The 56,979-nt window shown below is 33.4% G+C and carries 43 protein-coding genes and 3 pseudogenes; 43 read left to right on the top strand and 3 right to left on the bottom strand.

Annotation, left to right across the window (positions count from 1 at the left end; all coding sequences use genetic code 11):
- The first annotated feature begins 140 nt into the window (after positions 1-140).
- Both HMPREF2984_RS00420 and HMPREF2984_RS00415 read left to right on the top strand, forming a co-directional pair.
- Positions 141-1,487, top strand: coding sequence for a hypothetical protein (locus tag HMPREF2984_RS00420; RefSeq protein WP_049533687.1), 1,347 nt, complete (start codon positions 141-143; stop codon positions 1,485-1,487).
- A gap of 168 nt (positions 1,488-1,655) precedes the next feature.
- Complete coding sequence (locus HMPREF2984_RS00415) at positions 1,656-2,078, top strand: hypothetical protein (protein ID WP_049533689.1); 423 nt, start codon at positions 1,656-1,658, stop codon at positions 2,076-2,078.
- A 114-nt stretch (positions 2,079-2,192) separates the two neighbouring features.
- On the opposite strand, the gene HMPREF2984_RS00410 is transcribed toward HMPREF2984_RS00415, so the two are convergent.
- Positions 2,193-2,468 (bottom strand): hypothetical protein, encoded by a 276-nt coding sequence (locus tag HMPREF2984_RS00410; RefSeq protein ID WP_049533690.1) that lies wholly within the window; start codon positions 2,466-2,468, stop codon positions 2,193-2,195.
- Positions 2,469-3,068: 600 nt separating this feature from the next.
- On the opposite strand from HMPREF2984_RS00410, the gene hsdR reads away from it, so the two are divergent.
- The 28 genes and pseudogenes from hsdR (at position 3,069) to HMPREF2984_RS00280 (ending at position 40,098) form a co-directional block, all read left to right on the top strand.
- Complete coding sequence (gene hsdR / locus HMPREF2984_RS00405) at positions 3,069-5,402, top strand: EcoAI/FtnUII family type I restriction enzme subunit R (protein WP_049533691.1); 2,334 nt, start codon at positions 3,069-3,071, stop codon at positions 5,400-5,402.
- Positions 5,403-5,414: 12 nt separating this feature from the next.
- Positions 5,415-5,996 (top strand): annotated as a pseudogene (locus HMPREF2984_RS00400) (type I restriction-modification system subunit M N-terminal domain-containing protein); the annotation flags it as partial.
- A gap of 170 nt (positions 5,997-6,166) precedes the next feature.
- Positions 6,167-7,015, top strand: coding sequence for a KilA-N domain-containing protein (locus tag HMPREF2984_RS00395; protein ID WP_000048811.1), 849 nt, complete (start codon positions 6,167-6,169; stop codon positions 7,013-7,015).
- Positions 7,016-7,026: 11 nt separating this feature from the next.
- On the top strand, positions 7,027-7,308 hold the full coding sequence (locus HMPREF2984_RS00390; RefSeq protein ID WP_001267139.1) for a CD1845 family protein: 282 nt from the start codon (positions 7,027-7,029) through the stop codon (positions 7,306-7,308).
- A 73-nt stretch (positions 7,309-7,381) separates the two neighbouring features.
- Positions 7,382-8,419 (top strand): DUF6017 domain-containing protein, encoded by a 1,038-nt coding sequence (locus HMPREF2984_RS00385; RefSeq protein WP_070669985.1) that lies wholly within the window; start codon positions 7,382-7,384, stop codon positions 8,417-8,419.
- Positions 8,419-8,904, top strand: coding sequence for a PcfB family protein (locus tag HMPREF2984_RS00380; RefSeq protein ID WP_070669983.1), 486 nt, complete (start codon positions 8,419-8,421; stop codon positions 8,902-8,904). The genes HMPREF2984_RS00385 and HMPREF2984_RS00380 overlap by 1 nt, the downstream gene beginning before the upstream one ends.
- Positions 8,901-10,682 carry a VirD4-like conjugal transfer protein, CD1115 family gene (locus HMPREF2984_RS00375; protein WP_070669981.1) on the top strand — a complete coding sequence of 594 codons (1,782 nt, stop codon included), beginning with the start codon at positions 8,901-8,903 and terminating at the stop codon, positions 10,680-10,682. The genes HMPREF2984_RS00380 and HMPREF2984_RS00375 overlap by 4 nt, the downstream gene beginning before the upstream one ends.
- A gap of 80 nt (positions 10,683-10,762) precedes the next feature.
- Positions 10,763-11,206: a hypothetical protein gene (locus HMPREF2984_RS00370; RefSeq protein WP_000710421.1), complete on the top strand. Its 444-nt coding sequence runs from the start codon at positions 10,763-10,765 to the stop codon at positions 11,204-11,206.
- Between the two features lie 358 nt (positions 11,207-11,564).
- Positions 11,565-11,858, top strand: coding sequence for a hypothetical protein (locus HMPREF2984_RS00365; RefSeq protein ID WP_000410092.1), 294 nt, complete (start codon positions 11,565-11,567; stop codon positions 11,856-11,858).
- A 21-nt stretch (positions 11,859-11,879) separates the two neighbouring features.
- Positions 11,880-12,011, top strand: a complete 132-nt coding sequence (locus HMPREF2984_RS09300) for a Maff2 family mobile element protein (RefSeq protein ID WP_003029112.1) — start codon at positions 11,880-11,882, stop codon at positions 12,009-12,011.
- A 722-nt stretch (positions 12,012-12,733) separates the two neighbouring features.
- A complete protein-coding gene (gene ltrA, locus HMPREF2984_RS00360) occupies positions 12,734-14,593 on the top strand; it encodes a group II intron reverse transcriptase/maturase (RefSeq protein ID WP_070669980.1) in 1,860 nt (619 codons plus the stop codon).
- A gap of 152 nt (positions 14,594-14,745) precedes the next feature.
- A pseudogene (locus HMPREF2984_RS09295) lies at positions 14,746-14,844 on the top strand (Maff2 family mobile element protein); the annotation flags it as partial.
- Between the two features lie 12 nt (positions 14,845-14,856).
- Positions 14,857-15,720, top strand: a complete 864-nt coding sequence (locus tag HMPREF2984_RS00355; RefSeq protein WP_000466903.1) for a VirB6/TrbL-like conjugal transfer protein, CD1112 family — start codon at positions 14,857-14,859, stop codon at positions 15,718-15,720.
- A 12-nt stretch (positions 15,721-15,732) separates the two neighbouring features.
- Entirely contained in the window at positions 15,733-15,999 is a 267-nt protein-coding gene (locus tag HMPREF2984_RS00350) for a hypothetical protein (protein ID WP_000573638.1), read from the top strand.
- A 3-nt stretch (positions 16,000-16,002) separates the two neighbouring features.
- Positions 16,003-16,401: a PrgI family protein gene (locus HMPREF2984_RS00345; RefSeq protein ID WP_000542588.1), complete on the top strand. Its 399-nt coding sequence runs from the start codon at positions 16,003-16,005 to the stop codon at positions 16,399-16,401.
- Positions 16,304-18,736, top strand: coding sequence for a VirB4-like conjugal transfer ATPase, CD1110 family (locus HMPREF2984_RS00340; protein ID WP_070669978.1), 2,433 nt, complete (start codon positions 16,304-16,306; stop codon positions 18,734-18,736). Before HMPREF2984_RS00345 ends, HMPREF2984_RS00340 begins: the two co-directional genes overlap by 98 nt.
- A gap of 6 nt (positions 18,737-18,742) precedes the next feature.
- Entirely contained in the window at positions 18,743-20,824 is a 2,082-nt protein-coding gene (locus HMPREF2984_RS00335) for a CHAP domain-containing protein (protein WP_000039136.1), read from the top strand.
- A gap of 15 nt (positions 20,825-20,839) precedes the next feature.
- Positions 20,840-21,070 (top strand): hypothetical protein, encoded by a 231-nt coding sequence (locus HMPREF2984_RS00330; protein ID WP_001078452.1) that lies wholly within the window; start codon positions 20,840-20,842, stop codon positions 21,068-21,070.
- Positions 21,048-22,655, top strand: coding sequence for a CD1107 family mobile element protein (locus HMPREF2984_RS00325; protein ID WP_000837518.1), 1,608 nt, complete (start codon positions 21,048-21,050; stop codon positions 22,653-22,655). Before HMPREF2984_RS00330 ends, HMPREF2984_RS00325 begins: the two co-directional genes overlap by 23 nt.
- Before the next feature lie 91 nt (positions 22,656-22,746).
- Entirely contained in the window at positions 22,747-24,453 is a 1,707-nt protein-coding gene (locus HMPREF2984_RS00320) for a DNA topoisomerase 3 (protein ID WP_070669976.1), read from the top strand.
- A gap of 55 nt (positions 24,454-24,508) precedes the next feature.
- On the top strand, positions 24,509-25,456 hold the full coding sequence (locus HMPREF2984_RS00315; protein ID WP_218969686.1) for a DNA cytosine methyltransferase: 948 nt from the start codon (positions 24,509-24,511) through the stop codon (positions 25,454-25,456).
- 9 nt (positions 25,457-25,465) lie between these two features.
- Positions 25,466-33,817, top strand: coding sequence for a DEAD/DEAH box helicase family protein (locus tag HMPREF2984_RS00310; protein WP_070669972.1), 8,352 nt, complete (start codon positions 25,466-25,468; stop codon positions 33,815-33,817).
- Positions 33,818-33,866: 49 nt separating this feature from the next.
- The gene (locus HMPREF2984_RS00305) at positions 33,867-34,526 is read left to right on the top strand and encodes a DNA-binding protein (protein ID WP_070669987.1); all 660 of its coding nucleotides are present in this window, start codon (positions 33,867-33,869) and stop codon (positions 34,524-34,526) included.
- Positions 34,527-34,673: 147 nt separating this feature from the next.
- The gene (locus HMPREF2984_RS00300) at positions 34,674-34,895 is read left to right on the top strand and encodes a helix-turn-helix domain-containing protein (RefSeq protein WP_000033212.1); all 222 of its coding nucleotides are present in this window, start codon (positions 34,674-34,676) and stop codon (positions 34,893-34,895) included.
- Position 34,896: 1 nt separating this feature from the next.
- Positions 34,897-35,919, top strand: a complete 1,023-nt coding sequence (locus HMPREF2984_RS00295) for a DNA cytosine methyltransferase (RefSeq protein WP_070669970.1) — start codon at positions 34,897-34,899, stop codon at positions 35,917-35,919.
- Between the two features lie 13 nt (positions 35,920-35,932).
- A complete protein-coding gene (locus tag HMPREF2984_RS00290; protein ID WP_001291624.1) occupies positions 35,933-36,889 on the top strand; it encodes a HaeIII family restriction endonuclease in 957 nt (318 codons plus the stop codon).
- A 41-nt stretch (positions 36,890-36,930) separates the two neighbouring features.
- Positions 36,931-38,814: an ATP-binding protein gene (locus tag HMPREF2984_RS00285; RefSeq protein WP_000431720.1), complete on the top strand. Its 1,884-nt coding sequence runs from the start codon at positions 36,931-36,933 to the stop codon at positions 38,812-38,814.
- 30 nt (positions 38,815-38,844) lie between these two features.
- Complete coding sequence (locus HMPREF2984_RS00280) at positions 38,845-40,098, top strand: DNA cytosine methyltransferase (RefSeq protein WP_000932323.1); 1,254 nt, start codon at positions 38,845-38,847, stop codon at positions 40,096-40,098.
- A 1-nt stretch (position 40,099) separates the two neighbouring features.
- Here HMPREF2984_RS00280 and HMPREF2984_RS00275 read toward each other — a convergent pair whose 3' ends face one another.
- Together HMPREF2984_RS00275 and HMPREF2984_RS00270 are read right to left on the bottom strand one after the other, a co-directional pair.
- On the bottom strand, positions 40,100-41,431 hold the full coding sequence (locus HMPREF2984_RS00275) for a relaxase/mobilization nuclease domain-containing protein (protein ID WP_070669968.1): 1,332 nt from the start codon (positions 41,429-41,431) through the stop codon (positions 40,100-40,102).
- Positions 41,432-41,791, bottom strand: coding sequence for a plasmid mobilization protein (locus HMPREF2984_RS00270; protein WP_000013394.1), 360 nt, complete (start codon positions 41,789-41,791; stop codon positions 41,432-41,434).
- Positions 41,792-42,095: 304 nt separating this feature from the next.
- Between HMPREF2984_RS00270 and HMPREF2984_RS00265 the strand changes: the two genes are divergently transcribed.
- The 13 genes and pseudogenes from HMPREF2984_RS00265 to HMPREF2984_RS00210 form a co-directional block, all read left to right on the top strand.
- The gene (locus tag HMPREF2984_RS00265) at positions 42,096-42,668 is read left to right on the top strand and encodes a TetR/AcrR family transcriptional regulator (RefSeq protein WP_070669966.1); all 573 of its coding nucleotides are present in this window, start codon (positions 42,096-42,098) and stop codon (positions 42,666-42,668) included.
- A 103-nt stretch (positions 42,669-42,771) separates the two neighbouring features.
- Positions 42,772-44,559 carry an ABC transporter ATP-binding protein gene (locus HMPREF2984_RS00260; protein ID WP_070669964.1) on the top strand — a complete coding sequence of 596 codons (1,788 nt, stop codon included), beginning with the start codon at positions 42,772-42,774 and terminating at the stop codon, positions 44,557-44,559.
- Positions 44,552-46,261 carry an ABC transporter ATP-binding protein gene (locus HMPREF2984_RS00255; RefSeq protein ID WP_070669962.1) on the top strand — a complete coding sequence of 570 codons (1,710 nt, stop codon included), beginning with the start codon at positions 44,552-44,554 and terminating at the stop codon, positions 46,259-46,261. Before HMPREF2984_RS00260 ends, HMPREF2984_RS00255 begins: the two co-directional genes overlap by 8 nt.
- A 2-nt stretch (positions 46,262-46,263) precedes the next feature.
- Entirely contained in the window at positions 46,264-47,781 is a 1,518-nt protein-coding gene (locus HMPREF2984_RS00250) for an ABC transporter ATP-binding protein (protein WP_070669960.1), read from the top strand.
- Entirely contained in the window at positions 47,771-48,475 is a 705-nt protein-coding gene (locus tag HMPREF2984_RS00245; RefSeq protein WP_070669958.1) for an energy-coupling factor transporter transmembrane component T, read from the top strand. The genes HMPREF2984_RS00250 and HMPREF2984_RS00245 overlap by 11 nt, the downstream gene beginning before the upstream one ends.
- Before the next feature lie 10 nt (positions 48,476-48,485).
- Complete coding sequence (locus HMPREF2984_RS00240) at positions 48,486-49,070, top strand: MptD family putative ECF transporter S component (RefSeq protein ID WP_070669956.1); 585 nt, start codon at positions 48,486-48,488, stop codon at positions 49,068-49,070.
- A 249-nt stretch (positions 49,071-49,319) separates the two neighbouring features.
- Positions 49,320-49,736, top strand: coding sequence for a sigma factor-like helix-turn-helix DNA-binding protein (locus tag HMPREF2984_RS00235; protein WP_070669955.1), 417 nt, complete (start codon positions 49,320-49,322; stop codon positions 49,734-49,736).
- Positions 49,737-50,186: 450 nt separating this feature from the next.
- On the top strand, positions 50,187-50,342 hold the full coding sequence (locus HMPREF2984_RS09285; RefSeq protein ID WP_001035198.1) for a hypothetical protein: 156 nt from the start codon (positions 50,187-50,189) through the stop codon (positions 50,340-50,342).
- A 98-nt stretch (positions 50,343-50,440) separates the two neighbouring features.
- Entirely contained in the window at positions 50,441-52,105 is a 1,665-nt protein-coding gene (locus HMPREF2984_RS00230; protein ID WP_070669953.1) for a recombinase family protein, read from the top strand.
- Positions 52,105-53,772: a recombinase family protein gene (locus HMPREF2984_RS00225; RefSeq protein WP_070669951.1), complete on the top strand. Its 1,668-nt coding sequence runs from the start codon at positions 52,105-52,107 to the stop codon at positions 53,770-53,772. The genes HMPREF2984_RS00230 and HMPREF2984_RS00225 overlap by 1 nt, the downstream gene beginning before the upstream one ends.
- Entirely contained in the window at positions 53,765-55,258 is a 1,494-nt protein-coding gene (locus HMPREF2984_RS00220) for a recombinase family protein (protein ID WP_070669949.1), read from the top strand. The genes HMPREF2984_RS00225 and HMPREF2984_RS00220 overlap by 8 nt, the downstream gene beginning before the upstream one ends.
- An 83-nt stretch (positions 55,259-55,341) precedes the next feature.
- Positions 55,342-56,223, top strand: a pseudogene (locus HMPREF2984_RS00215) (class I SAM-dependent DNA methyltransferase); the annotation flags it as partial.
- Positions 56,223-56,979: restriction endonuclease subunit S (locus HMPREF2984_RS00210; protein ID WP_083301121.1), on the top strand; the 757-nt coding region annotated here is incomplete at its 3' end. The pseudogene HMPREF2984_RS00215 and the gene HMPREF2984_RS00210, both read left to right, overlap by 1 nt.

Here is a 56,979-nt window from a genome sequence, read left to right as displayed (position 1 = left end):
TCTGTCTAGCTTAATTTTACAAATTGGGTTTTAAGAATATCACTATCGTAATTAGTTGAATATATCTTTATTAAAATCAAGTTTTGTTTATAGATTGATTTTAATAGTAGAACCCTTGATTTTATTCAAAGGAGAAAAATATGGCGAAACCTAAAAGCAAGAAACTACCTCATTTGTCCCAAGTGTTGAAAATAATATCTAAAAATCAAAAAGATTTTCCGAATGTGTCTGGTTGGAGAAATAATTCTGAGAGGCTCAATACGTTAGTTTCAATATTGGTAACAGAAACTCATCCTTCTATTGAGCAATGGTGGGATAGCAAAATTGAATATAGTGACTCTCAAGTTTCGAACATTGTTTCTGGGAAAAGCTTTATCCATCATTTAATATGGCAGTATTATCAAGGAACTTTAAAAGAACTTCCTAGCAATGAACGATTAACATATCGTGAGCATATAAATCAATTAACAGAAAAATTAAAGAATAAAGATAATAAGTTTTCTTGGAGGAGACCTCCTTTTCTTACGAATCCTATTTGTCAAAAAATTTATGAATATTTTGATTCTTGCACTGGAGATATTGGGGATTTGGATTTAAAGAGGTTAGAGAAAAAGCTTCGTTCTGGTGAATGTGAAGATTTCTTTGCCTCAATATTATTCTTTATAGCGGCAGACATGCCTCAAATTGAAGATAATGAGTACGGTGAAAGGCATTTAGAAATTATCAAGTCAAGCCAACGATTCTTCAATGATATTGCACAAGATTTAAACGAAGGAAAATATTATGATTACTATCATAGAAAAATTATTGTTACTCCAGATATCAAACAAAAGAAAATAATAAATGAACATACTTTATCATTCAAAGCCCCGTTGTTGAACAGGAGCAATAATCTTAGTAGGGATAGTCTGCAATTTAATTTTAGCTTTGATAATTTTGAAAAGTATGATTTCTTTTCCATGAAAGAAATGGCTATTAATGGTGTAGATTTTCTTGACAAACACATTCCTCTTCCTGAAAATCCAGAAGTTAAGTTAGAGGACAGGTATTGTTACAAAAAACGATTCTTATATCCTAATATCCCCGATAACACCTCTTATGAAGTAAGACGAACCACTCAAGCTCTTTTGGGGTTTCCCATCACAGAATCAACATACCACTTGCCGTTTTCGACGAATGATTTCAAATTTGAAATATCAATGAGTCAGCTCAACAAAGATGACAATATGTTTTTTGATATTTTTTGTGCATTCTTCACTCCATTTGACAGAACTAAAAGACTATCATTTATAAAATCAAGCAGTAAACATTTTGAAGTTCATATAAAAGAATTTGTACCAAAAGGGAGCGGTGTGAAAGTTATTATAAAACCTTCACTGTCCAATTTGAATTTTAGCACAGGACAAAATATTAATCTTACGGCTGAACAGATAAATATTACAGGTGTTTGGGAAACCAGACCTGAAACGGACTATAAAGATGAATAGTATTGACAAAAATATAAAAATATGCTAATATATAAAAGTAAAATTAAAATTAAATAAATTTTCGTAACTTACCAGAAATTACTTCTGAAAGTTAATCCCTTGCATTTGGTAGAAAGTTTTAAAGTCTACCTAGCAAGTGGTAGATTAATATTTTTTAGAGGTGATTTTATGTTCCCAGATTTTTCTTTAGAAGAAGCTTTGATTTATAATGCAACAGCTCACGACCCATACAGTAAAGAATCCGTGGCGAGAAGAATGATTGCATCGGGCGTATCGGAACGAGCGGTTTCAATATTGTTAGGCATGGATCTCGAACAGATAGAAAAATTGAGCTGTTCAGATGCCATTATGCTTATGAAGCTACTAGATGGTTTTAACGATGTTTTTCATAGGTATGAGGCAACAGAAGGAATTCTACCTCAAGCATATAGAAACGTGGAGAAAGTCAAGGAGTGGTACACTGAACACGGCATAGAAGAGCCCAATCTTTTCCGAGATAGTGTAGATATAGACACTGGATTTGCACGAGTTTTTGGTTTGACTCCTTCTCAACATAAAGACTTTATAGAAAGATATGTTGATAAAAAATAATTTTTAAGCTCACATTTGTGGGCTTTTTCCTTTATGAAACTTTTTCGAAAAACTAATTCAAAACAAAATAAAAACCGCAAGAAACTTCGAAAATCCTTGCGGTTAGGGCAGTAGCTATCTTAATTCAACTCCTAAAATTTCAACGGTTTCGTTTTTTAGGTTTTCAATCCAGTCCGTCGGGTCGTTGGCTTGCTTGGTTTTAAAATAGTAATATCCCGCCATTTCAGGGTTTCGAAACTGGCACATATAAACCAAAGAATCCGCCTCAGTTAACGGTTGGCAAATTTCGAAAGTTTCCTTGGCGAAAAGGTTATTAAAATCAAAATTTTTCGGCAAAAGATAACCCAATTTCGAAACTGCTCCCAGTTCCATATATTCTGTTTTTTCCATTTTAATCCTCCCATTCTTTAACAAAACCAACTTCGGTTTGTAAGGTTTCAAGCAAATTTTGGATAAATTCTTGTTTGGTTTTATAATCGTCCATAATTTCCTTATCTGTTAAACATTTATTACTGGACAATGATAACTCTCATCAGGGAAGAAGTCCAGCCCATTTTCGATGTATTTTTTACAATCTAAAACAGATGGGGGAGTCAGTTTTTTGGAGTTTTCGAAAGTTCGATGAACAGAGAATTTTTCTTCGGCGTGAGAATATTCAGGCGTAATTTACGCCAGTTTTTGAATGGCTGATTTAGAGATTTTGTACTTTCGCAATGTTTAAATGTAGTTATTTATTTTTGAAGAATCGCTTGCTAGTACGCCTGAAAACGCTCGTAGAATGATAATAAGTCGCCTGACGAAACTGCTCAGAAACGGCGGTGTTATGCGGAAACAATCTGACGCGATGCGAAGGGCGGTGCGAAAGGGGTTACGTACTTACTTTTCAACAATTTAGCAGAGTATTTTTATAAGTGTGATATAATAGAAGTATAATTTGTTCTGATAGTTTATTTTATGGAGAAGTAGATTTTTAGAATGCGGAGGTTCAATATGGTTGAGTTTATAAAGTCTAAGAAAGAAATGAGTGAGGAGGATATTAAAGCAAATTTCATCACTCCTGCTATTGTATCCAAAGGATGGAAAAATGGTGAGCATATCGCTTACGAGGAATACTTCACTGATGGTCGAATCGAGGTTAGAGGAGATAAGGCTCGTCGCAAAGAAGGGAAAAAATCAGACTATTCATTGTATTACCAATTTGGAACTCTAATTGCAATCGTTGAGGCAAAGGATAATAAACATAGCGTTCGAGCGGGATTACAACAAGCGATTGAATATGGTGAGATTTTAGATGTTCCTTTTGTTTATTCTTCGAATGGTGATGGCTTTATTGAGCATGACCGTATCACAAGAGAAGAGCGTGAGCTGGCGCTAGATGAATTTCCCACTCGTGAAGAATTATTTTCTCGTCTGAAGAAGGAAAAAGGACTAACGTCTGAAATAGCAGAAGCTATCTCAACTCCATATTACACAGATGCCTTCTCAACTAAAACGCCGCGATATTATCAGCAAATAGCTATCAACCGTACAATTGAAACAGTTGCCAGAGGACAAAAACGAGTAATGTTTGTGATGGCAACAGGAACGGGAAAAACATTCATGGCTTTTCAAATTATTCATCGTCTTCGAAAATCTGGTTTGGCTAAACGAGTTTTATTTTTAGCGGATAGAAACATCTTAGTAGACCAAACGATGGCTGAAGACTTTAAGCCATTCGAAAAGGTGATGACGAAAATTACTCCAAAACTTTTGAATGCTCCTGAAAAATTAAATTCTTTTGAAATTTACCTAGGACTTTATCAGCAACTAACTGGTGAAGATGGTACTGAAACGCATTATCAAAAGTTCGACAAAGACTTCTTTGATTTAATCGTAATTGATGAAGCGCACCGTGGCTCAGCCAAGGAAGACAGCAACTGGCGTAAGGTGATTGATTATTTCAGTTCTGCGACACAAATTGGTATGACGGCAACTCCTAAAGAAACCAAGGATGTCTCCAATATGGAATACTTCGGGGAGCCAATTTATACTTATAGTTTAAAACAAGGAATCGAGGATGGTTTTTTGGCTCCGTATCGTGTTATGAGAGTTAATTTAGATGTGGATGTGGATGGCTATCGTCCAGAAACTGGGAAAGTTGATGCTAAAGGGCAGTTAATCGAGGATAGGTACTACGGCAGGAAAGATTTTGACAAAACTATTGTTATTGATGATAGAACTCAAAAAGTTGCTAAGTTTGTTTCGGACTATATGAAGCGAAACAATGCACGATTTGATAAAACGATTGTTTTTTGTGTTGATATTGACCATGCTGAACGGATGCGTGCTGCACTTGTAAAAGAGAATCTAGACTTAGTCCAAGAAGACTATCGTTATGTCATGCAAGTAACTGGTGACAATGCTGAAGGAAAAGCTCAACTGGATAACTTTATGGATGTCAATTCTAATTTTCCCGCTATTGTAACAACGTCTAAATTATTAACGACAGGAGTTAATGCTAAAACATGTCGTTTGATTGTTTTAGACTCTAATATCCAATCCATGACTGAATTTAAACAAATTATTGGTCGTGGCACACGTCTTTATCCTCAAAAGGGGAAAGAATTTTTTACGATTATTGATTTTCGAAATGTTACTAATTTGTTTGCTGACCCTGATTTTGATGGTGAACCAGTGAAGGTTCTGGAAACAGGTGCAAAAACAAATAATGGTGCTACACCTGGTTTTGTAGACGAAGGTGGTGACCCAGTAGAAAAATATGTCGTTGCAGATAAGCAAGTGACCATTTTGAATTCAACAGTTCAAGTATTGGATGAAAATGGAAAACTGGTCACTGAAAATCTAACCGACTACACCCGTAAGAATATTTTAGGTAGTTATGCTACTTTGAACGATTTTATCACGGCTTGGCATACAGCAGATAAAAAGAAGATTATATTGGACGAACTTTATAAAAAAGGAGTTTATCTGGATGCTATTCGAGAGTCGGAAGGGATTTCGGAGCAAGAAATTGATGACTTCGATTTACTCCTAAAACTTGCCTATGGTCAAAAAGAATTAACCAAAACAGAGCGTATTAACAAACTCAAACGAAGTGGATATTTATATAAATATAGCGAAGAAGCACGTGCAGTTTTGGAAATTTTGTTGGACAAGTACATGGATAAAGGTATTGGAGAACTCGAAAGTATTGAAACACTAAAACTTCCAGAATTTCAGCTATATGGTGGAACCTTCAAAATCATCAATACTTACTTTGGAGATAAAAAACGGTATTTACAAGCAATTAAAGAATTGGAGCAAGAGCTATTTACGGTAGCTTAATGAAAGGAAAATATGTCAATTACATCATTTGTAAAAAGAATTCAAGATATCACTCGAAACGATGCGGGTGTTAATGGTGATGCTCAACGTATTGAGCAAATGTCTTGGTTATTATTTTTGAAAATTTACGATAGCCGTGAAATGGTTTGGGAGTTAGAAGAAGATGACTACGAATCGATTATTCCAGAGGAGTTAAAATGGCGAAATTGGGCTCATGCTCAAAAAGGGGAACAGGTATTGACAGGTGATGAATTACTTGATTTTGTCAATAATAAATTATTTAAAGAGTTGAAAGAGCTTGAAATAACTCCAAATATGCCTATTCGAAAAACGATTGTCAAGTCAGCTTTCGAAGATGCGAACAACTATATGAAAAATGGTGTTTTGTTACGCCAAGTAATCAATGTTATTGATGAAGTCGACTTCAATAGCCCTGAAGACCGTCATTCTTTTAATGACATCTACGAAAAAATTCTTAAAGATATTCAAAGTGCTGGGAACTCAGGAGAGTTTTATACACCACGTGCAGCGACTGACTTTATCGCTGAAGTCCTTGACCCAAAACTTGGCGAATCAATGGCAGACCTCGCTTGTGGGTTTCGTGTCATAATAATGACACAGGCAAATAGTCAAGTAAATACAAGGGTTTTAGAGCTTCTACCAAAGTTTAAAATCAAAAAAATGAATCGTTGGTGTGCTGTTTAGAGCAGTTATTATGAAAATAAATGTTGTAAACAGTACATCAGCATAAAGGAGGAACTCATATGTCTAAGGTGAAAAAAGAGACGATTGAAGCAAAAGGATTTGCTATTCAAATTTATACTGAAGACTTTCAAAACGACTATATAAGTCTAACGGATATTGCTAGATATAAAAGCGATGAACCAAGTGATGTAATTAAAAATTGGATGAGAAGAAAAGATACAATTGAATTTCTTGGTTTATGGGAAAGCTTAAACAACATGAATTTCAATTCGGTCGAATTCGACCGAATTAAATCGGAAGCTGGATATAATTCCTTTACACTGTCCCCTAAGAAATGGGTAGAAAAAACAGACGCAATCGGAATTATCTCAAAAGGCGGAAGATACGGTGGTGCATTTGCACATACAGATATTGCCTTTGAATTTGCTTCATGGATTTCTGCTGAATTTAAGATGTATGTAATTCAGGATTACAAAAGACTTAAGTCAGATGAAAACTCTAAGTTATCATTAGGTTGGAATCTTAATCGAGAAATTTCCAAGATTAACTACAAAATTCATACAGACGCAATCAAAGAATATCTCTTAAAAGATCTTACCAACGAACAGTTGTCTTACAAGTATGCAAGTGAAGCAGATATGCTCAATGTAGCCTTGTTTAACAAGAGAGCTAAGCAGTGGCGTGAAGAAAATCCTGAGTTAAAGGGTAATATGAGAGACTATGCAAGTCTGAATGAATTACTTGTTCTTGCAAATATGGAGAGCTATAATGCAATTCTTATTGGTAAAGGTATGGATCAAAAAGAAAGAATGATAGAACTTAGAAAGCTTGCCAGAACTCAGCTGATGTCAATTGAAAAGTTGAACAATACAGGTATTAAGAGTTTAGAGGATAAATCAAAGAAATAGAGAGGTCTGTTATGAGATGGGCATTGAAAATTATCTTATTTCCAATAATATTGATCTTGTCGATACTAATTGCTTTTCTAAAATTTATTATAAAAGTTAGTGGAATGATTTTAGGTATAATATCTTTCCTAGTATTTATTGGAGCAGTAGCTTGCTTCATACAAAAAGATATGGCAACTGGAATGGTAGCATTACTTCTAGCATTCTTAATAAGTCCTTATGGACTACCTAAAATTGCACTGTGTATTACAGCATACCTTGAAGTAGCGAAAGATACATTAATGGAAATATAAGAGAACTAAGACGATGGAATATAAATCTATCGTCTTTTTCTATGCCTAAATTTAAGAGAAAGGAGGCGATGATATGAGTATGTATTTATTTGATGAACAACCTATACTGGCAAATAAAGCATTAGCCAGAGAATTAGGCTTAAATGAAGCTCTTGTGCTTCAACAAATAAATTACTGGATTGAGATAAATAAGAAGTCTGGTAACAATTATCATGATGGCAAGTATTGGACATATAACTCAATACGAGCATGGCAAGAAAAAGATTTTGATTATTTAAGTGTTGATACAGTGAAACGAACTTTTTCTAAGCTTGAAAAAGCGGGCTATCTTTTAGTTGGAAACTATAATAAAGATCCTAGAGATAAAACGAAGTGGTACACAATAAATGACAAGAAATTAGAAGAACTTTATCTTGAACTAAATCAAAGAAAACAAGAGAAAGAAAGAGAAATATTAGAACAAGTAAGTAAAAGTGCTATGCCTAATGCATTAGGGCAAAATGCACCAATGGAAGAGGGCAAAATCAACCAATGCAATGAGGCATTTAGCACCGATGCATTTGATGAAAATCTACCAGTGCATTATGGCAACTTGCATGAACCATTACCAGAGATTACTACAAATAATTCATCAAAGATTACTTCATATATTTCTACAGAGAATTCCTCCCACCTACCCATCTGTGAAAGAGATCCGTTTTATTTAAGGGATGGAATGGAGGAAGGATGTAAAAAAATAAAATCATATAAATCTTGTTTAGAAGAGTTAAGAGAAAGTACAGGATATAACGAACACATGAAGATAGGTAATAAGATTATTGCTAAAACCTTTGATGAAATAATTAAAGTTTTAGCTGATGTTATGGTATTAAATGCAGAAGATACAGTTACAATAAATCAAACAAAATTACCAGCATATGTTGTTCAAGAGAGATTTAGAGAATTAGATTCTTCGCATATGGAGTATCTTGTAAATGCTTTATTAGAGAACGAATCAAAAATAAGAAATGTAAGAGCATTTATTTTAACGGCAGCATATAATGCACCAAGCAATATGGATGCCTATTATACAGCACTTGTTAGTTATGATATGAGGGAAGGAGGTTACTGATGATAAATGAAGAAATTTCTAATAGAGTAGTTAATATTGAAGTTAATGTCTTAAAGGCAACTTACCAAGAAATCTTAAGCCAGGTAAAGAAGTTACAACAGAGATCAAAACAACATGGCGGCTTAGATAAATTTATAAAGACTGAGGGAAATGAAGTTAAACTCAAAGATATGGTTAAAAAAGGTCAGCTTGAAGAAATCAATGTTAAAGATGGTGAATTAAAAGAGCTAAAAAAAGAATTGAATAAACATGGTGTTAAATTCTCAGTGATGAAAGATAAGGAAACAGGGACACATTCAGTATTCTTCCAAGCAAAAGATACCAAGGGTATGAATAAAGCTTTTCAAAATGTGCTTTCAAATATTGAGAAGAAAGAGAAAAATAAGGAGTCAATTCATAAAAATATAGAGAAATTTAAGGAGATGGCGAAGAATACTATTTCCAAAGACAAAGTTAAGAATAAACAAAAGGAGCAGAGCCTATGATAGATAAGATACTAAAAGACATCAAAGGCTTATTCAAAGTGCAAGATAAGGCAAAGTTTCTAAAGCAGAACATTCCCTATCTTGCATTTTTCTATGTAGGCAATATCTTTTCTCACCATGTAAGAGCCTACACAGGTGGTGATATTATTGACAAAATCTTTCAAGGAATATTAGAGCTTAATACCATGAGCTTTATTCCGAGTATTCATGGGGCTGATATTTTAATGGGCGTGGGAGTAGTAGTTTTAATTAAATTTATAGTCTATACAAAAGGTAAAAATGCAAAAAAATTTAGGCAGGGAAAAGAGTATGGCTCAGCCCGATGGGGAAATGAAAAAGATATAGAGCCTTATGTTGATGAAAAGTTCCAAAACAATATCTTGCTTACTCAAACAGAACGATTAACTATGAATGGCAGACCTGCTAATCCAAAGTATGCAAGAAATAAGAATGTACTTGTTATTGGTGGTTCTGGCTCTGGAAAGACGAGATTTTATGTAAAGCCAAACCTAATGCAAATGCACTCGTCATATTGCGTAACAGATCCAAAAGGAACAATAGTCATTGAGTGTGGGAAGATGCTTGAAGATAATGGCTATGAGATAAAAATCTTAAATACCATCAACTTCAAAAAGAGTATGAAGTACAATCCCTTTGCCTATCTCAGAAGTGAAAAAGACATCCTCAAATTAGTGCAGACAATCATTGCAAACACTAAGGGTGAAGGGGAAAAAGCAGGTGAGGATTTTTGGGTCAAAGCCGAAAAACTCTACTATACAGCTCTTATTGGATATATCTTCTATGAAGCTCCAAGAGAAGAAAAGAACTTTGCGACACTACTGGATATGATAGACGCTTCAGAAGTCAGGGAGGATGATGAAACATATATGAATCCCATTGATAGACTATTTGAAGCATTGGAAAAGAAAGAGCCTACGCACTTTGCGGTAAAGCAATATAAAAAGTACAAACTTGCTGCTGGAAAAACAGCTAAGTCTATTTTAATTTCATGTGGTGCAAGGCTTGCTCCCTTTGATATTCAAGAACTCAGGGACTTGATGAAAGAAGATGAACTTGAGCTTGATACACTTGGAGATAGAAAGACAGCACTCTTTGTTATTATCTCTGATACCGATGATACCTTTAATTTTGTGGTGTCTATTATGTACTCGCAGTTATTTAACTTGCTTTGTGATAAGGCGGATGATGAATATGGAGGACGATTACCTGTTCATGTAAGGTGCTTGCTTGATGAGTTTGCAAACATTGGCTTAATTCCGAAATTCGAGAAGTTAATAGCGACAATCCGTTCAAGAGAGATTTCAGCAAGTATTATCTTGCAGGCACAATCTCAGCTAAAGGCAATCTACAAGGATAATGCAGATACGATTGTAGGTAACTGTGATAGCACCTTGTTTCTTGGCGGAAAGGAAAAGACAACACTTAAAGAGCTATCTGAAACATTGGGGAAAGAAACCATAGACCTGTATAATACATCGGAAACACGCTCCAATGCCAATAGCTATGGATTGAATTATCAAAAGACAGGAAAGGAGCTGATGAGCCAAGACGAAATAACGGTTATGGATGGAAGTAAATGTATTTTTCAGCTTCGTGGTGTAAGACCGTTTTTATCAGATAAATTTGATATTACAAAGCATAAGAATTACAAGTTACTTGAAGATTTTAATAAGAAAAATGCCTTTGATATTGAGGAATATATCAAGAGAAAAGGTAAAGTTAAGCTTAATAGAAATACAGTAATTACAAGATTGTAATATTTTCTGTTATAGCTTTGTGTGGCATGGGTATATGTAGTATAATAAGATAAATTTGAATTTATGGAAGTGATTAGTGTATGAAGAAAGCAGTATTTATCTTGATGTTGATTCTGTTCATAGTAATCGATGTATATACCTTGTGGCTTATGTCACCTGATTTTTTGTTTCCAAAAAGAAGCATATATGTTACAAATCAAGATGACTATATAGTAGAAAGTGTAAAAGAATATTTTCACATTGAATATGATGTTAGTAAGATTGTTTATCAGCAAGGCTTTCCAGATGGCTATTCTTTGGATATATATGACGCAGTTGGAGAGAAACACGAAGAATTTGATGACACATTTAATGTTGCCGAAAGTGATAAAATACAACAATATTTTTTGAATTTAAAGCCAGATACACCCAAATATTTGAGGCTATTCACGGCAGAACTTATAATTGAGTTCTTTGCAATTGCAGTGGTTATTATTGCTAATATAAGAAAGAATCGAAGAAAATACTTGGAAAATTGTTCATAAGTTTTGGGGTAACACGGATTAATAAGGTTGACAGTAATTTGTCAATTTCCAGTTTGTCGAACGGAATATAAAGTATTAAAGACGATAGAAAGAAAAAATCTATCGTCTTTTTTCATGCCTATTTTCAATTTATATTGCGATCAATAAATAGGAAAAACTCGCAAGAGTTGCTAACTAGTATTTCAAATGCCTCTCACTAATATATACATGACAAAATGCTAATTCCCTTAAATATGTTACAGAAAGTAAAGGAGAAAAGATGATCAGGATAAGAAGCCCTACCTAAAAGACAACTAAATATACAAATACTTAGCGATTGGAATTAACTTTTCAGTCGCTTTTTTAATTGGAGGAAAAAATGGAAAAAGAAATGATTAATATCAATGCCAATCTGTTAAAAAAACCTACTTTTGGAACTTTTACAAGAGGTGATGAAGAGGTTCAAGTTGTAAATTTTGCTCTTTCGAAAGGATATGGAAAAGGTAGAGAGTATATCAACTGTGCAGCCTATGGCAATAAATCTGAAGTGGCTAAGGAATTTTCAGAAGGTGATTTCATTCATGTATATGGTTACTTCAATAAACGAACTAAAAATGGAAAGACATATAAGAATTTTGTAGTTATGTCTATGAACAAAATTGAAAAGAAATAAGAAAACGAGGAGGAATAAATAATGGATTTTTTCGTGCAAGCAGTTAATGTATTAAAGATTTTGGTAATGGCAGTGGGTGCTGGTCTTGGAGCATGGGGTGTTATTAACCTTATGGAGGGATATGGTAATGATAATCGTGCGACACGTTCATAGGTGAAAAGCTTATGCACTAAGTCAAAGGACATAAAGTTCAAAACTTAGGAGAACTGACAATCTGATAGGTAGAATGATGGGGTAACGCCCTGAAATGCCTACACTGATACTCCGATTGGCAATGAATATTAGACTATTTCATTGTCAAAAGCTCGGTGAAGTCGGCAGAGAGTAGCCGTAAGACTGATATTTCATATCAGACACGAAAGCTGTTCAGAGGTGGACGGTGCTACCTATATGCCGGGTGTCGAATACGCATGGTGAAAATGTGTATACCAAAGCACTGACGTACTTCCGAATGTACAAGTCTAAACGTTTGAATTTGCCTAACGGCAATTCCCATCAAAGATGGGGTGTTTGTGGATGAGTAAGAATGGTTGTTATGAAAATCCATATATCGTTACAGGCGATATGGCGAAAGCTAAACACAGGCTTAGAGGAAGAACCTAAACGTATTCAAAGATAAGATTGTCGGAACGTGGTAAGCCAGGAACATGGAAGCAGTCTAATGCTAATGAAGTGTTGAATGGGAAAATGACTGTAAAAACGGCATATAACCGTTCTTTATTTTGGTGAAAGCGGTGGCACAGTACCTATGAAGCGAAAATAATAAGTTCGTGGAGGGATAGCCACCAGTCACAGGAAAGTACAAGAACTGAAATTAAGACAAACACAGCTTCGAGTATGACAAAGAAAATCAAATCCGAAAGGAGATGGTGACTGTGTCCACTTCGAAACAAACACTGAAACAAAGCAAAATCCGTTATACGGAATACTATGACTTGCAAAAAGTCCTTGATGATTTATATGAAGATAGTAGTAAGAATAAAATATTTTCAAATTTAATGGAGTTGATAACTTCAAGAGAAAATATAAAACTTGCCTATCGCAGTATCAAAGGGAACAAAGGCAGTCATACAGCCGGAGTAGATGGCAGAACAATAAAACATCTATCAAGGCTAAATGAAGAAGAATACATTTCTCTCATACAAAAACAGTTTCATTGGTATAAACCACGCCCTGTAAAGAGAGTGGAGATACTAAAGCCTAATGGGAAAATAAGACCTTTAGGAATACCGACTATTGTAGACAGAATTGTACAACAATGTATCTTGCAAATATTGGAGCCGATATGTGAAGCCAAGTTTCATGACAGCTCCTATGGGTTTCGACCTAACAGGAGTACGGAACATGCAATCGCAGAATGTGCAAGACTAATGCAGATACAGCACTTACATTATGTGGTTGATATTGATATACAAGGATTTTTCGATAATGTATATCATGCAAAGCTCATAAGGCAGCTTTGGAATTTGGGAATCCAAGACAAAAAGTTACTTTGTATCATTAAGGAAATGCTGAAAGCAGATATTGTGATGCCCGATAAAGAGGTAATTACACCAACAAAGGGAACACCACAAGGCGGAATATTATCACCGCTACTATCTAATGTAGTCTTGAACGAATTAGATTGGTGGGTGTCCTCCCAGTGGCTGACAATGCCCACGCATTATCCATATAAACAGAGAACGAACAGTCAAGGAACAGAGATAAAAAGCCATACCTACAGAGCTTTAAGAACAAGCAACCTGAAAGAAATATACATTGTAAGGTATGCCGATGATTTCAAGATATTTTGCCGTAATTACTACGATGCAAAAAGAACCTATCAGGCAGTTACAAAATGGTTGCAAGACAGATTAAAACTAAATGTAAGTGAAGAAAAATCTAAAATAACAAATCTAAAACAAAGGTACTCGGAGTTCTTAGGCTTCAAGCTTAAGGTTAAACCAAAAGGCAAAAAGTTTGTTGTACAGTCGCATATAAGTGATAAGGCACTGAAAAAGGCAAAAGAAAATATTTCTAAATGTGTTGCGGATATAAAAAGACCTGCAAATGAAAAGGAGCAGTACAAAGCAATAGCTAAGTATAATGCCACTGTTTCAGGCTTGCATAATTATTACCAAATAGCAACAAACGTGAGTTTGGACTTTACTAAAATAGCCTTTCACATTAAAAAGCAGATGAACAACAGACTTGATATTAAAACCAGTGGAACACTAAACAAAGGATTTGTCAAAGAAAAATATGGAAAAAGTAAACAGCTTCGCTTCCTTAATGGATATCTGTTAATTCCGGTGGGATATATAAGGACAAAGGACGCAAAACACAAGAAAAAGGTTGTAAATAAATACACTGTAAAGGGCAGAGCTTTCATTCATAAAAATCTACAAATTGATGTAGATACACTTGTCTGGCTGATGAAACACCCTGTGCTTGATAAAAGTATAGAGTTTGCAGACAACAGAATCTCGCTCTTTGCAGCTCAATATGGCAGATGTGGAGTAACAGGTGTAAAACTTATACCAAACGATATACATTGCCATCACAAGATACCGCTTGAACAAGGCGGTACAGACAGTTACAGCAACTTAATTCTTGTTACGGAAGCAGTTCATATACTCATCCATGCAACAAAAGAAGATACAATCCAAAAATATATAAAAGAGCTTGGGTTAACAGTCAAGCAGATTGAGAAATGTAATAAGCTTAGAAAAATGGCAGAATTGCCACTAATTTAGAGAAAAAATAATTTGTTACGAAGTGTGTAAGTCTTAGTTAAAACGTGAAAATCTTTCTTGTGATGGAACGCCGTGTGCGGTGAAAGTCGCATGCACGGTGTGAAGTGGGGGAAAATCTGGAGATAACATCAAAGGATTACCTATCACTATCTGGAGCAAAATCTCAAGGTATTAAACAGCTAATGGCTGGTGGAGGCATCGTTCTAATCGGCTTAAAACTAATCCCATTACTTTCAAATGTATTGAAGTAAGGAGAGTAGCTTATGTTTGGTATTTTCGATAAGATAGAGGAATTTTTTAAAGAGCTTCTTCTCGGAGGTATCCAAGCAAATCTTGAGTCAATGTTTATCGACATTAATGATAAAGTCGGAGCAGTAGCAACCGATATAGGCAAGACACCAATGGGATGGAACTCAGAGGTATTTAACTTTATTAAGAGTATCAATGATAGTGTCATTATTCCAATTGCAGGTTTAATCATTACAGCAGTTTTATGTATTGAACTGATAAATATGGTTATGCAAAAGAATAATATGCACGATACAGATACCTTTGAGTTTTTTAAATACATGATAAAGATGTGGATAGCGGTATGGCTAGTATCTCATGCCTTTACATTCTCAATGGCAGTATTTGATGTTGCACAACACCTTGTAAATCAGGCGGCAGGAGTAATCAATACTTCTGCTACCGTTTCGGGTGATCAAATTGTTCAGATGGTTGAGGGATTAAAAGACAAAGGACTTGGAGAACTGGTGATGATACTCTTTGAAACCTCGCTTGTTAAAGTTGCAATACAGGTTATGTCGGTAGTCATAATGCTAGTTGTCTATGGCAGAATGTTTGAGATATATGTTTACTGTTCAGTTTCAGCAATTCCATTTGCCACTATGGGAAATAAGGAGTGGGGACAAATTGGAACAAACTATATCAAAGGTCTATTTGCTATTGGGCTTCAAGGCTTATTCTTGATTATATGCTTGGGTATTTACGCAGTTTTAGTAAAGACGATAAAGATAACGGACATTCATGCAAGTACCTTTATGATATTAGGCTATGCATTACTTCTTGGTCTAATGATGCTAAAGAGTGGAACGCTTGCAAAGAGTGTATTAAACGCACATTAAGGAGGATTTTTAATGATAGAAGTAAAGAAAAAGTTGTTTCCTGTTTCAATTATTGCAGTAGGAATTGGAGCATTTGCTATCTCGATTTTTAACAGGAACAAATTAAAGAATTTAGAAGATGAAGTAAAAAGTACAAGAGATGATGTGAAATCTATTCTTTGTTATCAAGAGCAGAAAAATGCATTCATTGAGTCAGAATTAGAAGAGATGAGAAATGAAGTTGCTTCATGCTATGAACATTTTGAAGTATTTTCAAAGGAAAAAGAAGATGGGAGGTAAGCTATGGGCTATGTACCAATTCCCAAAGATTTAAAAAAGGTAAAAACAAAGGTAGCCTTTAACCTTACAAGAAGACAATTAATTGGATTTACACTTGCTGGACTGGTTGGTATACCAGTCTATTTATTTATGAGAAAGTTTATGCCAAATGATATAGCGATACTGTTTTTAATTGTATCAACGCTTCCAATCTTCTTTGTAACACTATTTGAAAAAGATGGACTTACCTTTGAGAAATATTTTAAGCACATATATCTACACAAGTTTTATCAACCACAGAAGCGAGTGAGAAAGGAGGTTTACCTTGAACAAGAAAAGAAAATTACAGCAAATTCAATTAGAAAAAAATCAAAAGGTATTAAAGGAAAACAAAAGAAACCTGAAAAAAGAAAAGCTGACTAAGCAGAAGAAAAAAGCTTCTCTAATCGACTTAATATTTAAGAAAGAGCCTAAGAGATATACTGTTGAAGACACAATACCTTATCTGAGAATGCTAAAAAGTGGAATATGCCAGCTTGATGAAAAGCACTATAATAAGTGTATTGCATTTCAGGATATAAACTATCAGCTTGCCTTAGAAGAAGATAAGGATTTGATTTTCAATCAATTTGCGAATGTTTTAAACTCTTTTGATCCAAGTGTAGATATTGAGTTTTCATATATCAATCAGCTTGGAAGAAATAATGAATTAAAAGCAGCTATTCAGATACCGGATAAAAATGATGGTTATGATGATATTCGATTAGAGTTTCGTGAGATGTTAAAAAGTCAGCTTGCAAAGGGAAATAATGGTTTAAAGAAATCGAAGTATATCACCTTTGGAGTTGAAGCGGATAGTTTGGAGCAAGCGACTGCAAAACTTGAGCGACTTGAGATTGATATATTATCAAATCTAAAGAGTATGGGAGTTCGTGCTGAGGGCTTAACTGGAGAAGAAAGATTAAAGGTATTGCATGATATTTTAAATCCAGATAAGCTCTTTTCTTTTTCCTATAAAGACTTAAAACCAAGAGAAAGTACAAAGACGGTGATTACACCAGATTCTTTTAATTTTGTACCAAGTAAGTATTTTAAGTTTGGAAAATATATTGGAGCTGTTAGTCATCTTCAAATACTTGCAAGCGAGCTATCAGATAGAATGCTTGCAGAATTTTTAGATATAGATGATAACATCAATATTTCTTTTCATATCAAGGCAGTTGAACAGACAGAAGCGATTAAGATGGTGAAAAGAAAAAATACAGATATTGATAAGATGAAGATTGAGGAAAATAAAAAGGCAGTTAGAAGTGGCTATGACATGGACATATTGCCAAGTGATTTAATTACCTATGGTGATAATATCAAGATGCTTTTAAAAGACCTTCAGACAAGGGATGAGCGTATGTTTATCGTAACGATTGTCTTTATGAATTTTGCAAGGACAGTACAAAAACTTGATACGACTATTTCTCAAATTTCATCTATTGCAAGTAAACATAATTGTAAGATTAAACGCTTAGATCATAGCCAAGAACAAGGTTTTATCAGTGTATTACCTCTTGGCGTAAATAAGATTGAAATAGATAGAGGACTAACATCATCATCTACAGCAGTCTTTTTACCATTTACAACAGAGGAGCTTTTCATAAACTCATCAAATAGCTTGTACTATGGATTAAATGCCTTAAGCCATAATCTCATTATGGCGGATAGAAAAATGCTTAAAAATCCAAATGGCTTAATTTTAGGTACGCCTGGTTCTGGCAAGTCCTTTTCCGCCAAGCGTGAAATGGCAAATGCTATTCTTACGACAGATGATGATGTCATTATTTGTGATCCAGAGGGTGAATATGGCAATCTTGTTAAACAGTTTAAGGGAGAAGTCGTAAAGGTTAGTGCAAAGAGTAAAGACTATCTCAATCCGTTAGATATAAATATGAACTATGGAGATGGAGACGCACCACTTAAGGATAAGGCAAATTTTATTATGTCTATGCTTGAACTTGTAGTTGGTGGTAGTGGACTTACAGCAGAAGAAAAGTCTGTTATAGACAGGTGCTTGCCAAGAATTTATGAGAAGTATTTTGAAAATCCAATTCCAGAGAATATGCCCATACTTCAAGACCTTTACAATATGTTAAAAGGGCAAGAAGAAAAGGTTGGAAAGAAACTTGCAACAGAAATGGAAATCTATGTTTCAGGAAGTCTTAATGTCTTCAATCATCAGTCCAATGTGGACTTAAATAAGCAGTTAATCTGCTTTGATATTAAAGAACTTGGAACGCAACTTAAAAAGATAGGAATGCTTGTTATCCAAGATCAGGTTTGGAATAAGGTTTCCCAAAATAGAAATACCGGCAAAAGTACAAGGTATTACATTGACGAGTTTCATTTACTTTTAAAGGATGAACAGACTTCACAGTATTCGGTGGAAATCTGGAAGAGATTTAGAAAATGGGGTGGTATTCCAACAGGAATTACTCAGAATGTCAAAGACCTACTTGCAAGTAAAGAAATTGAAAATATTTTCGATAATACGGATTTTATTCTAATGCTTAATCAAGCAACAGGTGATAGAGACTGGCTTGTTGTAAAGCTTAAAATTTCAAAGGATCAGGAAAAATTTGTTACCAATTCAAGAGCAGGTGAAGGTTTGATTTTCTTTGGAAACACCATTGTTCCATTTGTAGATAACTTCCCTAAAGACACAATCCTATATCAAAAGATGACTACAAAACCTGAAGAAGTGAGGTAACGTCTTATGAGTAAAAAAAGAAAGCGAGATTTGAATGAAAAGTTAAGGGCAAGAGAAGAGAAAATTATCACAAAATCTGAAACAGATGATGTCCTAGATTATAAAAGAAAAACTGGAGATGATTACAGGGATAAGGTAGTTAAAGAAGAAAATAGGTTTCAAGATAAAATTCACGAGAAGATAAGTAAAAGAACGGATATTACTAGTGAAATAGAAACAAGTAACAAGAGCAAAAATACTATAAAAAGAAATATTCGAAGTAACAGTTTTCAAGCCGAAGTAGCCAAGTCAGATTATCAAACAGAGGTTAAAGAAAATCGTATCTATGATCCTTTAGCAAAAGACCAAGATGGTGATGGTGTTATTGATAGATATGATAATGACTTTAGAGATAGCGATGTATCTTATGAGCCTTTAGGTAATAAAAAATCCAAACTTCATGAAAAGCAGAAGAAATCACTTAAAAGAAAGAACTATTCTGATAAGCTCTTTACAAGAAAAGGTGCAGATAAGAAAAAAGAAGATAATATTAACGCTTCTAACACTGGTAAAGAAGTCATCAAAGATAGGGAAAAGAAGAATCAGCTTTATAAAAGGTATAACAAGGAAACCTTAGTCGGTGGAAGTGTGATTGGAGCTGCAAAACTTGGTGAGGTTACAAGTGTTTATCTATCATCTGGTAGTGATGAAAATGCATCGGTTGAAGCTGCTGAAAAAGGCTTAGGAAGTTCCTCTAAACTTATTCATGGCGTAAAAACTTATTCGGATAAGAGAAAAAGTAAGAAGATATATGATTTAGAAAAGAGCAATAGGAAAATCAAAAGTAGAAAGTCCAAGCTTGAGTTTAGAAAGAGCATGGACGAGGTTGAGAAGACCGACCAATATAAAAAAGCAAATGCTTATAAGAAGTTTCAAAAGAAGAAACAGATGAAGTCAGCTATCTATAAACAAAATAAGACAAGAATTAGAGATAGAGTTAAAAAGACACTGATGGATACATTTAAGGTATCTAAAGACTTCATCATAAGAAAAGCAAAAGTGGCAGCAATAGTAGTAGCTGCCATAATTATTTTTGGAACTTTTGTATTTAACTTTGCAAGCATGACAATGGGTGGATTTGCTAACTCTACAAGTAGTGTTTTAACAACATCATATTTATCAAGACCAAATGTTTTAACTGAGATTAACCAAAGTTTTTCAAACAAGGAGAATGACTTATATAGCGAGCTTGAAAATGTAGAAAAGAATAATCCCGGATACGATGAATATATCGTAAGAAAAAATGGAGATATTGGTCATAATGTCCATGAACTTTTATCCTATATCACTTCAAGATGTGGTGAAGTAAAGAGTTTATCTGAAGTTAGTAATATTTTAGATGACTTATTTAAGACTATGTACCATGTCGATTATAAAGAGGAAATAGAGATAAGATATAAGACTGTAACTGAAACTTACACTGATGAAGATGGGAATGAATATACTGAGAGCCACGAAGAACCGTATGAGTATAGAAAACTCATTGTTACTTTAAGTAAAAGGGAAATGGATAGTGTGGTTCGAGAAGTCTTCGCAAAGTATCCAGATAATTTAAAGCATTATGAAACACTATTCCTTGCACAGGGGAATATGGGTGAAATGTTTGGCAACACGAATCTCATTACTGCAAATGGTGGCATAGGTGGAGGAAAAGAATACGAAGCATCGTCTGATGTTCAAAAGAAAATTGTAAATGCAGCATATATTACTCCATCACCTGGAGCAGGTTGGTGTGCAATGTGGGTTTCTCAGGTTTATCAAAATGCAGGTCTTGGATATATCGGAGGTAATGCTAATGATATGTACCGAAACCATACATTTACTTCTGATAGATCAAAGTTAAAAGTAGGAATGCTTGTAGCAGTTGAAAGTAGCAGTAGTGGTGGACAAGCCGGACTTACTTATGGTCATGTCGGAATTTATATTGGTGATGGTAAGGTAATGGATAATATCGGAGTAGTTAGGGTAACAACCTTAGATGATTGGATTGCAACATTCTGTAAACACCATCCAGTAGGATTTGGATTTCCACCAAACGTACAAAGATAGAAGGGAGTGGAAAATGTGAATAGGGAACTGAATACTGTTAATAAAAAAATTCAAAAATTATTAGATAAGAAGGCTCAGATCGATAAAGATTTAGAGCCTTTATTTATTCGTAAAGAAGAACTATTAGACCAAGAATATGTAGTGATTTGTAGAGAGAACAATATCACTCTTGAGGAATTAGTGAAGATGTTCAAAGAGAAAAAAGAAAAGGAGAAATATAGTAATGAAAAGCAAATTGAAGAATAAGAAAGTATTGGCCGCACTTATTGGAGCAGCGTTACTTTTGGTTTCAATTATAGGTGTGATGACTGTAAATAAGCAGATTGTATTTGCAAAAGATGGAACTGTACTTTCAATGCTTAATCCGATTGAAGCTCTTGCAGAAACGGAAGAGAAATTTGAAGTAAAGATTAAATATGTATTTTCAGACGAGAAAGTATTTAAAGAGGAAATTATAAAAGCGGATAAAGGACAAATCCTTGATAGTGGTGATTTGCCAATGTTACCTGACGATATGAAATTCATTGATGATTTTCTTTATTATGAAGTCAAAGGTGATGGAAAAGATGAGATTATCCGTAAGATTGAAAAGATTGTAAAAGATAAAGCAACTCAGACTGAAAATGAGAAAGATAAAGAAAAGAAGCTTGAGGAAGTAAAACAGGATAAAGCCACTCAAACAGAAGAACCTAAGAAAGATTCATCAGCTCAAACTGATATTACTAAAAATGATTTAGATAAGATGGATAAGGAGTCTAAAGAATTAAAAGAAAAGGTAGATAATCTTAGTAAGGAACTTAAGGATAAAGACAAGCTAAGTGATAAGCAAAAAGATAAAATCAAAAATCTTGAAGATGAAATTGAGTCTTTGGAAAAGAAAATCAAAAAGGACAAGGACTCTGTTGATTCATCGAAAGAAAATATTGAGCTTAAAAAATCTATTGAAGAGTTAGAAAAGAAGACTAAGGAACTACAGGAAAAGCTCAATTCCATAAATAAGATAGGGACTAATTCTAATTCAACTATCTCAAATCCAGTACCGAAAAATAACGAATCTTTTAGCAAATTTATTCCAAGCACACCTATAAATACAGGAAAAGGTAGCGATGCTTCTGGTAATAGTTCAACGCCAACATCTAAGATAGAAAATAAGGTAGAAACTAAGTCGGATAAAAAAGAGGAGAGACAGGAAATCCGTTATCCGAATAAGCTAACACCTAAACAGACTTCAAGTAATGGAGATACGTCTTCTATGGATGGAACAAGCAAGTCAGCAAATACCAATAAAGGAGTAGCGTCAGCACCATCAAAAGCAAGAGGAACCGTTACAGAGAATAAGGATAATGCAAACAAAGATTATCCAATTCACCACAACGATGGTAAAGATAATAAGTCTACGGATATGTATTCAGCAGACGCAAGACAGTTTGTAACTTTTACGACTAAAAATGGGAAGACTTTTCATCTAATCATTAATCATGATGAAAATAGCGAGAATGTAATGCTTTTAACGGAAGTTTCAGAAGACGATTTATTAAACATGGTTGAAAAGAAAGAAACACAAAAGGAGATTGTAAAGGAAGAACCAATAAAAGAAGAACCTAAACCAGTGAAAAAAGAAGAGAGTAGCAATATGGGAACATATTTAATTTTGATTCTTGTTGTAGCTGGAGCATTAGGAGCAGGTTATTACTTTAAGGTTGTTAAAAAGAAAGAGAATGAAGAGCTTGAAGCATTAGAAGATGATGACGATGATTTTTTCTCAGAAGCTGATGAAAGTGAAGAAACATCAGAAATAGAGGTTGAAGAAATCGAAGAAGATGAAGAATAAAATACATCATAAATTATATGATTTTGGGTGCAAGTTAAAGGCGAGGGAGTATTATCTTTCGCCTTATTTTATTTGAAAGATTGGAGATAATATGGATTTAGTTATTGCAGAAAAACCAAGTGTAGCTATATCAATTGCAAAGGTAATAGGAGCTACAAAAAAGAAAGATGGATACTACGAGGGAAATGGATATAGGGTATCCTGGTGCGTGGGTCATCTGATTCAGATGGCAAATCCTGATAGCTACGATGAAAAGTATGCTAAGTGGAATATGGAAGATTTACCGATTATTCCAAGTGAATATAAGTATGAGGTTTCAAAATCTACTAAGAAACAATTTAGTGTCTTGAAGAAACTATTGAATGATAAAGAAGTAGAGAATGTAATAAATGCTTGTGATGCTGGTCGTGAAGGAGAAAGCATTTTTAGACTTGTCTATAATCAAGCAAATTGTAAAAAGAAGATGAAACGACTTTGGATTTCATCAATGGAAGATAGTGCAATTAAAGATGGTTTCAATAACTTAAAAGATGGAAGTTACTACGATGATTTATTTGAATCCGCCAAGGCAAGAGCGATTGCAGATTGGCTAGTCGGGATGAATATTAGTAGGCTTTATTCTTGCCTGTATAAGCAAAATTATAGTGTGGGAAGAGTACAAACACCTACACTTGCAATGATTGTAAATAGGGATGATGAAATCAGTAATTTCAAGAAAGAAAAATATTATACAGTTGAGCTTTCTTTAGATAAATTTTCACTTTCTACAGACAGAATTGATGACAAGACTACCACAGAGCAGCTTATCAATTTAGTAGGTAATTCCATAGAAATTACTGATGTCTTTCAAAAAGAAAAGATAACAAAGCCTGAGTTAACTTTTGACCTTACAACACTTCAAAGAGAATGCAACAAGTATTTTGGATATAGTGCGAAACAGACACTTGATTATGCTCAAAGTCTTTATGAGAAGAAGTTTATAACATATCCAAGAACTGATAGTAGATTCCTGACTGAAGATATGATTACAAGCGTCATTAATAATATCTTAGGCAAGAATGACTTTGATACTGAAAGAATTAAGATAGTGTTTAATTCTAAAAAAGTTACGGATCACCATGCGATTATACCAACAATCAGCTCATTAAAAGAAGATATTTCAACTCTTCCAGAAAGTGAAGCAAAGGTATATAGACTTATATTAAATAAACTTCACGCAAGTGTTGGATACCCTTTAGTAGAAAATACTACAAAAATTGTTGCTGAGTTTGATGGTTTTGAATTTAGTAGTAGTGGCAAAGTGATTATTGATGAGGGATTCACTAAGTATTTAAAAGAATATAAAACTAAGAAAACTGAAGATACATTACTACCAGGTGTAAAGGTAGGCGAAGTATTTGAGATAAGAAATAAAGAAGTAAAAGAGAAATATACATCACCACCTAAGCATTTTACAGAAGATACACTTTTAAAGGCTATGGAAGTAGCGGGTAATGACGCCTTAGAAAAAGGCATTGAGGTAGAAAGAAAAGGACTTGGTACACCGGCAACTCGTGCAGGTGTTATTGAAAACTTGATTTTCAAAGGTTTTATCGAAAGAGATAAAAAGAATCTAATTGCAACCAATAAAGGAATTAGTTTGGTGACTATTGTTTCAGATACTTTTAAATCGGCAGAAACTACTGCTGAATGGGAAATGAAACTATCTAATATTGCTAATGGAAAGGCGAATAAGGATGATTTCTTAAAATGTATTGAGAATGAAATAAGAGAAACAGTAGGGATATATCGTAAATAATTTTTAGGGGAATGAGAGCTAATCTTGTTCCCTTATTTTATTGGAGGTGATTAAAATAGATGAGCTAAATGTATTAGAACTGTTTGGTGGTATAGGTGCCATTAGAAAAGCTTTAATAAGGCAAAAAATATCTCATAAGACGGTGGATTATGTAGAGATAGATAAGAATTGTGTTAAAAGTTATAATGCACTTTATGGCGAAGAATTTGAGCCTAAGAGTATAGTAGATTATCATCCGCCAGATGAAAGAATAGATTTACTAATGCATGGTAGTCCATGTCAAGATTTTAGTCGAAGTGGCTTAAAGAAAGGTGGCACAAAAGGTAGCGGTACAAGAAGTAGTCTTCTTTTTGAAACAATACGAATAATAGAAGAAATGAATATAAAGCCCAAGGTTGTGCTTTGGGAAAATGTAAAGGGAGTTCTCGATAGAAATTTGAGAACTTCCTTTTTTCATTACTTAAAAGAAATGGAGAGACTAGGATATGAGAACAAATATGAAATTCTAAATGCTATGGAGTTTGGAATACCACAGAAAAGAGAGCGTATCTTTGTTGTAAGCATCTTGGGGAATAATTCTTTTGATTTTGCCAAGCTCGAAAAAACACAAGCAAGGGATATATCTGAATTTCTTGAGAAAGACACTTCAAATCTTTATGAAGTAAGGCAAGAGTCAATGCTTCGATATATAAGAGGAAAACATAAGAATAATAATTTTAGAGGAAGACTTAAAGTGATAGATAAGTTTGCCTACACCATTTCCACCAAGCAAGTGCGTATTCCTAACTCAGGAATTATTGATTTAAGTAATGGTAAATATAGATATTTAACTGAGCGAGAGTGTTTTAGACTTATGGGATTTGATGATGAAGACTTTAATAGGCTAAAAGCTATTTATCCAGGAAGAAAAGGGAAATTATCGTCAATACTATATAAACAAGCTGGAAATAGCATTGTCGTAAATGTGTTAGAAGCAATATTAAGAGAAATTTTGAAGAACTAGGAGGTAAAGATGAGGACGAATGATTTTTACAACATAATTGAGCTTGTAAAAAGAGATGTTTTAGATAGTGAAAGAGAATATCTAAAGCTCTTAAAAGTCATTGGAAATAACCAAAGATACGACTTTTTAAGTCAACTTAGTATCTATGATAAAAATTCCAATGCAACTGCTTGTGCAAGCTTTGATATGTGGAGAGAAAGATTTAATCGAACTGTTATGAGAGGGCAAAAAGGGATACCTATTCTAAATGACAGTAATGCTTTCCAAAAGGTAGGATATATCTTTGATATTAGTCAGACGGTATCGATGGATAGAAATGTTAATGAAGTGGAACTATGGTCTTTTGATAGAGAAAAGCATGAAATTGCATTAAAAGATATGATTGAGCTGCAAGGGTATGATTCAAGTGAAAACCTATCAGAGAATCTATATTCCCTTAGCAGAATATACGCGGATGAAAGCATATATGAGCTTGCGAATAATCTGAGGATTGCTGATGAAGATAGAAACTCATTTGTAAACTTTATGAGAAATTCTATTAGCTTTGCAATTTCAAATAGATTTAATCTGGATTATCCTATTCCAATGGATAACTTACAAGAAAATTTTAAGTACCTAGATAGAATTTCTTTAATGAGTGTTGGTAACTGTATTTCCAATGCTTGTAGCAATATTATTGAAGCTACGATGGTTAGAACAAGAAATTTATCTGTCAATTACGACCTGACAAAGAGTATAGGTGCCGATTATAATAAGCTTAACGAAAATAATAATGAATTAGGAGGTATGGAGAATGCTATTCGATCAAATGACGAAAGAGATGATAATGACAGAAACCGAATTTTCAGGGATGGAAAATACGGACGAGATAATTTCGATAATCAAAGAGAAGACTTTGAACAATCTGGAGGAAGAGAAGAAATTCATGGAAGAATTTCCGAATCCAATTTACGCAGTGATGAGACTGGACTTTCTTACAGAAACGAGCGAGGAGAAACACTATCAAATGCTAATAGACCTTTACAAAGAGAAGAGCCTAGTGAAACACTTGATGGAAGTTCAAAAGAGAGCCATCGACTTTATGAGGAAGGAAAAGCCGAAGATGATGGAAGCATGGAAAATAGAGAGCGAAACAAGCCCAGAATACAAGGCGATGATCTCAGCTTTAAAAGAGATGACAATCAAAGAAATAGTGGAAGATTAGAAAATAGCATTGATAAAACAAACGAGGGAGCAGAAAATGCTTCCTTTTTCTATTCTAAAGAAGATCCATACAATTTAATGACTGATGAAATGCTTGAGCGTGTTCCAAAGCTTTATGACCAAGAGCATACTAATCTAGCAGATATTCAGGTTCATGCAGCATATATCATTCCATTTAGAAGCAACTGGACATGGTATATGACGGAATATGACAGGGAAACAGGAGATGCATTTGGTCTTGTTTTAGGAATTGAACCAGAGTGGGGATATTTTAATATTCATGAGCTTGAAGAACTTAATGCTCAAAGACTTATTTTGGAAGATTTTCCAAAGACTTTTAGAGAGCTTAAAGACAGAGAATTAAAAAAGCAGATGGATGAACATGAGCTTCAGATGGTCTTTAATGGGGAACTCAGTTTTGAAGATCAAGTAATTCCTAAAGAAGCTAGCAATCAAGTAATAGATAAATTTGAAGAAGAATTAAGCCCTAATTTTGCTGAAGAAGTTGCCTCTATTATGGAAGAATACGAAGTCCCAAGAGATGTTGCAATTAGCAGACTTGCCACTAGTAAATTAGAAGAAGCTCTTCAAGGAACAAACATTGGGATTGATGATTTTAATTTTGAACAATTAGAACAGATTATGAGTGCCATAAAGGAGTACGATTTTTATGGAAATGAAATTACTGAGATTGCTGATCCTAAACTTCCTGTATGGAAGATGGAACATTTAAAATGGCTGATTGATGATTGGAACAAAGGCTTGGACGGTGTTACATCAGAAAAGATAAAGTATCTGAAAGAGTTAGACATTGAACTTGCTAAGTTTAATGTGCTTAAAGGTTATCTAATGAATGATGAAGTAAGCATAAGTCAGATTGAAGAATTTAAGGATAACATTGACTTTGTAACGATGAGCGAGTTTGTTGATAGCCTTAAATACTACGCATATAACAATCAGAATGAGAAAGTAGCAGTTAAAGTCGGTAATGAATTTATACTTGCAAGTAAAAAAGATAGCTTAGATATTAGCCTTGAAGATACTGGAAGAAAAGTAGAAGTTGATGGAGTAGAATATTCACTTAATCGAGGAGTAGATTTTAAGGAAAGCACAAAGGTTGATACGTTGATTGATAGCGGAAAATATGAAGCATATAAGATTGCTGATTATGTTGTGGAAGCTACTCAAGTTGAAGTAAAACAAGAGACACTTTTTGATTACCTTAATACAGAAGAAGATAAAGAAAAATCGTTAGATTTATCTATTGGAAAAACTGTCTACATGGATCATGAGGCATATAAAATTGATGATGAAGTGAGCTTTAATGAGATTCTAAAAAAGAATGACTTAAGACTTGCTCCTCTAAGAAATGGCAATCATATGATGCCTATAGTAAGTTTTGCAGATGATAAAGAGTTATTAGAAAAGATTAGCTTTGATAGACCTAAACTACTTGTTGGAGACGAAGTTCACTATAAAGATAAAGACTACACTATAACTCGCTTTGACAAGATGGGTGGTGGTCTTAAGACTGCTACAATAAAAGATAATGTTGAGTATCTTGGGGGAATGATTACGGGTTCAGAAGTTATTCCTTATAGATTAGAAAGTGATTTAGTAAAACTTTTTAGACTTGAGGAAAATAAACAAGAGAAAGTATCAAACTTTAGAATTATAGAAGATATTTTCCCTGATAAACTTACTCCAAGTGAAAGGTTAAATAATAATCTTGAAGCCATTTCAATGCTTAACAGAGTGGAAAGTGGAGAACGAGAGCTTGATATTACAGCACAGGAAGTTTTAGCAAAATATGTAGGCTGGGGTGGACTTGCGGATGTATTTGATGAAAGTAAGGAAGGACAGTGGAAAGAGGCAAGAGCCTTCTTAAAAGAAAATTTATCACTATCAGAATATGAAGCTGCAAGAGAATCTACCCTAACGAGCTTTTACACACCGAAAGCAGTCATTGACGGAATATATAAGACACTTTCAGGTATGGGGTTTAAACAAGGAAACATCCTTGAACCTTCAATGGGTATCGGGAACTTTATCGGTAATCTTCCAGATGAAATGAGTAAGTCAAAGTTTTATGGGGTTGAGCTTGATTCTGTTAGTGGTAGAATTGCAAAACTTCTTTATCCTGAAAGTGATGTGCAAGTGAAAGGCTTTGAAGAGACCAGTTTTTCAAATAACTTCTTTGATGTGGCAATCGGCAATGTTCCGTTTGGTGAATTTAAGGTTAATGATAGGGAATACAATCGTAATAACTTTCTAATTCATGACTATTTCTTTGCTAAATCCATTGATAAGGTGAGAAATGGTGGTGTTATAGCCTTCATCACATCATCTGGAACAATGGACAAGAAAGACGAAAGTATCCGTAAATATATAAATTCAAGAGCAGAGTTTTTAGGTGCAATAAGACTTCCTAACGATACCTTTAAGGGTGTTGCCGGAACCGAGGTGACAAGCGATATTATTTTCCTGAAGAAAAGAGATAGTGTACTTGAGCGTGACGATGACTGGGTTCATTTAGCAGCAGATGAAAATGGTCTTGTATATAATAAATATTTTGCAGACCATCCAGAACAAGTTCTTGGAAACATGAAAGAGGTAAGTGGAAGATTTGGAAAAACTCTTACTTGTGAGCCAATAGCATTTTTACCTTATGAAATAAATATGTCTTCTTTAAAAGATTGTATCGAAGCTGCGGGCGAAAGAATATCAAAAGATGCGAAGTATGAAGAGATAGAGCTGTTAGATGATGAAGTAACATCAATCCCAGCAACAGATGATGTAAAAAACTTTTCCTACACAATCATAGATGATGAGGTATATTACAGGGAAAATTCACTTTTCATTAAGAAAGAAGTATCAGACAAAAACAAGGAAAAGATCAAGGATTATCTCGAATTAGATGACGCACTAAAGAATGTGATATACAAGCAAAAAGAAGACTTTAGTGAAGCTGAAATCAAAGAATCTCAGGATAAATTAAACGCAGTTTATGATAGTTTTTCTAAGAAGCATGGTTTTGTAAATAATTTAAGTAACACAAGAGCCTTAAGAGAAGATAGTAATTTCCCTTTGGTATCTTCTATTGAGATACTGGATGAAGAAGAAAACTTTAAGGCAAAAGGCGATATTTTTTCTAAGCGAACTATCACAAAAGCGAAAGTTATTGACCATGTAGATACTTCACTTGAGGCATTGGTACTATCTATTTCACAAAAAGGTTATGTAGATTTTGATTACATGACAAATCTAACGGAAAAGGATAGAAATACTCTTATAGAAGAACTTAGAGGAGAAATCTTTCTAAATATTAGGGAAGAGAATGTTAGTTTTAATCAGAAGCTTTCTTTTGACCTAGAAGATGGTGATTTGCCATTTGCTTGTAGTGATGAAACTAACTCCTTTAAGTATACCTATGTAACGAAAGATGAATACTTAAGTGGAAATATTAGAGAAAAAATAGGTATTGTAGATAGCTATATCAATAGGTTGCGACAAGCAGAACGAATGCTTCCAGAAGAAAGTGAAAACGAAAGGGAAACACTTGTAAACGAACTAAGCAGACTGGAATATCAAAAAGCAGAACTTCAAAGAGTAATGCCAAAAGAACTTGAAGCCAGTGAAATCAATGTAAGGCTTGGTGCAACATGGATTCCACCTAAGGATATTGAAAGATTCATATTTGAAACATTAAAAACTCCAGGATATGCAAGATGGGATATTAAAGTCAAATTTTCATATTTAACCAGTGAATGGAATGTTGAGGGTAAGAGCAAAGACAAGGGAAATGACCTAGCAGAAATGACTTATGGTACAAACAGAGTAAGTGCCTATAAGCTTATTGAAGATGCTTTAAACCTAAAAGAAACAAAGGTGTTTGACCAAATTCTCAATCCAGATGGTTCAAAGACTTCGGTACTAAATAAAAAAGAAACTATGCTTGCAGGACAGAAACAAGAGCTTATAAAAGAAGAGTTTAAGAATTGGATATTTAACGATCAGGATAGAAGAAATAGACTTGTAAAAGCCTATAATGAAAAATTTAATTCTATTCGTAATCGAGAATATGACGGATCTAATTTAAGTTTTGATGGAATGAGTACAGATATTTCGCTTCGCCCACATCAAAAGAACGCAATTGCAAGAATACTTTATGGTGGTAATAGCTTGCTTGCCCATGTGGTAGGAGCCGGCAAGACTTTTGAAATGGTGGCAAGCTCAATGGAAGCTAAGAAACTTGGAATGTGTACTAAGTCATTATTTGTTGTGCCAAATCATCTTACAGGGCAAATTGGTCGTGAATTTATGCAACTATACCCATCAGCTAATATTATGGTGGCCGATAAAAAAGACTTTGAACCAAAGAATCGAAAGAGATTTATAGGGAAAATTGCAACAGGTGAATATGATGCAGTTATTATTGGGCATAGTCAGTTTGAAAAAATTCCAATGTCTAAGGAATATCAACAAAAGCACATTCAAGACCAGATTGATGAGATTATCAATTATGTAGAAGAGTACAAGCATGACAGAAATCAAAACTTTACAGTAAAAGAGCTTCAAAAGACCAGAAAAAAACTAGAAACAAGACTTGAAAAGTTAAATGATGATTTCAAAAAGGATGATGTTATTACTTTCGAAGAGCTTGGCGTAGATAAGCTGATTGTTGATGAAGCTCATAATTATAAGAACCTATATCTTTATACAAAAATGAGAAATGTTGCAGGTATTGGGCAATCTGAAGCTTTTAAATCATCGGATATGTTTATGAAATGTCGATACATGGATGAAATGACTGGTGGCAAAGGAATTGTATTTGCTACAGGTACTCCAGTATCGAATTCAATGACAGAGCTTTATACTATGCAAAGATATTTACAGTACGACACTTTAAAAAAGAATGGATTAGAGCATTTTGATTCATGGGCATCAACCTTTGGAGAAACACAATCTGCTTTCGAGTTATCTCCAGAGGGAACAGGCTACAGAGTGAAGACTCGTTTCTCTAAGTTTTATAACCTACCTGAGCTTATGAGTATGTTTAAGGAAGTAGCGGATATTCAAACTGCAGATATGCTCAATCTTCCTGTTCCAGAAGCTCATTTTAAGGTCATTAAGACTGAGCCAAGTGAAGAACAAAAAGAAATACTAAAGAGCTTGTCTGAAAGGGCTGATAAGGTGCGTAATAAGTCCGTAGAGCCTGAAGAAGATAATATGCTTAAGATTACTAATGATGGTAAGAAACTTGCCTTAGATCAGCGTTTAATCAATCCTTTACTTCCAGATGATGAAAACTCAAAGGTTAATGTATGTGTTAAAAATGTATTTTCTATTTGGGATAAGACAAAAGAAGAAAAATCAACACAACTTCTATTTTCAGATATGTCTACACCAAAGGGTGATGGCAGCTTTAATATCTATGATGATATTAGAGATAAACTTGTGGATTTAGGAATACCAAAGGAAGAAATTGCCTTTATTCATGAAGCCAATACCGATAAGCAAAAAGATGAACTCTTTGCAAAGGTAAGAAAAGGTGAAATTCGTATTTTAATGGGTTCTACTCAGAAAATGGGTGCTGGTACAAATGTGCAAAATAAACTAATTGCAATGCATGATTTAGACGTACCATGGAGACCTGCTGACCTTGACCAGAGAAGTGGTAGAATTGTTCGCCAAGGCAATGAAAACAAGGAAGTTAGTATCTATCGTTATGTTACAGAGAATACATTTGACAGCTACTTGTGGCAGACGATAGAGAATAAGCAGAAATTTATTTCACAGATTATGACTTCAAAGACTCCTGTTCGTGTTGCAGAAGATGTAGATGAAAGTAGTTTGAACTATGCTGAGATTAAGGCACTTGCTACTGGTGATCCAAAGATAAAAGAAAAGATGGATTTGGATAATGAAGTTACGAAACTTAAAATGCTTGAAGCAAACTATAAGTCGAATCGATATAGATTAGAGGATAAGGTTGCAAAGACATATCCTGAAGAAATAGCAAGGACTGAAAATCTAATTGAAGCAGTGAAAAAGGATATAGAAAATGTTGAGACACAAGGAAGTGGTGAAAATAAATTCACCTCTATCACGATTAATGGCGAGATAATTCGAGATAAAAAGATAGCTGGAGAAAAGCTCTTAGAAGCGATTAAAGGTGTAAAAATTAATGAAAGTAAGGTTATAGGACAGTACCGAAATATGGACTTAGAGGTAAGCTATAATTTCTTCACCAATGAACATAATTTTACTTTAAGAGGTGCTACAAACCATTCAGGAGAACTTGGTACAAGTGCAGATGGTAATATTACAAGACTAGATAATGCTATTGATAAAATGCCAGAAAGGTTAAATCGTCTTGAAGAAAAACTCATTAGCACAAAGGAACAACTGGAAAATGCAAAAGAAGAATTAACAAAGCCTTTTGAAAAAGCAGATGAGCTAAAGACAAAAGTATTAAGACTTGCAGAATTAAACAAGCTACTTGATATGGGAGAAGTGGAAGAAAAAGAAAATCCTAATCCATTACTTGAAGATGTAAAGAGGGCTATTGTAGATTTTTGTAAAAGGGAATATGAAGATGATAGTTATGACTACGAAAACTTTAATAATCTATTTCCTGACCTTGCTCATATTGGAATTGCATATACTACTACACCAGATGAAAAGCATGAAATCCAATATGAAATTAGCTTAGAAGATTTTACAGCTACTCAATATATCAATGGAGAATCAATCACAAAGATTGATTATCTCAAAGACCTTGGAAGTGAAGAAAAGGCTTTGGAATTTCTAAAACAAGAAATGGAATATGGAGACTTTGGAGAGTTTGTATCTATTGATGATAATGACCTTAAAAAAGCATTAGGTCTTGAAAGAGATGACGATGGTAATATCTATGATCCGCTTGCAGAAGATTTGGACAATGATGGTGTGTCAGATAGATACGATAATGACTTTAGAGACAGTGATTACTTTGAAACTACTTATGATGTAGAGGATAATATTCACACAAGGGCAGAAAGCAAAGAAAAGGTATCTGAAAAACCATCTATTTTAGGGCAAATTAAGTCATATCAGTCACAAGAAAAACAAGCAGAAACACGAGAAAATAAATCAAAAGAACACGATGAACGTTAAGGGGCTTACAAGCTCCTTTTCATTTTTAGTAGAAAAATGGAGGTATATTATGAACTACAAAGAAATGAGAAATACACTAGAACAAATGGCAAACGAAAATCACGAAGATTTTGCAAAGGCACTAATTAGTTTTGAAAAAGGAATCAATGATAAAGATGCCTTGGACAAGTTATACCAGGAGTATATGGATAATGACAGTATGAGCCTACTTAATGATGAGTTTGATTATTTGATTGATGAACTTAGAGAAAATGGACAGATTAAAGAAAGTGCAGCAATCGAAAAAGAAGATAATAATCTGGTGAACATTGTTGGGAATGTCGTAGGTGAGATTGAAACAATTGAAAGAGAAAATAAAAATGGAGAAGCCTTTAAAGTAGTTAATTTTTCGGTTGTGTCAAAAGATGATGAGGGAAATAAGACTTATACAAATTGTTCGGCTTATGGAGATAAGGGAGATATACCAAAGAATTTTAAGCAAGGTGACTTTGTAAAGATTTTTGGTCAGGTAAGAACATCCATTGACGATAATGGAAAGGAACATACTAATGTTAGAATACTATCGTCTAAGCTTTTAAAAGCAAAGGAACAGATGAAGAAGCAAGAAGAAAAGAAAGAATCAGTACTTGGAGTAATAAAGAAATATAAGGCTGAAGAAAAAGCAAAACCTATGGAGAAGAAAGAATCTTCAAAGGAAACTGAAAGATAAGAGATGTCGGTGTGGTCTTGGGCTGCACCGATTATTTTTTTTGCAAAACCAGTTCGAGAAAAGGGAATAAAAGTGTACTATAAGTACTAGTTTTGTGGTATAATAGAAGCGATATGATTTTAACAAGAAAATGACTGGAGGTTAGTCATGTCAAAATTCAGCTATAAAAAATTGTTTAAAAAATTGATAGATAAAGATATGAAAAATACTGAACTTATGAAAAAAGCAAAAGTGAGTAAAAGTACATTCTATAAAATTAAAAATGGTGATAATGTCACAACTGACGTGTTACTAAGAATCTGTAATGTATTGGAATGTGATATTTCAGAGATTGTAGAATGTGTTAATGATTCTTCGGAGGAAATATAAAATGAATTTAATTAGCTTGTTTTCAGGAGCGGGAGGATTAGACTTAGGCTTTGAAAAAGCAGGGTTTAATGTTGTAGCTGCTAATGAATACGATAAAACAATTTGGGAAACATATGAAAAAAATCATGATACAAAACTTATTAAGGGAGATATTTGTGGTATTCCTTCAGAGATATTTCCTGAATGTGATGGTATTATCGGAGGTCCGCCATGCCAGTCTTGGAGTGAGGCAGGGTCATTAAAGGGGATTGATGATCCTAGAGGACAATTATTTTATCAGTACATACGCATTTTGAAAGATAAAAAGCCGAAGTTCTTCTTAGCAGAAAATGTTAAGGGCATGATGGCGAAAAGGCATAATAGTGCTGTTGAAAATATTGTTTCTCAATTTGAGGAAGCTGGTTACGATGTTTTCATTCATTTGTTAAATGCTAGTGATTATGGTGTTCCTCAGGATAGAAAAAGAGTTTTCTATGTTGGATTTAGAAAGGATTTAAATATCAAATTTGAACCACCTAAACCATACGAGTCAAAGTTGACTTTTAAAGATGCGATATTTGATTTAAAAGATTCGGCAATTCCAGCATTAGAAAAAAATAAGACAAATGGTGATAACTGTAAAGTTTTGAATCATGAATACTTTATTGGTGCCTATTCGCCAATATTTATGAGTAGAAATAGAGTTAGACAATGGGATGAACAGGCATTTACGGTCCAGGCATCTGGTAGACAGTGTCAACTACATCCGCAAGCACCAGTTATGCCTAAAGTAGGAAAAAATAAAAATATATTTGAACCTGGTAAGGAAACACTATATAGAAGATTAACCGTGAGAGAGTGTGCAAGAATACAAGGATTCCCAGATAATTTTAAATTCTATTATACGAATTTGAACGATGCATATAAAATGATCGGTAATGCTGTTCCTGTGAACTTAGCGTATGTTATGGCTGAGTCAATTTTAGAAGCTTTGCGTAATTCTAGTTCAAATTTGAGTCTCTTAAAAACAGGCACAGATAATTAGGCGGAGGTAATCTATGAGTGAAAAAAGTAATAATCAAGGAAGGGCATATGAGTTTTCTTATTTAACTACATTGTTTGAAGAAATATCAAAAGTTCGTCCGGCAAAGATAGAAAAAAACAGTAGTTTTTATGCTGCAGAACGTGCATGGAATACTTTAACCGATTCTGAAAAAGCTATATACAAGATTAGTGCATTAGCTGGAGTAAATACTATATTTGAACTTGAACCGTTGATTTTAGATGATGGATTAGATGAGTTGGAATTGAAAATTCAATCAGATGATAAAGGTAAAGAAGGCGATGTAAGAGATGTACTGATTATTAGACGAGGTATTGAGTGGGAAATTGGTCTTAGCGTAAAACACAACCATTTTGCTGTAAAACATAGTAGATTATCTAAAAATTTAGATTTTGGAAAAAAGTGGTATGGAATAGATTGTTCTGAGCAATATTGGAAAGATATTAAACCAATATTTGAATATCTTGATTCTGAAAAACAAAAGGGTTCTAAGTGGAGTGAATTACCTAACAAAGAAGACGATGTATATGTTCCTTTATTAAATGCATTTAAAGGGGAACTGGAGAGACAAAATTGCTTGTTTGGTAAAGATATTCCTAGATTGATGGTTGAGTATTTGCTTGGAGAATTTGATTTTTATAAAGTAATTGGGATTGATAATAAAAAGATAACTCAAATTCAAAGCTACAATTTGAGAGGAACGTTGAATAGACAGGGTAAAAAGCGTAAAAGAAGCGTTGAATTGCCAATATCAACACTTCCAACAAGGATTGTTAGCTTGGAATATAAACCAGACAGTAAGAATACATTGGAACTATACCTTGATGGTGGTTGGCAATTTAGTTTCAGAATTCATAATGCTTCGACTAAGGTTGAATCAAGTTTGAAGTTTGATATACAAATTATAGGTATGCCTACAACAATTATATCGATAGATTGTAGATGGAAATAGGAATGCTAGGAGGGTCTGATAGTTTTATCAGATGTAATGTTATGGAAAATAGTGGATTTAAAATAAAATTTGATAAGAATACAATTGATCATCTAGGTATTAAGTTGTATAGCAAATTTCCCCCAGTAATTGCTGAACTTATTTCTAACTCATATGATGCAGATGCTGAAAATGTTGTAATAGAAATAGATTACAATAATAAAATTGTTACAGTTACAGATGATGGAATTGGAATGAATCACGAGGAATTGAATGAAAATTTCTTGAAAATTGGTAGAAATAGAAGAAAAGCCGAGGGAACTGGATTATCTAAAATTAAAGGCAGAAAAGTAACCGGTAAAAAGGGACTTGGGAAATTAGCAGTATTTGGAATAGCAAACACAATTGAAGTTCATTCGATAAAAGAAGGAATAAAAAACGCCTTTAGTATGAACTACGATGAACTTAAGGCTGAAATCAAGGATGAATATAAGCCAAAGGCATTATATGAAAATGAAAAAACAGATGAGCTACCTCAAACACAAGTAATTATTAAAGAGATAACTCAAAAAAATATTATGGATATAGACACTCTGGCATATAATTTATCAAAAAGATTTTCGTTCTATGATTCTGATTTTAAAGTGGAGTTAGTTGATTTAACATCGGATAGACGCATTGAAATAACTAAATCCATATATTTTGAGAAATTAGATAAAGAATTTGACTGGAATTTCCCGGATGATTTTGAAAGCGAGTTAAGTCAAACGGAATGGTTTGAATGGTTGAAATCTCATAATGTTTCAGGTAAAATTTTTACAAAAAAAACACCATTGAACAAATCGGAAGCAGGTTTTTACATTTATGTAAGAAATAAACTTGCTGCTGAGAATGATTTTTTTGATGACAGAGCGAATGATACGTTTAATGGATATGTTACTGGATATTTTAATATAGATTTTATTGATGATTCAAATGAAGCTGATTTTATATCCACAGATAGAAAAAACATTTTATGGGAAGCGGATGAAGATACAGCTAAATTAAAACAATATCTTAATAAATTAGTATCTAAAGTTTCAAATTCTTGGAGAAAAAAGAGAAAAGATAAGAAAGAAGAACAGTTGCAACTTCCTGAAGATTTTTTTGAAGGAATGTCAAAACTCGAGATATCTAGTATAAATAAAGTTAAAGATACTTTAATTGCTAACTCGATAGAAACTGATAATATTGACTCGTTGAAACGAATTTTAGATAGCATGAAAACATTATATAAATTTGAAAGTTTTCAAAATTATATTGCCGAGTTAGATGATGAAGATTTAACGGTTGATAAAGTGGAAAAAATTACTACAGATTGGGAATATATAGAATCTAAAGAGTTGGCTAAAATATCAATCGGACGTATTAAGGCAATTGAACAGTTCGAAAAGTATGTAAGAAATGATGCAAGTGAAACAAAAGTTATTCAACCTTTCTTAGAAAAATTTCCATGGATATTGGATCCAAGGATTACAACATTTGAACGAGAAGTTACCTTCAAGAAGATATTAAAAGAAAATTTTCCAGATACAGAACTTGAAGAAAAAAATAGAAGACTAGATTTTCTTTGCAATTTAGTAAATGGCGAATTGATAATAATTGAATTAAAGAGACCAAGAATAAAAATTTCGTTAAAAGAAATTAGACAAGCAAGGGAATACGAAAGATTTTTGCTGAAAAATCATAAAGAGAGTATTGCAAACGGTGTTAAAACATTTTTGATTTCAGATAGTTTTGTGATGGACGATGAGACGACAGATTTTTATTCGTCTTTGGAAGACACAGGCAAACTCTATATTAAATCGTATTCAGATTTACTGCAGCAGGCAAAGCAATACAATAAAGATTATATAACTAGGTATAAAGAGATTGAGAGCATTTATAAACCAGATAAAGAAGTATAGTGATAAAACAACTTGAAAGGAGGTGTGGTTATGCTCAATATAGTAGATGTGTTTTCGGGAGCAGGTGGATTAACCGAAGGATTTAGGTATAAAGACTATTATAATTTTATTTGTCATATAGAAATGGACAAAGATGCTTGCTCTTCTTTAGAATTAAGAAATATATATTACTATTTAAAAAAAGAAAATAACCTATCTCCATATTTTGAATATATTCAAGGTAAAATCTCGAGAGATGATTTGTACTCGATTATACCAAGAGATCTAACTAAAGATATATTGAATAAGGAAATCAGTAAAGATACTATACCTTCGATTTTTGAATTTATTGACCAAAGATTAGGCAATAATAAGTTAGATGGTATTATTGGCGGACCACCATGTCAGGCATATTCTACAATCGGTAGGGCCAATAACAAGTCGAAAAAATCTACTGATAAAAGAATTTATCTATATAAACATTATTTAGATTTTCTGGATAAATATAAACCAAAGTTCTTTGTTTTTGAAAATGTTAAAGGGTTGCTTTCTTTTAAGGATTTATCAGGAGAATTACTCTTGCCAAAAATAATTTGCGAATTTGATAAGTGCGGATATGAGGTAGATTATCAAATAGTAGATGCAAGTAATTATGGTATAGTACAAAAAAGAGAACGTTTAATACTTGTCGGACATCGAAAAGATTTAGTGTTCGATAACTCATTTTTTGACTGTTTGGCTGAATATGTTGAGGTTGCCCCAACTATAAAAGAATTGTTTGAGGACTTGCCAAGTATAAAGTCTGGAGGAAGTTCTCATAAGTATCGTTGTGATGTTTCGAGTCAGTTCGTTGAAAAATATATTCGTAAAAAAGATGGTATTTTAACACAACATACTGCGAGACCTCATAATGAAAATGATTTGAAAATATATAAATTGGTACTAAAAGCTAAGAAAAAAGGTAAGAATTTAAGATATATCGATATACCTGAAGAACTACAAACGCATTCTAATACAACATCTTTTTTAGATAGATATAAAGCTTTGGATTATGGCTCTGTTAGTCATACAGTTGTTGCTCATATTGCGAAAGATGGACATTACTATATTCATCCAGATTTAAGACAGAATCGTTCAATTACAGTAAGAGAAGCAGCTAGAATACAAGGGTTTCCAGATGATTTTTATTTTGAACATTCACGAACAGCTGCATTTAAACAGATAGGCAATGCCGTTCCACCAATTTTATCTAAAAAAATTGCAATGGCTATTATAGATTTTTTGAGAGGACAAAAAGGAGAGTGAATTACCTTTCCATCTCCTTACTCATATATTTCTCATAATTTTTTCTGATTTGATACAGTTCTTTCATATCAGATTTTGCAGAAGAATACTCTTGCATTAGGGTATTCTTTTTTTCATGCAATGAATCAAGCTCTTTCAAAATATCCTTGGAGTTTGGAAGTTTTGGGTAAGATTTTTTTAGGTCTGAAAGGGCATTTTCATATAGTGTTATTTCTGATTTATGTTCTTCAAAAAAAGCCTTATCAAATGGATCTTTCTTATATTCCAGATAGATTTGACGATACAATTTTACGGTATGAACTTGTTCCATAATATTTGATAGAGTTGAAATTTTGTTATCAACAACTTTGATTTGATCCTGTAAATCTTGTCTTTTTAATGCACTCTCTTTAATGTATTCATCAAGCTGGGAGATAGACTTAAATCCTTTTTCACGCATCAAAAGTACAGTATTGGCTGCAGTTTTCAAATTATGTTTTGTAGCCCAATACTCATAGCCTTTACTTGATTTTATCTTTTCATTATTCTCAATATCAATTATATTTCCAACACGCTTTTTCACTGTATATGTTCTTTGATTAGCATTATCTAAGATACGCTCTTTTAATCTATCCTCAGTATAATCTTCTCCAATAGTCTTAGTTCTTATAAATCTTTCTTTGTCCTTGTGCTTAAATGCAATGTTTTTTCCATATTTGATCTCATAATTAAGGGCAGCCATTCTCTTTATAAAATCATCCCAATCTTTGGATTGTTTAATAGCTCTATCTATATCAAATTGAAGTCTACTTTTCCAAGAAGTACCTTTCTTAAATTGGTCATTTTCATACCATGACTTACCATTAGTTTTATATTTCTTCCTATAAGTTTCGTAGAACTCATCAATAACAGATAGGTTGTTTTCTTTGCATAGTTTATCACTTTGATACCTAATTTGATGATAGCTTCTCTTGTTGGATTGATAGCACTTGCCTGTAACCATATTTACATTATTGAAGATGATATGGTTATGGATATGACCTTTATCTATATGGGTAGTAAGTACGAACTCGTACTGATCCTTAAGTATTCTCTTACAAAGTTCCATTCCGATTTGATGTGCTATTTCTGGAGTAGCTTCACCAGGCGTAAATGACTGAATAAGGTGTCTTGCAAGTACTGTTCCATTAACTTTATTATCTTCTCTAGTCTTCATAAAAGCAGTATGGGCAGTAGAAGCAAAGCACTTATTTGTGCTTACCAATATTTTTTCGTCTGTCTTTTCTTTATTTGTTATATAGACAATAGCAAGGTTAAGTGTTGATTTTATTGGATGTATTTTTGTGATTGCCATTTAAACCTCATCTCCTTTGTTAGTAGTTTTATTGAGTAGTAGGGAATGTATTTGCCATATTTCTTTTGATAGATGTTCAATGTGGGATTGTATATCTTTGATGTCATCGCTATAGATAACACCAGTAGAATTAACTCGTTTAGCAATTTGGTTGACGCTACTTGCATATCTAAAAAGTAATCCTTGTATATCTCTAAATGGTTCTAAATCGACAACATAAATATCTGATTCAGATACTACTTTTCTTAGAAAATGGTTCATGGTCTTACACTTTGACATCTTCATTTTCTTTTCAAAGAGTGCTTTTTCTTCTTCTGTTAAGTTTATTTTCAGCTGAACATTTCTAATTCTATTTGCCATGTCTGTTACTTCCTTTCAAAAAATTGGGGTCTTAGGGTACTCCCTAACAAGTTAAAATTGATAAAAAAAGAAGCAACTCCACGAGGGGCTGCTTCATCGATTTTTCGTAAGTGGGTACACACTTACTGTGCTTGCTACAAAAGTTACAAAAGAATGATTTGTAATACAAGCGTTAAGCAAGTTTTGAATTTATTATTAAATTATACCATAAGGACGCCATAATTTCCACATGTAACTTGACAAATATTGAATTTTGATTTATTATTAAATATATATTCAGTATTGGAATAGAAAGAGGTGTGCTATGGCACAAGTATTAAAAGAAGAAGTTAGAAATAGAATACTCGAAGCAGCAGAAAAAGTATTTTATAAAAAGGATTATAGAGGTGCCAAATTAACAGAAATTGCAAAAGAAGCAGATATTCCTGTGGCACTCATTTATACCTATTTCAAAAATAAGGAAGTTTTGTTTGATGCAGTAGTAAGTTCTGTTTATATAAACTTCGAGTCAGCTTTTAATGAGGAAGAATCTTTGGAAAAAGGTTCTGCTTCTGAAAGGTTTGATGAGGTTGGAGAAAATTATATTCATGAACTTTTAAAAGATCGTAAGAAGTTAATTATTTTAATGGATAAAAGCTCAGGTACAAAGCATACAGAAGCAAAACAAAAACTCATATCTCAAATGCAGGCTCATATTGAAGTAAGTTTAAAAAGACAATCGAAAGAGGAATATGATCCAATGCTTGCCCATATTTTAGCCAGTAACTTTACAGAGGGGCTTCTTGAAATAGCAAGGCACTATCAAAGTGAAAAGTGGGCAAAAGATATGCTAAAACTCATTGCAAGGTGTTATTACAAGGGAGTGGAATCCTTATAATTAGCACTAAAAAATAGACTTTGTGTAATCAGCAAAGTCTTACTTTAAACCTTAATATTGAATTATAATTCAATATTATTCAATTTTGAAAGGAGCGTTGTTCATGCCAGAAAAAGAATTAAGGAAAAAAGTGATTGAGAAAAATAGTTTATCCAATTCACTTCTTGCTTTAAAAATAGTATTTGATTTGATACCACAAATCTTACTTGTATATTTGATTAGTTCTTTAATCACAAACAATATTAACGAAGGTAATTTAAAGTATATATTCTTGGGAATCTTTATATCGTTTGTATTAAAAGGCGTGTTTTACTATTTTGCAACAAAGGTTGCCCATGAGAAAGCATACGAAAAATTGACAGAACTTAGGATAGATATTATCGGACATCTAAAAAAACTAAGTTTGGGATTTTTCAAAGAACATAATACAGGGGAGCTTACGAACATTGTTCAGCATGATGTGGAGCAAGTGGAAGTATACCTTGCTCATGGTCTTCCTGAAATAATGGCAGTTACGCTTCTGCCTACCATTATTTTCATAGCTATGATTTTTGTAGACTGGCGTCTTGCTCTTGGAATGATTGCCGGAGTTCCACTCATGTATTTGGTAAAAGTTCTTTCACAGAAAACAATGGATAAGAACTTTGCTATTTACTTTAACCATGAAAACAAGATGAGAGAAGAGCTAATGGAATATGTAAAAAATATCTCTGTGATTAAGGCTTTTGCTAAAGAAGAGGAGATTAGCGAAAGAACATTAAAAACGGCAAGAGAGTATATTTACTGGGTTAAAAAGAGCATGGGAGCAATTACAATTCCAATGGGACTCATTGACATATTTATGGAAATTGGAGTAGTTATTGTCATGATTTTGGGAAGTATCTTTCTTTATCAGGGGAATATTACAACGCCTAATTTTATCCTTGCAATTATTTTATCATCTGCGTTTACAGCATCGATAAGCAAGACAGCCACTCTACAACATTTTTCTATTGTATTTAAGGAGGCATTAAAGGCGATTGGAAAAGTTTTAACAGTTCCACTTCCAAACAAAAAGATAGAACAAGGTTTAGAATTTGGAAACATAGAATTTAAAGATGTGAATTTTGCATACGGAAAAGATGGATTTGAGCTTAAAAATATCAATTTGACTTTTAAGAAAAATAGTTTGAATGCCTTTGTAGGAGCAAGTGGTTGTGGGAAAAGTACTGTATCTAATTTGCTTATGGGATTTTGGGATGCTGACAGCGGACGAATAGAAATAAATGGGAAAGATATAAAGGATTACAGTCAGGAAAATATTTCAAATCTTATTGGAAGTGTGCAACAGGAGGTCATCCTTTTCGATTTAAGTATTTTTGACAATATTGCAATCGGGAAACTTAATGCGACAAAAGAAGAAGTCATAGAAGCTGCCAAAAAAGCGAGATGTCATGACTTTATTTCAGCATTGCCAAATGGATATGAAACACGAGTAGGTGAAATGGGAGTTAAGTTATCCGGTGGAGAAAAACAAAGAATCTCTATTGCAAGAATGATACTGAAAAATGCACCGATTTTAATATTAGATGAGGCAATGGCAGCTGTTGATAGTGAAAATGAAAGACTAATCGGTGAAGCGATTGATGATTTAAGTAAGGATAAAACCATCATTACAATTGCTCATCATCTAAATACGATTAGAGATTCAGACCAAATTATAGTTATGGATAAGGGTGTTGTTCTTGATGCAGGAAGCCATGAAGAGTTGATGAAAAGATGTGATTTTTATAAGGATATGGTTGATGCACAGAACAAAGTGGATAGATGGAATTTGAAAGATAATAGTCTTTCACGAGCAAGGAACGGAGTGGATTGCGAGTGTACGGAGGTGGTAACAGAAAATGTTTAGAGAAATGTTAAAACTACTTACAAAAACCGGCAAGAGAGATTTGATTATATCAAGTGTATTCTTTGCCCTTTATGGACTAAGCTCCATAGCTATGATTGTTATCGTATTTTCTATACTGTTTCAGATATTTGATGAGACGAGTTTAGATATGCTTTATAAATATTTTATTGCGATTGGATTACTTGTAGTCTTCAAAGGTATTTGTAATATGGTCGCAGATATGAAAAAGCATAGTGCAGGTTTTGATATTGTTCAGCAAATCAGAGAACGCATGATTATCAAATTAAAGAAATTTAGTTTAGGTTTTTATACAAATGAAAGATTGGGAGAAATCAATACAATTTTACACAAAGATGTTGATAATATGTCCCTTGTTGTAGGACACATGTGGTCAAGAATGTTTGGCGATTTTTTGATAGGTGCAGTCGTATTTGTTGGTCTTGCAAGTATTGATTTTAAACTTGCCATTATGATGGCTGTATCTGTTCCGATTGCACTTATTTTTCTATATCTAACAATTAAGCAATCTGAAAGAATTGAAAATCAAAACAACTCAGCACTTCTTGATATGGTTAGCTTATTTGTTGAATATGTTAGAGGAATACCTGTACTAAAGAGTTTTTCAAACAATAAGAGCTTGGATAATGAGCTTATGAATAAGACAAAAAAGTTTGGAGAAACAAGTAAAGCAGCTTCAAGATTCAAGGCAAAACAGTTATCTATATTTGGTTTTTTACTGGATATTGGATATTTAGTTCTTTTAATTGCAGGAGCAATACTTGTTATAAAGGGAAGTCTTGATGTACTTAATTTTATTATCTTTGCGGTAATTTCAAAAGAGTTTTATAAGCCGTTCGCTTCTATGGAACAACACTATATGTACTATGTTTCGGCGGTAGATAGTTACGAAAGACTTTCAAGAATTTTATATGCAGATGTAATCCCGGATAAAGTGAATGGAATTGTTCCGAAAGATAATGATATAGCTTTTGAAAATATAGATTTTTCCTATGAAAAAGATGAATTTAAAATGGAAAAATTGAGCTTTTCTATTGCTGAAAAAACAATGACAGCCTTAGTTGGAGAATCAGGTAGTGGAAAGACTACTATAACAAACTTACTTCTAAGATTTTATGATGTGCATAAAGGAAAAATTACACTCGGAGGAATTGATATAAGGGATATTCCTTATGATGAGCTTTTAGATCGTATCAGTATTGTCATGCAAAATGTTCAACTATTCGATAACACGATTGAAGAAAATATCAGAGTAGGTAAAAAAGGAGCTACAAAAGAGGAAATCATTGAAGCTGCAAAGAAGGCAAGGATACATGATTTCATTATGAGTTTACCAAAAGGTTATGAAACTGATATTGGAGAAAATGGTGGACTTCTTTCAGGTGGACAAAGACAAAGAATATCTATTGCAAGGGCTTTTCTAAAAGATGCACCGATTTTAATTCTTGATGAAATGACAAGTAATGTTGATCCTGTAAATGAATCTTTGATACAAGATGCGATTACAGAACTTGCAAAGAATAGAACTGTACTTGTAGTGGCTCACCATTTAAAAACCATTCAAAAAGCTGACCAAATTCTCGTATTTCAAAAAGGAAATTTACTTGAAAAAGGAAAGCATGGGGAACTTCTTGAGAAAGATGGTTACTACAAAAAATTATGGAAAGCTCAGTATGAGGTGTAACCATGATTTTGTTAAAAGATGTTTCTTATGAATGGGAAGATGGACGAACTGCTTTAAAAAATATCAATATTGAAATTAAAAAAGGTGAATTTGTTTTAATTTCAGGGAAAAGTGGAAGTGGTAAAAGCACTCTTGGAAGTGTAATGAATGGTCTTATTCCACATTATTACAAAGGAAAAATGCAAGGGGAAGCCTTTGCGTTCGGAAAAGATATAAGCAAATTATCGCTTCATGAAATAGGGCATATTGTAGGGACTGTATTTCAAGATCCAAGAAGTCAATTTTTTACGACAACGACAGATGAAGAAATAGCTTTTGGGCTTCAAACCATCTGCAAATCAAGAGATGAAATAAAACAGAGAGTAGAAGAAGTATATGCAGAACTGGATATTGAGGAACTGAAAGGAAAATCTGTTTTTGAATTATCAAGCGGACAGAAACAAAAGATAGCTATTGCAAGTATCTATGCGATGAATCCGAAAGTTTTAATTTTAGATGAACCTTCAGCAAATTTGGATATGAAAGCAACATTTGACCTATTTTTAATTTTGGAAAAATTAAAGAAAAAAGGAACAACAGTTGTTCTAATTGAACATCGTTTGTACTATGTAAAATCTTTATTTGACCGTTTTCTTTTGGTGAAAGATGGAGAAATTGCACTGGACTTGAGTCGGGAAGAAGTTATCCATCTTGAAGGGGAGTTTTGGGATGAGAATGGACTAAGAATTCTTGAATTAGAAGAATACAGGATAAGTGAGAAGAAAGATTCATATCAATTAAAGGATGAAAGTATCAGCGGAAAAGACTTGAAATTTTGCTATTCGAATGTAGCTAAGAATGGAAAGAAGCAAAAACAGTACATTTTAAATCATCTTGACTTTAATATGGAGTGTGGAAAAGCTATTGGTCTTATCGGCTTAAATGGTACCGGGAAAACTACCTTTGCAAGAGTGCTTTCAGGACTTGAGAAGATAAAAGAGGGGACAATATGGGCGGGAAAAGATAAGTCGCTTAATCACAAAGATTTAATGGATATGTCATATTTTGTCTTTCAAGATTCAGACTATCAGTTGTTTTCGGAAAGTGTACTTGATGAAATGCTACTTGGTATTTCAAGTAAAAATAAAAAAGAAAATACTCAAAAGGCAAAGTTTATTTTGAATGTACTTGGCTTAGATAAATATATAGACAAGCATCCGTTTGCTTTATCAAGAGGAGAAAAACAAAGACTGACAATAGCTTGTGGAATGATGAAACAGGCAAAAGTTTTCATCTATGATGAACCAACATCAGGTTGTGATAAAGACTCAATGCTTTCAGTCGCAAAACTGATTGAAGAACAATTAAAAAAAGGGATAACAGTTTTGGTAATAAGTCATGATTTTGAGTTTTTAGCAAACACAGTGAGTAAGCTCTGGGTAATGGGAGATGGAAAAATAGAAAGTGTTTTGAATATGAGTGAAAGTAATAAATTTCTCATATTGGACAAGATGAGAGGAGGTAGAGAACTTGATGGATAGAAAAACAGTCGATCCGAGAATAAAGCTTACTCTACTTCCAATTGTTGGATTTACGAGCTTTTTTATAAGCGATACAATTCTACTTTTCGGACTGATTGTCTTTGCCTTTTTTCTGTATGTATACAGCAGTATGTGGAAAAGAGCATTACGCTTTATTTTGTTTTTTGTGCTTTTATACTGCATAGAGTTATGGCTTGGAAAGTTTTGTGAAGCAAGTATCGTATTTGCAATATATATGTTTATTTACTTTGCATCAAGAATGACCTTAATTGCTATGTTTGGTGGATATATAACAAAGACTACAAGTGTAAGTGAAATGCTTGAAGCATTAAATAGAATGAAAGTACCAAGAAGCATTGGTATACCTTTTAGTGTTTTGCTTAGGTTTGTACCAACTATAAAAATAGAACTCAAGGCATTAAAAGAGAATATGAAGATTCGAGGAATCGTAACAAGTAGATTTTTCCCATTGCTACATCCAATTAAATATATTGAATATACGCTTGTTCCGCTTTTAATGAGAATGATTAAGATTTCAGATGAACTGTCAGCTTCAGCACTTATTAGAGGACTTGATAGTGATGAGAACAGGGTTACATTAACAAAATTGAGGTTTAGAACAACGGATTTGTTGATTGGACTATTAGGAGCTTTGATGATTGCTCTTGTGATAGTAATACAGAAAATTTATTAGGAGGACTTTTATGAAAAACAAATTAAATGGTCGTGATTTTATTACAATTGGAATCTTTAATGCAATTGGAATTGTCATATACATGGCGGTTGCATTTGCTATGGCAACAACAGTGATTGGAGGATTTATTGCTTCAGGAGTTAGCTTTATGGTAGCTGCTACCGTTTATATCCTTATGGCTTTGAAAGTTAAAAAGAAGGGCGTATTTACAATATCAGGAACGCTTCTTGGTTTAATTGCATTGTCAGGAGGACATTTGCCTCATGCAGTCTTTGCTGTAATCGGTGGAATTATATGTGATTTGATTATAGGAAATTATGAGAGCAAGGGACGAATGATTATTGGATATGGGACATTTGCATTAGCAGATTTTTTAGGGACAGTAATTCCTGTGATTTTATTCGGAACAGCTTCTTTTGTGGAAAGAGCATCAAAATGGAAAATGAGCGAAGCACAAATAAATGAAGCATTATCTTATTTCAAAGTTTCGTGGGCAGTAGGATTTGGCTTGATAACTTTTGTTCTTGCTTGCATAGGAGCATTTGTTGCAACAAGGATACTTAAAAAACATTTTGAAAAAGCAGGAGTGATTTAATCAATCTTTGTTTGTGAGGGAAAAATGGATTAAATAATGGAGGTAATTGCTATGTATTATTTAGGGTCTGTTATTCATATAGAAAAAAACAATAGACCTTTTTGATACTGGTAATTATCATAAAAAATCAAATTTAAAATATAGAGAAAGAGCAAGTTTCTTTCATTTCAGAGGACTTATTATGCCTATGTGCAGAAGTCCTCCTTTTTTGTCTAAAAACACAGACAAAAAAGAAATGGAGGAAATAAAATGTCAAAAGAATATTACCTTTATGTCAACGGACAAAGGGTTAAAGTCAGCGAGCAGATATATAAAGTCTACTGGCGAGAAAGAGAACACGAGAAGTATTTAGAGCAGGTGGACAAGAAAAACCACTTGCTCTTTTTTTCATCATTGGATCATGACGGACATTTTGTAGATAATATTGTTGATGAAAGTGTTGATGTAGAAAAGATTGTTGAAACACAGATGATGATTGAAGCAGTCAGAAATGCTATATCAAGGCTCAATGCAGAAGAAAGAGATGTTATTGAACGCTTGTATTTCAATGATGAAACTCTATCAAGTGTTGCAACTGAAAAGAAAGTGAGCTATCAAGCCATACAGTGGAGAAAAAACAATATATTGAAGAAGTTAAAGAAACTTTTGGAAGAATTATTGGATTAAGTACCTTGTAGCAGGGGGCAGATTTTCCTTTATAAAGTGAAGGGAGATCTGTCCTCTTTAATTTTTTAGAAGATAGGAAATAAAATTCAAGATATTTAAAAGGAATTCTCTCTTACAGCCATTAGGCAATCGTTCTTTGACAACTGAATAGACCAAGGTGGGACGTTATCCATTTGTGGAGAATTATGACCTACGCCAAGACTTTTCTGCTAAGAAATTTGGTTTAAATGAATACTGGTAAGTGCCAAGGATAAAAGAAAAAGAGCGATAAATAGGAATACATAAAGGATAGATGTGGCAATCTATCTCTGTGATACAAATGGTGATAATGATACTTCAATAGTTTAAGCCGGCTCGTCTTAATAAGGGGCGGTGGTGAGATTCCAATGTAGCAGCCAATGCACCTACCAATGTCATAAAACTTATTATAAAAATAGTGAGGTTAAGACTATGAATAAGAAAAAAGAAGTTAAGAAAGATAAGGATAAGAAGCAAATAGCCGATGATTATTCTAAGAAAATAACCTACTCTACAAGCGAAAGTGAAAAGCTTGATTTACTTGATATTGTTGAGATGTATCTATGTAAATCCTGTGTCAGAATTTGAGGGGCTGACAAAGAGAAATAGGGTGCGGTAAAATATAGGTGGTAGAAGTAATCTTCCGAAATGACTATTTGCCAAAATATCATTTTAGGAGGATTGTTATGAGAAATACTGCGTGTATGTATCTTCGTCTTTCAAGAGAAGATGGGGACAGTAATGAAAGTAACTCTATTTCAAATCAAAGACAAATAATCAAATCTTACGCTAAAGAAAAGAACATAGATCTATCTTATGAATATGTAGATGATGGATATAGTGGTTCTAATTTTGAGCGTCCAGATTTTAAGAATATGATTGATGATCTGAATAAAGGAAAGTTTTCTATCATTATGGTAAAAGACTTATCTCGTTTTGGCAGAGATTATATTGAGTCTGGGAAGTATCTGCAAAAGATATTTCCTGAAAAAGGTATTCGCTTCATATCTGTAAATGATAACTATGATAGTGATAATGCAGATGTTAGTGATACACATTTAATACTTCCAATTAGAAATTTTATCAATGACAGTTATTGTCGAGATATTTCTATGAAAGTGAAATCATCAAAAGAGGTGAAAAGGAAGAATGGCGAGTTTATTGGATCATTTGCTCCTTTTGGATATAAGAAAGATGATAAGAACAAACATCAGCTTGTAGTTGATGCAGAAGTAGCTCATATCATTGAGCGAATATTTAATATGAAAATAGAGGGTTATTCCTCAAAGGCTATTGCCGACTTTCTAAACAGTATTGGAACAGTTACACCAAAAAAGCACAAAGAAAATAATGGTGATAACTTCAATACTGGTTTTGTTGTGAAAAAAGCAAAGTGGGATGCTAAGATGGTAAACCGTATTATTTCAAATAAGGTTTATATTGGTGTCCTGGAACAAGGAAAAACCACAAAGTTAAATTATAAATCAAAGCATGAAGTCGATGTTTCCAAAGAAGACTGGATAGCAATAGAAAATGCTCATGAAAGCATAGTATCAAAATCCATCTTTTCACTTGCAAACAAAATGCTACTTCGTGATGTGAAACAGTCTAAAGATAAGCCATATATATTATCAGGTATGCTTTATTGCAAAGATTGTGGAAGTCCTATGATCAGGCGAAAAGTAAGAGATAAGATTTTCTACATTTGCTCTGAATATAATAATGCTGGAGAGTGTTCAAGGCATAGCATAAAAGAAGATTATGTTACCCACGCAACTATTCATGCACTAAATGAATATTTATCTAAGTACAATGAGCTACTTAAAAAAGTTAGCGAAATAGATGTTTCAAAGTTTACATTAAAGGTTGATTTTGAGTCATTAAATGTAGAAAAAAGAAAGTATGAAAGACTTAGACAATCTCTTTACATGGATTTAGAAGAAGAACTTATTACGACTGAGGAATTTGAACGATTTAGAAAAAATTATCTTATCAAGATTAGAGAAATTGAGAAACAAATTATTACAAAGCAAAATATCGTAGATGAACTGAAAATGAAGATAATCGATAAGGGCAGTTTCGTTTCTGAGATAGTTCCTAATCCTGAAAATGGTGAACTGAATCGATTGTCTTTAGTGTCTTTTATAGATCGTATTGAGATTGGAGAGGATAATGCAATTAACTTTGTCTTCAACAATATTGAAACAGTGAATCTGCTTCAAGCGATTGTAGATAGTGATAAGGTCGAAGCTAAGGATACACATAAGGCAAGACTATTATCAATGGGCAAGTTATTTGGTGAGCATTTAGAAAGAGTTGAACCTAAGCTTGCAGTTGGAGGTGTTTGTTAATGGCAAGGACTTCCAAAAGATATATAAGAAAAAACGAAGAACAAGCACAAAAAGTATTCTATAAAGCCGGAGTATATACAAGATTATCCAGTGAAAGAAAAGAAGAATGGCGTGAGAAATCATCGTCTATCGAAACACAGGTGCTTTGTTGTAAAGAGTATGCTTTAAAGGAAAATATCAAAGTCGTAAATATTTACACAGACTATGAATATAGTGGGACAAATTTTGAAAGACCACAGTTTCAAGAGATGATGCAAGATATTCGTGAAAGAAGAATTAATTGTATTATCATAAGGGACTTATCAAGACTTGGAAGAGAATATCTTGAGATGGGAAGACTCATAGACAAGGTATTTCCGTTCTTGGGAGTGAGGTTTATTTCTGTTAATGATAAGGTTGATACCGTTAAGGATTTAGATTCTAAGAAATCATTTGAAGTAACTCTTAAGAATATCATCAACGATATGTATGCTAAAGATATTTCGGTAAAGATAAAGACAAGTAAGCATAATAGGGCAAGAAATGGATACTTTATTGGTTCTGTTCCACCTTATGGATATAAGGTAGTGAAATTAAAAGAGGGACAAAAGTTAGAAGTTGATGAGAATGTTAGGTTCATTGTTGAAGAAATGTTCCGATTGACACTTGAGGGGAAAAGCCAATATGAGGTTGCAAAGCACTTTAATACAAAGGGCTATGCGACAGGAATGGTCTACTACAAAACAGGTAGAATTTATAGACAGGATGGTGATCCGCAGTGGAATAAAAGTACTATTTCCAAAATGCTTACGAATAAAGCTTATACAGGAACTTTAGTACAAGGTGTTAAGCAACAGAATCTTGCAAAGGGAATGAAGCAACAATTTGTAGATGAAAGTCAGCATATTATTTATGAAAATGCTCATGAACCTATTATTTCAAAAGAAGACTTTGAAATGATACAAGATGTAAGAAAAGAACGCTTAAAAAATCATGCTTTTGGAGCAGAACAACATAACTTTAAACGAGATTATGAAAATAGATATAAAGGCTTAGTCTTTAATAATGCAACAGGCAAAGAACTTTATCGAAGAACAAGAATTTATGGTATTAACCATGATAGGCTTTATTACTCATTTCAAAATGATACTTGTACAGGAAAGATAGATAACGAGGTTAGAGTCTTTATTATGGAAAGAGACTTAGATAAAGCAATGTCAGAAAAGGTAGCAGAATTTATTACTAAGGCTACAAGCAAGACAAAGCTAATAGAAAGAGTTTCCATAAAGTTTGACGAAAATATTGATGAATTAAACAAGGATATTTTCAAATTGAAAGCCAAGATTGAAAAAGAGGAGATTCTCATTCAAAAAGCCTATGAAGACTATAGCTTAGGCAAACTTGATAGAGAAACATATAGTCTGAAAAGGGAGATTGCTTTAAGTCATATTGCAACAATCAATAGCGAAGTTATCTCTACAGAGGGAAATGTAAAAGACCTTGAAAAAGAAAAAAAGAAATCAGTTAAATGGATTAAAGATGTATTTTCAGTAAAAAAAGTTGAAAAGCTACCAACTGACTTAATTCATAGCTTAGTAGAAAAGATAATTGTTTATGGCAATCATAACTTTGAAATCATCTTTAAATTTAATATGGATAGTTTGATGGAAGGTGTAAAGTATGAGTAAGATTGCCCTTTATATCAGATTATCTGTAGAAGACCAGATGAAAAAAGATGAAAGCGAAAGTATCATCAACCAAAGGTATTTCCTAAATGATTTTATTGATAGAAATGACGAATTTAAAAGTTTCAAAAGAGAAGAATATGTTGACGATGGATATACAGGGACAAATGAGAAAAGACCATCTTTTCAAAGAATGCTTGAAGAAGTTAAGAATGGTAAAATCAATGCCATAATTGTAAAAGACTTGTCGAGGTTTATGAGAGATTATATTACCCTTGGTGATTATCTGGAGAATATATTTCCGTTTCTTGGTATTAGATTTATTGCTATTAATGATGGCTATGACAGTGCTAAGGAAAAAGGAAATGGGACAGATCTTGATATTCAGTTTAAAGGGTTGTTATATGACTTCTATACAAAGGATATTTCGCAGAAAGTAAAGACCGTTACAACGGAACTAAAGAAGCAAGGAAAGTTTCTTGCTTGGAGTCCACCATTTGGTTATATGAAAGATCCGGATAATAAGCACAACATTATTATTGATGAAAAGACAGCTTGGATTGTGAGGAAGGTATATGATTTAGCACTTACAGGACTTGCATCGAGAAAGATTGCAGCAGTTATGAATGAAGAGAATATACCAACACCAAACGAGCGTAAAAAAGAACTTACCAATATGGATTATGAATATAACATAGTATCATCAGATACAAGAGATGCACCAACATGGACAAATGGTACAGTGGTAGATATTTTATCCAATGAAAATTACACAGGCACTTATGTCTTCAATATGCAAGAAAAATCGGTATTAAATCCCAGTAGTTTTAAATTTAATCCTAAAGAAGAATGGGGTAGAGTTTATGACCACCACGAAGCTATCATTTCAAGAGAAGAATTTGATAAGGTTCAAGAAATTAAAGAAAAAAATAGCTTTCTAAAAGGGAAAAATACTGACTATCCATGGAGAAAGCATTCTCCATTACAAGGATTTGCAAGATGTCCTACTTGTAACCATATTCTGGGACTTACTCAATCAAAATTTAAGCGACCAGATGGAAGTATGAGAATACATAAGTATTTTCATTGTAGGATCTGCAAGTGCAATAATGTAGAACATAAAAATTCAAGAGTAGATAAGTTAGAGAAGCAGGTGCTTACACTTATTAAAGAGAAATATGGCGAAGCAGAAGTAAAGCCCAAAGAAAAAATAAGCATTAAAAATATAGAGAAAAAGATAGAAAAGCTTCAGGTGAAGAAGATGGCTGATTTTGAAAAATATAAGCTTGGGAAAATGACGAAAGCTAAGTTTGTAGAAAGTAAAAACCAGATAGATAATGAATTTGATAGGCTTGATGAAAAGATAAAACTATCTTCTAATGAAACAGAAGTTGTAACAGATAATGAACTTACACGAGAACTTATGGAAAAGTATGTTGAGTCGGTTATCTGTGAAGGTAGTATAGTTCAAAAAATCATATGGAAATAAACGCAAGAGGGAGTGAGAAATCACTCTCTTTTTGCTGTCTAAAAATAGACAATATATTTTGTGTCAGTCGCTTGACACGAGAGGGAACAGGGGGATTCTTAACTTCGACTCTGAATCGTTTAAGTAGTCAACGTAAAACTAGTGAAGACACTAAGAAATATAACACAGCTGTTTTTGGTATTGAAAAGAAAGCATTTCCCCACCTTTTAGCAGTTACAAATCTGTTTCTTCACGAAATTGATGACCCTAAAATTGTTCATGGCAATACTTTGGAGAAAAATGTTCGCGAATACACAGATGACGAAAAATTTGACATTATCATGATGAATCCACCTTTTGGAGGTTCTGAATTAGAAACAATAAAAAATAATTTTCCAGCAGAATTACGGAGTTCTGAAACAGCTGACTTATTCATGGCTGTTATTATGTATCGTTTGAAAGAAAATGGTCGTGTTGGGGTTATTTTACCTGATGGTTTTTTATTTGGCGAAGGCGTAAAAACTCGCTTGAAACAAAAACTGGTAGATGAGTTCAACTTACATACGATTATTAGGTTGCCTCATAGTGTATTTGCGCCGTATACAGGAATTAATACGAACATTCTTTTCTTTGATAAAACAAAGAAAACAGAAGAAACTTGGTTTTATCGTTTAGATATGCCAGATGGTTATAAAAATTTCTCGAAAACCAAGCCGATGAAGTCAGAACATTTTAATCCTGTTCGTGACTGGTGGAAAAATCGTGAAGAAATTTTGGAAGGTAAGTTCTATAAATCTAAATCATTTACACCTAGCGAATTGGAAGAGCTAAATTATAATTTAGACCAGTGTGGTTTTCCAAAAGAAGAAGAGGAAATTTTAGATCCCTTTGAGTTGATTCAGAATTATCAAGTGGAAAGAGCAACTTTAAATCATAAGATTGATACTGTATTAGCTGATATTTTGCAGTTGTTGGAGGACAAATAATGACACCAGAACAACTTAAGGCAAGTATCCTCCAAAGAGCGATGGAAGGGAAATTAGTACCACAAAATCCTGATGGCGAACCAGCAAGCGAATTGCTAAAGAGAATTAAAGCTGAGAAAGAAAAACTTATCAGTGAAGGCAAAATCAAGCGAGATAAAAAGGAAACCGAGATATTTCGTGGTGATGATGGGAAACCTTATGAGAAGTTTGCCGATGGAAGTATAAAAGAGTTTAAACATAATATACCTAAAGGATGGACTATAGTTTATTTACCAGATATCTGTGCATTAGAGGATGGCTCAATAAAAAGAGGTCCTTTTGGTAGCTCTATAACAAAGTCAATGTTTGTTCCGAAAGGAGAAAATACATATAAGGTTTATGAACAAGGCAATGCTATAAGAAAAACTATAGATTATGGAGATTATTGGTTAAAAGAGAGTGACTATCTACGTTTAAAAAATTTTTCAATAAAAGCAGGAGATATTTTGATATCTTGTGCAGGTACTATCGGAGAAATCTTTCAAATACCTTCAAATTACTATGATGGAGTTATAAATCAAGCATTATTAAAACTTACGTTAAATCCAGACATAATAGATTCACAATATTTTAAATGGATGTTTATGAGTTTGATTAATACAGTAAAAAGGCATTCTATAGGCTCAGCGATAAAAAATTTAGCTTCAATAAAATTTTTAAAATATGAAGTTCCTATGTTATTACCCCCACTTACCGAACAACAACGCATAGTAGAAG

The sequence above is a fragment of the Streptococcus sp. HMSC066E07 genome (genome assembly GCF_001814695.1).
GTDB lineage: Bacteria > Bacillota > Bacilli > Lactobacillales > Streptococcaceae > Streptococcus > Streptococcus hominis.
The sequence above is the reverse complement of the archived record's forward strand: the minus strand, read 5'-3'. Positions and strand labels throughout refer to the sequence as shown.

Coding starts and splice junctions, on each gene's coding strand:
- HMPREF2984_RS00335 (WP_000039136.1), top strand. CDS start 18,743: ATGAGTAAAAAAAGAAAGCGAGATTTGAATGAAAAGTTAAGGGCAAGA.
- hsdR (WP_049533691.1), top strand. CDS start 3,069: ATGGTTGAGTTTATAAAGTCTAAGAAAGAAATGAGTGAGGAGGATATT.
- HMPREF2984_RS00300 (WP_000033212.1), top strand. CDS start 34,674: ATGTCAAAATTCAGCTATAAAAAATTGTTTAAAAAATTGATAGATAAA.
- HMPREF2984_RS00385 (WP_070669985.1), top strand. CDS start 7,382: ATGAGTATGTATTTATTTGATGAACAACCTATACTGGCAAATAAAGCA.
- HMPREF2984_RS00295 (WP_070669970.1), top strand. CDS start 34,897: ATGAATTTAATTAGCTTGTTTTCAGGAGCGGGAGGATTAGACTTAGGC.
- HMPREF2984_RS00220 (WP_070669949.1), top strand. CDS start 53,765: ATGAGTAAGATTGCCCTTTATATCAGATTATCTGTAGAAGACCAGATG.
- HMPREF2984_RS00240 (WP_070669956.1), top strand. CDS start 48,486: ATGAAAAACAAATTAAATGGTCGTGATTTTATTACAATTGGAATCTTT.
- HMPREF2984_RS00255 (WP_070669962.1), top strand. CDS start 44,552: ATGTTTAGAGAAATGTTAAAACTACTTACAAAAACCGGCAAGAGAGAT.
- HMPREF2984_RS09285 (WP_001035198.1), top strand. CDS start 50,187: ATGAATAAGAAAAAAGAAGTTAAGAAAGATAAGGATAAGAAGCAAATA.
- HMPREF2984_RS00380 (WP_070669983.1), top strand. CDS start 8,419: ATGATAAATGAAGAAATTTCTAATAGAGTAGTTAATATTGAAGTTAAT.
- HMPREF2984_RS00225 (WP_070669951.1), top strand. CDS start 52,105: ATGGCAAGGACTTCCAAAAGATATATAAGAAAAAACGAAGAACAAGCA.
- HMPREF2984_RS00365 (WP_000410092.1), top strand. CDS start 11,565: ATGGAAAAAGAAATGATTAATATCAATGCCAATCTGTTAAAAAAACCT.
- HMPREF2984_RS00410 (WP_049533690.1), bottom strand. CDS start 2,468: ATGGAAAAAACAGAATATATGGAACTGGGAGCAGTTTCGAAATTGGGT.
- HMPREF2984_RS00285 (WP_000431720.1), top strand. CDS start 36,931: ATGGAAAATAGTGGATTTAAAATAAAATTTGATAAGAATACAATTGAT.
- HMPREF2984_RS00415 (WP_049533689.1), top strand. CDS start 1,656: ATGTTCCCAGATTTTTCTTTAGAAGAAGCTTTGATTTATAATGCAACA.
- HMPREF2984_RS00260 (WP_070669964.1), top strand. CDS start 42,772: ATGCCAGAAAAAGAATTAAGGAAAAAAGTGATTGAGAAAAATAGTTTA.
- HMPREF2984_RS00280 (WP_000932323.1), top strand. CDS start 38,845: ATGCTCAATATAGTAGATGTGTTTTCGGGAGCAGGTGGATTAACCGAA.
- HMPREF2984_RS09300 (WP_003029112.1), top strand. CDS start 11,880: ATGGATTTTTTCGTGCAAGCAGTTAATGTATTAAAGATTTTGGTAATG.
- HMPREF2984_RS00355 (WP_000466903.1), top strand. CDS start 14,857: ATGTTTGGTATTTTCGATAAGATAGAGGAATTTTTTAAAGAGCTTCTT.
- HMPREF2984_RS00275 (WP_070669968.1), bottom strand. CDS start 41,431: ATGGCAATCACAAAAATACATCCAATAAAATCAACACTTAACCTTGCT.
- HMPREF2984_RS00375 (WP_070669981.1), top strand. CDS start 8,901: ATGATAGATAAGATACTAAAAGACATCAAAGGCTTATTCAAAGTGCAA.
- HMPREF2984_RS00235 (WP_070669955.1), top strand. CDS start 49,320: ATGTCAAAAGAATATTACCTTTATGTCAACGGACAAAGGGTTAAAGTC.
- HMPREF2984_RS00345 (WP_000542588.1), top strand. CDS start 16,003: ATGGGCTATGTACCAATTCCCAAAGATTTAAAAAAGGTAAAAACAAAG.
- HMPREF2984_RS00310 (WP_070669972.1), top strand. CDS start 25,466: ATGAGGACGAATGATTTTTACAACATAATTGAGCTTGTAAAAAGAGAT.
- HMPREF2984_RS00250 (WP_070669960.1), top strand. CDS start 46,264: ATGATTTTGTTAAAAGATGTTTCTTATGAATGGGAAGATGGACGAACT.
- HMPREF2984_RS00395 (WP_000048811.1), top strand. CDS start 6,167: ATGTCTAAGGTGAAAAAAGAGACGATTGAAGCAAAAGGATTTGCTATT.
- HMPREF2984_RS00390 (WP_001267139.1), top strand. CDS start 7,027: ATGAGATGGGCATTGAAAATTATCTTATTTCCAATAATATTGATCTTG.
- HMPREF2984_RS00305 (WP_070669987.1), top strand. CDS start 33,867: ATGAACTACAAAGAAATGAGAAATACACTAGAACAAATGGCAAACGAA.
- HMPREF2984_RS00230 (WP_070669953.1), top strand. CDS start 50,441: ATGAGAAATACTGCGTGTATGTATCTTCGTCTTTCAAGAGAAGATGGG.
- HMPREF2984_RS00420 (WP_049533687.1), top strand. CDS start 141: ATGGCGAAACCTAAAAGCAAGAAACTACCTCATTTGTCCCAAGTGTTG.
- HMPREF2984_RS00350 (WP_000573638.1), top strand. CDS start 15,733: ATGATAGAAGTAAAGAAAAAGTTGTTTCCTGTTTCAATTATTGCAGTA.
- HMPREF2984_RS00265 (WP_070669966.1), top strand. CDS start 42,096: ATGGCACAAGTATTAAAAGAAGAAGTTAGAAATAGAATACTCGAAGCA.
- HMPREF2984_RS00320 (WP_070669976.1), top strand. CDS start 22,747: ATGGATTTAGTTATTGCAGAAAAACCAAGTGTAGCTATATCAATTGCA.
- HMPREF2984_RS00325 (WP_000837518.1), top strand. CDS start 21,048: ATGAAAAGCAAATTGAAGAATAAGAAAGTATTGGCCGCACTTATTGGA.
- HMPREF2984_RS00270 (WP_000013394.1), bottom strand. CDS start 41,791: ATGGCAAATAGAATTAGAAATGTTCAGCTGAAAATAAACTTAACAGAA.
- HMPREF2984_RS00370 (WP_000710421.1), top strand. CDS start 10,763: ATGAAGAAAGCAGTATTTATCTTGATGTTGATTCTGTTCATAGTAATC.
- HMPREF2984_RS00290 (WP_001291624.1), top strand. CDS start 35,933: ATGAGTGAAAAAAGTAATAATCAAGGAAGGGCATATGAGTTTTCTTAT.